Annotated in this window: 59 protein-coding genes (1 of these 59 only partly in view); 10 read left to right on the forward strand and 49 right to left on the reverse strand. The window is 58.4% G+C overall.

The genetic code is table 11. The annotated features are described in order from the left end of the window. The 3 genes from ACR0I7_RS06440 to ACR0I7_RS06450 all read right to left on the reverse strand — a co-directional run. Nucleotides 1-384: the beginning of a trimethylamine methyltransferase family protein gene (locus tag ACR0I7_RS06440; protein ID WP_480509397.1), read on the reverse strand. It extends 1176 nt beyond the left edge of the window; only the first 384 of its 1560 coding nucleotides appear in the window; its start codon is at nt 382-384; its stop codon lies off the left edge, out of view. A gap of 113 nt (nt 385-497) precedes the next feature. After that, nucleotides 498-1196, reverse strand: coding sequence for an HAD family hydrolase (locus ACR0I7_RS06445; RefSeq protein WP_480509398.1), 699 nt, complete (start codon nt 1194-1196; stop codon nt 498-500). A 28-nt stretch (nt 1197-1224) separates the two neighbouring features. After that, nucleotides 1225-1509: a DUF3572 domain-containing protein gene (locus ACR0I7_RS06450; protein ID WP_480509399.1), complete on the reverse strand. Its 285-nt coding sequence runs from the start codon at nt 1507-1509 to the stop codon at nt 1225-1227. An 89-nt stretch (nt 1510-1598) separates the two neighbouring features. Between ACR0I7_RS06450 and ACR0I7_RS06455 the strand changes: the two genes are divergently transcribed. Beyond that, the gene (locus ACR0I7_RS06455) at nt 1599-2990 is read left to right on the forward strand and encodes a diguanylate cyclase (RefSeq protein ID WP_480509400.1); all 1392 of its coding nucleotides are present in this window, start codon (nt 1599-1601) and stop codon (nt 2988-2990) included. A 6-nt stretch (nt 2991-2996) separates the two neighbouring features. Here ACR0I7_RS06455 and ACR0I7_RS06460 read toward each other — a convergent pair whose 3' ends face one another. The 4 genes from ACR0I7_RS06460 to ACR0I7_RS06475 are packed head-to-tail and all read right to left on the reverse strand — an operon-like array spanning nt 2997 to nt 4901. Next, on the reverse strand, nt 2997-3470 hold the full coding sequence (locus tag ACR0I7_RS06460; protein WP_480509401.1) for a periplasmic heavy metal sensor: 474 nt from the start codon (nt 3468-3470) through the stop codon (nt 2997-2999). After that, complete coding sequence (locus ACR0I7_RS06465; RefSeq protein WP_480509402.1) at nt 3467-3820, reverse strand: hypothetical protein; 354 nt, start codon at nt 3818-3820, stop codon at nt 3467-3469. Before ACR0I7_RS06465 ends, ACR0I7_RS06460 begins: the two co-directional genes overlap by 4 nt. After that, a complete protein-coding gene (locus tag ACR0I7_RS06470) occupies nt 3813-4427 on the reverse strand; it encodes an RNA polymerase sigma factor (protein WP_480509403.1) in 615 nt (204 codons plus the stop codon). The genes ACR0I7_RS06465 and ACR0I7_RS06470 overlap by 8 nt, the downstream gene beginning before the upstream one ends. A gap of 6 nt (nt 4428-4433) precedes the next feature. Beyond that, the gene (locus tag ACR0I7_RS06475; RefSeq protein ID WP_480509404.1) at nt 4434-4901 is read right to left on the reverse strand and encodes an EF-hand domain-containing protein; all 468 of its coding nucleotides are present in this window, start codon (nt 4899-4901) and stop codon (nt 4434-4436) included. 219 nt (nt 4902-5120) lie between these two features. Between ACR0I7_RS06475 and ACR0I7_RS06480 the strand changes: the two genes are divergently transcribed. Beyond that, the gene (locus ACR0I7_RS06480; protein ID WP_480509405.1) at nt 5121-5519 is read left to right on the forward strand and encodes a DUF983 domain-containing protein; all 399 of its coding nucleotides are present in this window, start codon (nt 5121-5123) and stop codon (nt 5517-5519) included. 25 nt (nt 5520-5544) lie between these two features. Then, complete coding sequence (locus ACR0I7_RS06485) at nt 5545-6246, forward strand: NUDIX hydrolase (protein ID WP_480509406.1); 702 nt, start codon at nt 5545-5547, stop codon at nt 6244-6246. A 12-nt stretch (nt 6247-6258) separates the two neighbouring features. Here ACR0I7_RS06485 and ACR0I7_RS06490 read toward each other — a convergent pair whose 3' ends face one another. The 32 genes from ACR0I7_RS06490 to ACR0I7_RS06645 form a co-directional block, all read right to left on the reverse strand. Next, nucleotides 6259-7926 (reverse strand): ribonuclease J, encoded by a 1668-nt coding sequence (locus tag ACR0I7_RS06490; RefSeq protein WP_480509407.1) that lies wholly within the window; start codon nt 7924-7926, stop codon nt 6259-6261. Next, the gene (locus ACR0I7_RS06495; RefSeq protein WP_480509408.1) at nt 7923-8702 is read right to left on the reverse strand and encodes a type III pantothenate kinase; all 780 of its coding nucleotides are present in this window, start codon (nt 8700-8702) and stop codon (nt 7923-7925) included. Before ACR0I7_RS06495 ends, ACR0I7_RS06490 begins: the two co-directional genes overlap by 4 nt. Nucleotides 8703-8713: 11 nt before the next feature. Next, a complete protein-coding gene (locus ACR0I7_RS06500; protein ID WP_480509409.1) occupies nt 8714-9463 on the reverse strand; it encodes a biotin--[acetyl-CoA-carboxylase] ligase in 750 nt (249 codons plus the stop codon). A 54-nt stretch (nt 9464-9517) separates the two neighbouring features. Further along, nucleotides 9518-10960 carry an NADH-quinone oxidoreductase subunit NuoN gene (nuoN, locus tag ACR0I7_RS06505; protein WP_480509410.1) on the reverse strand — a complete coding sequence of 481 codons (1443 nt, stop codon included), beginning with the start codon at nt 10958-10960 and terminating at the stop codon, nt 9518-9520. A gap of 15 nt (nt 10961-10975) precedes the next feature. After that, a complete protein-coding gene (locus tag ACR0I7_RS06510) occupies nt 10976-12520 on the reverse strand; it encodes an NADH-quinone oxidoreductase subunit M (protein ID WP_480509411.1) in 1545 nt (514 codons plus the stop codon). Beyond that, nucleotides 12520-14682 (reverse strand): NADH-quinone oxidoreductase subunit L, encoded by a 2163-nt coding sequence (nuoL, locus tag ACR0I7_RS06515; RefSeq protein ID WP_480509412.1) that lies wholly within the window; start codon nt 14680-14682, stop codon nt 12520-12522. Before nuoL ends, ACR0I7_RS06510 begins: the two co-directional genes overlap by 1 nt. Before the next feature lie 7 nt (nt 14683-14689). Continuing rightward, nucleotides 14690-14995, reverse strand: coding sequence for an NADH-quinone oxidoreductase subunit NuoK (nuoK, locus tag ACR0I7_RS06520; RefSeq protein WP_005984024.1), 306 nt, complete (start codon nt 14993-14995; stop codon nt 14690-14692). After that, nucleotides 14992-15510 (reverse strand): hypothetical protein, encoded by a 519-nt coding sequence (locus tag ACR0I7_RS06525; RefSeq protein WP_480509413.1) that lies wholly within the window; start codon nt 15508-15510, stop codon nt 14992-14994. The genes nuoK and ACR0I7_RS06525 overlap by 4 nt, the downstream gene beginning before the upstream one ends. Before the next feature lie 26 nt (nt 15511-15536). Next, nucleotides 15537-16139 (reverse strand): NADH-quinone oxidoreductase subunit J, encoded by a 603-nt coding sequence (locus ACR0I7_RS06530; protein ID WP_480509414.1) that lies wholly within the window; start codon nt 16137-16139, stop codon nt 15537-15539. Next, complete coding sequence (locus ACR0I7_RS06535; RefSeq protein WP_480509415.1) at nt 16136-16546, reverse strand: carboxymuconolactone decarboxylase family protein; 411 nt, start codon at nt 16544-16546, stop codon at nt 16136-16138. Before ACR0I7_RS06535 ends, ACR0I7_RS06530 begins: the two co-directional genes overlap by 4 nt. Then, entirely contained in the window at nt 16543-17037 is a 495-nt protein-coding gene (nuoI, locus tag ACR0I7_RS06540; RefSeq protein WP_170331439.1) for an NADH-quinone oxidoreductase subunit NuoI, read from the reverse strand. The genes ACR0I7_RS06535 and nuoI overlap by 4 nt, the downstream gene beginning before the upstream one ends. A gap of 1 nt (nt 17038) precedes the next feature. Then, nucleotides 17039-18076 (reverse strand): NADH-quinone oxidoreductase subunit NuoH, encoded by a 1038-nt coding sequence (nuoH, locus tag ACR0I7_RS06545; protein WP_480509416.1) that lies wholly within the window; start codon nt 18074-18076, stop codon nt 17039-17041. Nucleotides 18077-18271: 195 nt separating this feature from the next. Continuing rightward, nucleotides 18272-20293, reverse strand: coding sequence for an NADH-quinone oxidoreductase subunit NuoG (nuoG, locus tag ACR0I7_RS06550; RefSeq protein ID WP_480509417.1), 2022 nt, complete (start codon nt 20291-20293; stop codon nt 18272-18274). Nucleotides 20294-20298: 5 nt separating this feature from the next. Further along, nucleotides 20299-20703: a DUF5333 domain-containing protein gene (locus ACR0I7_RS06555; protein WP_480509418.1), complete on the reverse strand. Its 405-nt coding sequence runs from the start codon at nt 20701-20703 to the stop codon at nt 20299-20301. 98 nt (nt 20704-20801) lie between these two features. Then, nucleotides 20802-21146, reverse strand: coding sequence for a hypothetical protein (locus ACR0I7_RS06560; RefSeq protein ID WP_480509419.1), 345 nt, complete (start codon nt 21144-21146; stop codon nt 20802-20804). A 74-nt stretch (nt 21147-21220) separates the two neighbouring features. Next, nucleotides 21221-21637, reverse strand: a complete 417-nt coding sequence (locus ACR0I7_RS06565; RefSeq protein WP_480509420.1) for an MAPEG family protein — start codon at nt 21635-21637, stop codon at nt 21221-21223. Nucleotides 21638-21642: 5 nt separating this feature from the next. Continuing rightward, nucleotides 21643-22941, reverse strand: coding sequence for an NADH-quinone oxidoreductase subunit NuoF (gene nuoF / locus ACR0I7_RS06570; RefSeq protein ID WP_480509421.1), 1299 nt, complete (start codon nt 22939-22941; stop codon nt 21643-21645). Between the two features lie 6 nt (nt 22942-22947). After that, complete coding sequence (locus ACR0I7_RS06575; RefSeq protein ID WP_480509422.1) at nt 22948-23175, reverse strand: DUF5337 domain-containing protein; 228 nt, start codon at nt 23173-23175, stop codon at nt 22948-22950. A 30-nt stretch (nt 23176-23205) separates the two neighbouring features. Next, entirely contained in the window at nt 23206-24318 is a 1113-nt protein-coding gene (gene nuoE, locus ACR0I7_RS06580) for an NADH-quinone oxidoreductase subunit NuoE (protein ID WP_480509423.1), read from the reverse strand. After that, entirely contained in the window at nt 24318-25541 is a 1224-nt protein-coding gene (locus tag ACR0I7_RS06585; protein ID WP_170375130.1) for an NADH-quinone oxidoreductase subunit D, read from the reverse strand. Before ACR0I7_RS06585 ends, nuoE begins: the two co-directional genes overlap by 1 nt. Further along, nucleotides 25541-25675 (reverse strand): hypothetical protein, encoded by a 135-nt coding sequence (locus tag ACR0I7_RS06590; protein WP_480509424.1) that lies wholly within the window; start codon nt 25673-25675, stop codon nt 25541-25543. Before ACR0I7_RS06590 ends, ACR0I7_RS06585 begins: the two co-directional genes overlap by 1 nt. A gap of 1 nt (nt 25676) precedes the next feature. After that, entirely contained in the window at nt 25677-25850 is a 174-nt protein-coding gene (locus ACR0I7_RS06595) for a hypothetical protein (protein ID WP_010442775.1), read from the reverse strand. 2 nt (nt 25851-25852) lie between these two features. Beyond that, complete coding sequence (locus ACR0I7_RS06600; RefSeq protein ID WP_480509425.1) at nt 25853-26455, reverse strand: NADH-quinone oxidoreductase subunit C; 603 nt, start codon at nt 26453-26455, stop codon at nt 25853-25855. An 11-nt stretch (nt 26456-26466) separates the two neighbouring features. Continuing rightward, complete coding sequence (locus tag ACR0I7_RS06605) at nt 26467-27000, reverse strand: NuoB/complex I 20 kDa subunit family protein (protein ID WP_010442777.1); 534 nt, start codon at nt 26998-27000, stop codon at nt 26467-26469. Then, on the reverse strand, nt 26991-27356 hold the full coding sequence (locus ACR0I7_RS06610; RefSeq protein ID WP_170325678.1) for an NADH-quinone oxidoreductase subunit A: 366 nt from the start codon (nt 27354-27356) through the stop codon (nt 26991-26993). The genes ACR0I7_RS06605 and ACR0I7_RS06610 overlap by 10 nt, the downstream gene beginning before the upstream one ends. A 186-nt stretch (nt 27357-27542) precedes the next feature. Next, complete coding sequence (locus tag ACR0I7_RS06615) at nt 27543-28331, reverse strand: crotonase/enoyl-CoA hydratase family protein (RefSeq protein WP_480509426.1); 789 nt, start codon at nt 28329-28331, stop codon at nt 27543-27545. A gap of 8 nt (nt 28332-28339) precedes the next feature. Further along, nucleotides 28340-29194: a hydroxymethylglutaryl-CoA lyase gene (locus ACR0I7_RS06620; protein ID WP_480509427.1), complete on the reverse strand. Its 855-nt coding sequence runs from the start codon at nt 29192-29194 to the stop codon at nt 28340-28342. A gap of 75 nt (nt 29195-29269) precedes the next feature. After that, nucleotides 29270-31201, reverse strand: a complete 1932-nt coding sequence (locus tag ACR0I7_RS06625) for an acetyl/propionyl/methylcrotonyl-CoA carboxylase subunit alpha (RefSeq protein ID WP_480509428.1) — start codon at nt 31199-31201, stop codon at nt 29270-29272. 10 nt (nt 31202-31211) lie between these two features. Beyond that, complete coding sequence (locus tag ACR0I7_RS06630) at nt 31212-31880, reverse strand: hypothetical protein (protein WP_480509429.1); 669 nt, start codon at nt 31878-31880, stop codon at nt 31212-31214. Between the two features lie 2 nt (nt 31881-31882). Further along, a complete protein-coding gene (locus tag ACR0I7_RS06635; RefSeq protein ID WP_480509430.1) occupies nt 31883-33490 on the reverse strand; it encodes a carboxyl transferase domain-containing protein in 1608 nt (535 codons plus the stop codon). Then, the gene (locus tag ACR0I7_RS06640; protein ID WP_480509431.1) at nt 33487-34047 is read right to left on the reverse strand and encodes a lysozyme inhibitor LprI family protein; all 561 of its coding nucleotides are present in this window, start codon (nt 34045-34047) and stop codon (nt 33487-33489) included. The genes ACR0I7_RS06635 and ACR0I7_RS06640 overlap by 4 nt, the downstream gene beginning before the upstream one ends. Beyond that, complete coding sequence (locus ACR0I7_RS06645; protein WP_480509730.1) at nt 34044-35501, reverse strand: AMP-binding protein; 1458 nt, start codon at nt 35499-35501, stop codon at nt 34044-34046. Before ACR0I7_RS06645 ends, ACR0I7_RS06640 begins: the two co-directional genes overlap by 4 nt. 205 nt (nt 35502-35706) lie before the next feature. On the opposite strand from ACR0I7_RS06645, the gene ACR0I7_RS06650 reads away from it, so the two are divergent. Continuing rightward, nucleotides 35707-36312, forward strand: a complete 606-nt coding sequence (locus tag ACR0I7_RS06650) for an OmpW/AlkL family protein (protein WP_480509432.1) — start codon at nt 35707-35709, stop codon at nt 36310-36312. A 51-nt stretch (nt 36313-36363) separates the two neighbouring features. Here ACR0I7_RS06650 and ACR0I7_RS06655 read toward each other — a convergent pair whose 3' ends face one another. From ACR0I7_RS06655 to ACR0I7_RS06670, 4 genes are all read right to left on the reverse strand, one after another. Beyond that, nucleotides 36364-37527, reverse strand: coding sequence for an isovaleryl-CoA dehydrogenase (locus ACR0I7_RS06655; protein WP_480509433.1), 1164 nt, complete (start codon nt 37525-37527; stop codon nt 36364-36366). An 89-nt stretch (nt 37528-37616) separates the two neighbouring features. Further along, complete coding sequence (locus ACR0I7_RS06660; RefSeq protein WP_480509434.1) at nt 37617-38339, reverse strand: EF-hand domain-containing protein; 723 nt, start codon at nt 38337-38339, stop codon at nt 37617-37619. 119 nt (nt 38340-38458) lie between these two features. Then, nucleotides 38459-39658 carry a DegT/DnrJ/EryC1/StrS family aminotransferase gene (locus ACR0I7_RS06665; RefSeq protein ID WP_480509435.1) on the reverse strand — a complete coding sequence of 400 codons (1200 nt, stop codon included), beginning with the start codon at nt 39656-39658 and terminating at the stop codon, nt 38459-38461. A 38-nt stretch (nt 39659-39696) separates the two neighbouring features. Continuing rightward, nucleotides 39697-40368, reverse strand: a complete 672-nt coding sequence (locus ACR0I7_RS06670) for an HAD-IA family hydrolase (protein WP_480509436.1) — start codon at nt 40366-40368, stop codon at nt 39697-39699. A 132-nt stretch (nt 40369-40500) separates the two neighbouring features. Between ACR0I7_RS06670 and glmU the strand changes: the two genes are divergently transcribed. Genes glmU through ACR0I7_RS06685 form a run of 3 tightly spaced genes read left to right on the forward strand, consistent with a single transcriptional unit; the run spans nt 40501 to nt 44391 of the window. Further along, nucleotides 40501-41853 carry a bifunctional UDP-N-acetylglucosamine diphosphorylase/glucosamine-1-phosphate N-acetyltransferase GlmU gene (glmU, locus tag ACR0I7_RS06675; protein WP_480509437.1) on the forward strand — a complete coding sequence of 451 codons (1353 nt, stop codon included), beginning with the start codon at nt 40501-40503 and terminating at the stop codon, nt 41851-41853. A gap of 3 nt (nt 41854-41856) precedes the next feature. Then, nucleotides 41857-43680, forward strand: coding sequence for a glutamine--fructose-6-phosphate transaminase (isomerizing) (gene glmS / locus ACR0I7_RS06680; protein ID WP_480509438.1), 1824 nt, complete (start codon nt 41857-41859; stop codon nt 43678-43680). A 21-nt stretch (nt 43681-43701) separates the two neighbouring features. Next, on the forward strand, nt 43702-44391 hold the full coding sequence (locus ACR0I7_RS06685) for a DNA alkylation repair protein (protein WP_480509439.1): 690 nt from the start codon (nt 43702-43704) through the stop codon (nt 44389-44391). On the opposite strand, the gene ACR0I7_RS06690 is transcribed toward ACR0I7_RS06685, so the two are convergent. Continuing rightward, nucleotides 44379-44795 (reverse strand): hypothetical protein, encoded by a 417-nt coding sequence (locus ACR0I7_RS06690; protein ID WP_480509440.1) that lies wholly within the window; start codon nt 44793-44795, stop codon nt 44379-44381. The genes ACR0I7_RS06685 and ACR0I7_RS06690 overlap by 13 nt on opposite strands. A 90-nt stretch (nt 44796-44885) precedes the next feature. Between ACR0I7_RS06690 and moaA the strand changes: the two genes are divergently transcribed. Together moaA and ACR0I7_RS06700 are read left to right on the forward strand one after the other, a co-directional pair. Continuing rightward, a complete protein-coding gene (moaA, locus tag ACR0I7_RS06695) occupies nt 44886-45893 on the forward strand; it encodes a GTP 3',8-cyclase MoaA (protein WP_480509441.1) in 1008 nt (335 codons plus the stop codon). 1 nt (nt 45894) lies between these two features. Beyond that, the gene (locus ACR0I7_RS06700; protein ID WP_480509442.1) at nt 45895-47187 is read left to right on the forward strand and encodes a 3-deoxy-D-manno-octulosonic acid transferase; all 1293 of its coding nucleotides are present in this window, start codon (nt 45895-45897) and stop codon (nt 47185-47187) included. Nucleotides 47188-47240: 53 nt separating this feature from the next. Here the strand turns inward: ACR0I7_RS06700 and ACR0I7_RS06705 are convergent, their stop codons facing one another. Genes ACR0I7_RS06705 through ACR0I7_RS06725 form a run of 5 tightly spaced genes read right to left on the reverse strand, consistent with a single transcriptional unit; the run spans nt 47241 to nt 53816 of the window. Next, nucleotides 47241-48404: a M20 aminoacylase family protein gene (locus tag ACR0I7_RS06705; protein WP_480509443.1), complete on the reverse strand. Its 1164-nt coding sequence runs from the start codon at nt 48402-48404 to the stop codon at nt 47241-47243. A gap of 22 nt (nt 48405-48426) precedes the next feature. After that, nucleotides 48427-49590, reverse strand: coding sequence for a M20 aminoacylase family protein (locus ACR0I7_RS06710; protein ID WP_480509444.1), 1164 nt, complete (start codon nt 49588-49590; stop codon nt 48427-48429). A gap of 19 nt (nt 49591-49609) precedes the next feature. Continuing rightward, complete coding sequence (locus ACR0I7_RS06715; protein WP_480509445.1) at nt 49610-50776, reverse strand: M20 aminoacylase family protein; 1167 nt, start codon at nt 50774-50776, stop codon at nt 49610-49612. A gap of 47 nt (nt 50777-50823) precedes the next feature. Continuing rightward, a complete protein-coding gene (argE, locus tag ACR0I7_RS06720) occupies nt 50824-51990 on the reverse strand; it encodes an acetylornithine deacetylase (RefSeq protein WP_480509446.1) in 1167 nt (388 codons plus the stop codon). Nucleotides 51991-51995: 5 nt separating this feature from the next. Next, on the reverse strand, nt 51996-53816 hold the full coding sequence (locus ACR0I7_RS06725; RefSeq protein WP_480509447.1) for an ABC transporter ATP-binding protein: 1821 nt from the start codon (nt 53814-53816) through the stop codon (nt 51996-51998). Nucleotides 53817-54100: 284 nt separating this feature from the next. Here ACR0I7_RS06725 and ACR0I7_RS06730 point away from each other — a divergent pair, with 284 nt between their 5' ends. Beyond that, nucleotides 54101-55807, forward strand: coding sequence for a peptide ABC transporter substrate-binding protein (locus ACR0I7_RS06730; protein ID WP_480509448.1), 1707 nt, complete (start codon nt 54101-54103; stop codon nt 55805-55807). Nucleotides 55808-55881: the final 74 nt, after the last annotated feature.

Genomic DNA, 55881 nt, shown 5'->3' on the forward strand with positions numbered 1-55881 from the left:
GTTGCCAAACACTATCGTCTTGCCGCCGATCTCAATCCTGCGATCCGTGTTTCGCGGCGTAATCGTGAACTTACCGGGTGCCTGGGCGACCATTTCGGTCACGAAATCGCGCCCCATACGGACCGTGTCGCCGTCGACGATACATCCCGCCTGGCGCAGGATATCCTTGGCCTCATCGTGATAAAATGCAACGCCGATCTCTTCAAGAATGCGCATGGCACCGTCGTGGATGGCCTCAACCCCCTCGGGCGGCAGTGGTTCGGTTGGCCGGTCGATGTTGACCGGTGGGTTCCAGGGCATCTGCTCAATGACGGCTGCGCCCCTGCGCGCCGCCGCAGCAGCACGCCCACCGCTGCGGCGCTTGCGAGTCGTATTATCCGCCATTTGCTCCTCCGGTGTCTGCTTTTAGGTAAGCAAGCCCCGAAGCGCTGGTTCTGACCGCTCTGTCTGCGACAAGCTGTGTCGGTTTTGCCTGATGAACCGGCGAAACTGATCCTCTAGGATCCGATTTCGGACAGCCAGCCGGGTATATGTCCGATATCCGGCAGAACGACATCAGCCATCGGCGCGAGAGTCTCGGCAGGTGCCATACCTGTCAGCACTGCAATGGTGGTCATACCCGCGGCACGCCCGGCCTGAAGATCGTGCAAGCTGTCGCCGACCATCGCGATGTTCGACGGAGCGACGTCGACATGTTTCGCAAACGCCAGCAGTTGCCCCGGACCGGGTTTGAAGCCATGACCGCTGTCATAGCCCGCAACAAAATCGAAATGGTCGCGAATGCCGACAGAGGCAAGATGTTGCAACGCCGGGGCCTCGCCGTCATTGGTAGCCAGTCCCAGCCTTTTGCCCACCGCTCGCAAACGACCAAGGAAATCCGCTAGGGGAACCGCAGCGATTTGCGGTGCCTGAGCGGACTCGGCGTTCAGCATATCCACCAATTCCCCATGCGACAGGCCATTCAGATGCGGAACGAGCGCGTGGGCCACGTCGTCGACTGTTCCTGCAATGACCACGCTGTCATCTGAATAGCGCTCGTGCGTGAGGTCAAAGCCAATTGCGTTGCCCAGTACCGCCGCGTGCGCCTCATCACCTGCGCTGAGCCGCAACAACACGGCGCGCCCAAAGGCCCCCCAAGTTGCGGCAAAGTCAAATAACGTACCGTCTTTGTCGAATATGAGGGCGTCAATTGTCATCCCAAGGGGCTCCTGCACTGAGTTGCTGTCACGTCCAGTGCATCTCGGCACCACCGGCCAATTGCATACGCGCCTGAGCGGGCAAGTCGTAGGCCACATTACTGGCATCGCAAAAGGCGACCACCCAGGAATCGTCGAGCACCAGAAAGTCCAAAACCGATGACAAAAACTCAGGCTCTGCCGCTCGATCCCTCAGATCGCCCTCGGAAGCGCCCGTTGCCCCAAGAAAAACGGGCAGCAATTCGTCGTTTCCGACAAGCCAGCCAAGAGCTTTCAGCGCCAGAGTTTCCGCTGCCTCAGCCGAAATAGCCATAAACATGCCCCTCAATTGCAGGTTGGAAACGGTTTATTAACCATACTCATAAACACTTTGCTAACGCATGCAATCAATGGTGAACAACTATGTCCGTGCAGGGAACCATCCTTGTCCTCGACGGGGTCTCAACCAATCGCATCATGCTGAAGGTTCAGTTGACTGCAGCATGGTATCACGTCGTTCAGGGAGAGAAACTGAGCGGTCTGGGGCCGCTGGTCAGACGCGCGCGCCCCGATCTAGTGCTGGCGTCGCAATCGCTGCCGGACGGGACTGCGGCCGACGTCAAGAAACTGATGTTGTCCGATCCGTCGCTCAGGGATGTGCCAGTGATCGCCATAGCACAACAAAACGACAAGGCGGCCCGGTTGCGGGCCCTCTCGGATGGTTTGGACGATGTGCTAACCTATCCGTTCAAGGACACATTGTTGCTGGCGCGTGTGCGTAGCTTTCTGCGATCACGCGCAGATGCAAATGAGTTGCGCGTCAAAGATGACCCGCAATCTATCGGCTTGGCCGAAGCTGCAGCGCCTTTTGAGGCATCCACCCCATGCGCGCAGATTGCTATCCTTGCTCAATCCGTCGCAAAAGGCGCGCTGTGGTGTACGGCTCTGGGCCAGCAAACGCCGCATCGGTTGACGCACCACTCCCAGACCAATCCCATGGGGGTTCTCTCTGATCCAGCCCCTGATGTGATCGTCTTTGAGCTCTGCAACAATCTCACCAGCCTGAATATGCTGGCCGACCTTCGTTCACGTCGCGCAACGCGGCACACGGTTCTGATCGGGATTCTGAGCGAAGGCAAGGCCCAGTTGGCAGCCGAAGCGCTGGACCGCGGGGCTGATGCAATCTGCATGAACGGGTTTTGCGAGCAAGAATTGGCGCTGCGCGTCAACGCGCTGATCGCACGCAAAGCGCAAAACGATCAGATGAGGGCCTCGCTGCGCAAGGGGCTGGCCGACTCCTGGATTGACCCACTGACCGGGTTGTACAATCGCCGCTATGCGATGTCCGCGATGGCCCGGATCGCGCGGCAGTCAAGACAGTCAGGACATGGCTTCGCAATCATGCTGGCGGATCTCGATCATTTTAAGGCTGTGAATGACCGATTTGGCCATGCAGCGGGTGATCAGGTTCTGATTGAAGCTGGCCGCAGAATTCAGCATGTCCTTGGCAAAGCCGGATTTGTCGCCCGGATCGGAGGGGAAGAGTTTCTGATCGGTGTCCCCAGAATTTCACAACGAAAAGCCGTACAGATGGCGGGTGCCATCTGTGATCGGATTTGCGGCCACCCCTATCCGTTACACGACCAAAGGGTGCCAATTCCAATCACAACCAGTATTGGCCTCAAAGTCTGCGAACCGCCCTACCTGTCGGACCCTGAATCCGTTGAGGACCTGATACGATGCGCCGACAAGGCGCTCTATGTTGCGAAGAAAGCTGGGCGCAATCAGTTCTATATGAAACAAAGTGCAGCATAATCATCTTCAGTCGTTGCGCTTGTGCCGGCGCGGGCCACGTTCGACCGCGTCCTGCAAGCGATCGGCATAGGTTTGCCGTTCATCATCGCTCATCTCGGTTACTCTCAACAACCATTGCTCCTGCAATTCCACCTTCAAGCTTGCGGTAGATTGCGCTTGTTTTTGCAACACTTGCTGCACCGCTGCGGGATCGAAGGGAACGGCCCGAAGCGCCTGATCAAGAGCTTCGAAACTCTGCGCGCGGGTCTTTGCGCCATTCCGGTGCTGGTCCACCAGCTCTTTCCTGAGCGCCTTGCGGTCCGGTCCAGGCAACGCACGAAACAAGGCCGCCTCAAAACCCGGCGGTGCCTTTGCATGATCGTTGTCGCGGAACCGCAGGACCGTCCCCAGCACGGTGCCCACAACAAGAAGATTCAGCGCAAGGGACACCATCAGCAGAATGGGCATCCAGCGACGTTGGGGTCTTGTGTTTTCGCTCATTCAGCTTCCTCCAGATAGCTGGTGTCCACGCCAAGGCCCACGACCAGAAAGGCCTCGTCCTGTGACATCAGATAATTCGCCGGATCGGGCAGAAATGCCGGGGCGGAAAATCCAATCCACACACCTGCAGCGCTGGCCGCAACCAGACCGCTCATCCCGGGCCATCCACCAATTCCGTCAAAAAGACGCCATACCGAAAAGCGCCCAGGCGCAGTTGTTGGTTTCAGTCTACTCAACCTGACGGCCTCGGCATCGGTCATCATCCGAACGGCCAGATCATCCGGCAGCGCCTTGTGCGTCTGCCGTGCCTGGGCGAACAGGTGATCCAGTTCAGTATCGTTGTCAGCCATTGTCATACCCCAGTTCATCCCGTCGTCCGGCCAATATCGCAGCCAGCGCCCGTTTGCCACGCGCGGTCAGGCTTTCCACCGCTTCTACGGAAATGCCCATAATCCCTGCAATCTCGGGATTGGACAGCTCTTCGATATGCCTGAGCACCACAGCCTGCCTTTGACGTTCCGGCAATTGCAACAGCGCAACCTGCAACGCATCCTTGCGCGCATCCTCTTGCATCCGCTCAACGACGCTCGCCGTCTCATCCGCAGGCTCAGTCACATCGCTCAGGGCCGCAGGCGTCTTTTTACGGCGCAGATCCACACACAGATTTAGCGTTACGCGATAAAGCCAGGTCGAGACTTTGGCCTGCCCCGAAACCCAGTCAGGGGCCATCTGCCAGAGACGCATCATTGCATCCTGTGCCACATCTTCGGCCTCGGTCCTGTTGCCAAGAATACGCAAAGCAACCGAATAGCAGCGCGGCCCCAGCCTGTCGGTCAGCACCCGCGCGGCGCCCGCGTCGCCATCAGCGAATTGCCTCAGCAACACATCGTCGCTGAGCTTGGGTGCGGCAACCGGATCGCCGCACCCCGCATGCGTTGAGGAGGTCAGATCCTCCATCCTGCATCAATTGCTGTCTGTGTTTGCATTGCCGCGCTTCTTTTTGCGCTGGCCCATTTTGTCTTTTGCATCTGCGAATTCCTGCTCCGAGATGGTGCCGCTGCCATCAGCATCGACCCGGTCAAACATCTTGTCAGCCCGGCGCGGTTTCGGCAACTCATCTTCGCTCAGAAAGCCATCCTGGTTTGCGTCGTGTTTTTCGAACATCTTCGAGACACGATCATTGGCCTTTTGCTGTGCCGCGGCCTGCATCTCGTCAACGCTCAGCTGACCGTCACCATCTGCGTCCGCAGCTGTGAACCGCTGGGTGTGATGCGCCTGCATCTCGTCTTTGGTCACCTGACCGTCGCCATTTGCATCCAGTTGCTGAAAGGTCACCGGTTCGCGATCCTTCGGGCCCTTGGCCATTGCGGCGGAGCCAGTCACAGCAACCGCAGACAGAACGATGGCGGACATAAACTTTGCACTATTCATAACAGTTTTCCCTTATCTGGCGGCCCTGTGCCGCTGCTCATACCTATTCAAACGCAACGCCGCCGGATTTCCGTCGCGATGAAAGAAAAAAATCGAGTTCGCTAAGATCATTTTTTAATTTATCTTTTTTCAATTCCCCGCCGCAAAGCGACGCACCCCCCTTTTAAGCAGACGGAAACAATAGCAATATCCTGTAAACTGGAACGCGCGAGTACCCACATGACCGATCAGACAATCGACACCGTTGAGGACACTGAACGCCCTACTTGGCCTGCAGTGGTCAAAGGCTTCAAATGCAGGTGCCCCAAGTGCGGCAAAGGCAAATTGCTGCACAGCTATCTGAAAGTGAACGATAGCTGCTCTAACTGTGGTCAGGAGCTGTTTCACCACCGCGCGGATGATGGGCCTGCCTATCTGACGATTCTGATCGTTGGCCACCTTCTGGCCCCGGCCCTGCATGTTTCGTACGTACACTGGCGACCTGATCCGCTTACCATGGCGCTGATGTTCTCTGTTGGCTGCGTTGCTTTGTCGCTGTACCTTCTGCCGAGACTAAAGGGAGTCGTCGTCGCCTATCAGTGGGCACGCCGGATGCACGGATTCGACAAGACCGACTGACCCCTTCGACCAGACCGGAGGGGACATGACCATCGACAAGACCGCAATTCGGAACGCTGCAACGGTGATTGTGCTGCGCGACCGCACAAGCTCTCCTTCGATTCTGATGGGACAGCGGGGGGCGTCGGCGGCTTTCATGCCGAACAAGTTTGTGTTTCCCGGCGGCGCGGTTGATCCGTCGGACGCCGAGGTGCCTCTGGTCGCAGGCCTGCCTGCGATCTGCCACGACCGCCTTGCGGAACGCGCCGACGATGGCTTGCAGACCGCGCTGGCGGCCGCTGCAATTCGCGAGCTTTGGGAAGAAACCGGGCTGGTTTTGGGCCAGCCTGGCCAATGGTCTGGCGATGTACCCTCGGACTGGAAAACCTTTGCCAATCTGGGTTTTGTACCGTCGGCTGAAGCGCTGCAATTTGTGTTCCGCGCAGTGACACCACCCGGACGCCCGCGCCGCTTTGATGCGCGTTTCTTTCTGGTCGATGCCGAGGCCATTCAGGGGGATCTGGACGATTTCACCCATGCGTCGGATGAGCTGTCGCATCTGCAATGGGTCAAGCTGGATCAGGCACGGTCCTATGACCTGCCGTTTATTACCGAGGTGGTTCTGGCCGAAATTACCGCGCGGGCCGCAGATCGCAGCCCGCCCGAATCCATTCCTTTCTTTCTCAACAATGAAGAAGCCAGCCTGTTTCTACAGCTCAAAGGCTATCCCATGCCTCAGGCAGACTAGGGCCCTCAGACCCTAGCGCATTCTGCTGACGACGGTTGTAACCTCTGGTCTTTTGCCAATTTCCGCCTGCGCGCTTTGCCGCGCGATACGGCGCAGGGCCTCTTCCAATTTGTCATCATCGCGCAGTGTCTTTGCATCTGCCCGCATCAGGAACTGGTTCAGATCCTCTTCCAGCACCTCAATCAAGGCTGCGCGCGAAGAACCGACCTCTGGCAGGCCCATTGTTTCGCACCAAGGCTCGCCCAGTGGCTCGTCCTCTTCATCCAGAATGACGGTGATCGTGATATGGCCGTTCAGCGCCATCCGGATGCGGTCACGGACTACGCCGTCCAATGCGCCGATCTTGACCGTGCCATCCAGATAGGTCCGGCCCGTCTCGATATAATCGACGATTTGCGGCGCATTACCCGTCAAGTCGACCATCGAACCGTTAACCGCAAGAATACCCGTACGCCCGCCAGTCTCGGCCAGTTTGGCATGTTCACGAAGATGGCGATGTTCGCCATGCATCGGAATCACCATCTGCGGATCGATCAGGGTATGTATCCGCTCAAGGTCGGGGCGGTTTGCGTGGCCGGAAACGTGATAGAGCCCCGAGCTGTCATCAACGACATCAACACCCTTCTCGCTCAGCTGGTTCATGATGCGGATCACGCCGCGCTCATTACCGGGAATGGTTTTGGACGAAAACAGGAACAGATCGCCATCCTTCACCTCGATCCCGCGGTACTTGCCGCGCGCAAGCTGCGCGCTGGCTGCCCGGCGTTCGCCCTGGCTGCCGGTCACAATCAGCATCAGGTGCTGACGCGGCAACTCCACCGCCTCCTCCGCGCTGATCACGCGCGGGAAATCTGCAAGGATGCCCGTTTCGGTCGCGGCCTCGATCATCCGGCGCATGGCGCGCCCCAGCAGAACAACCGAACGACCCGCCCGCGCGCCGGCCTCAGCCAGAGTTTTGACCCGCGCAACGTTCGAAGCAAAGGTCGTGGCGATGACCATGCCTTCGGCCTCTTCCACCAACCGGGTGATTTCCGGGCCAACTTCGGCCTCAGAACGCCCCGGATGCCGGGAGAATACATTTGTGCTGTCGCAGATCAGCGCCTTTACACCCGGCTTTGCAACTTCGGCCCACAGGTCGGGATCAAAAGCTTCGCCCACGATTGGATTTGCATCCAGTTTGAAGTCACCGGTATGCACTACCCGACCCGCTGGTGTATCGATCACCAGACCCGCGCTTTCGGGGATCGAGTGCGACACAGGCAGGAAACTGACCGTAAATGGCCCGGCCTTAATGTGTTCGGGCCAGGGTGAGGCGGTCCGTACTGCATCCTCCGGGTGGCCATGCTCTTCCATTTTACGGCGCGCGATATTGGCCGTGAACGCACGCGCGTATATCGGTACGCCCAGCGCCTCATAGCAATGCGCCACGCCACCGATATGATCCTCATGCGCGTGGGTGATGAAAATTGCCTCAAGCTGATCGCCCCGTTCTTTCAGCCAGGTGATATCAGCAAAAATCAGATCAACACCCGGCGAGCTGTCCATATCCGGGAAAGCGACCCCCAGATCCACCAGGATCAACCGCTCCTGCCCCGGTTTACCATAGCCGTAGACATAGGCGTTCATGCCTATTTCGCCTGCGCCGCCCAGCGGCAGATAAATCAATCGTTCGCTGCTCATGCTGCGCCATTATCCTTGTTATAGCGATGGATCACGGTCAGACCGTGCATCGTTAGATCATCTTCAATTGTGTCAAAGCCCACATCCGCCTGATCGAACAGTGGCGCCAGACCTCCTGTTCCGACAACTTTCATGGGCATCCCGTATTCCGATTTGATACGCGAAATCAGCCCCTCGATCAGCCCGGAATAGCCCCAATACACCCCGGACTGGATACAGCCAACGGTATTCGTTCCAATCACCTTTTCGGGGCGGGTTATATCGATATGCGGCAGCGCTGCGGCTCCCTGATGCAGCGCTTCAAGGCTGAGGTTAACGCCCGGCGCAATGATCCCGCCCACATAGGCGCCATCAGCGGCCACTACATCGAAGTTCGTGGCCGTACCGAAATCGACCACCACCACATTTCCGCCGTGGCGATCGAACGCAGCCGCCGCGTTTGCCAGGCGATCCGGTCCGGGAACGGTCCCTTCGTCAACGCGCGGGTTCACCGGCAGCAGGCAATCCGGTCTGCCAACCACCAACGGTCGGCAGCCAAAGAACCGATCGGCAAAAACCCGAAGGTTGAACACCACGCGCGGAACGGTCGACGCGATGATAACGTCCGAGATATCTGCATCGATGCCATAATGCTTCACCAAGGTGGAGTACCACGTGAAATAGGCATCGGCGGTGCGTGCATGGTGGGTCGACGTGCGCAGGGTACACAGAAATTTCTCGCCATCCCAGATCGAGAAAACGGTGTTGGTGTTGCCGCAGTCAATGGCCAGAAGCATCTGTGCCTCCTTCAGAAAAACACATCCGCCGCAGGTATGCTAACGCGGCCTTTAGCGGTGTTTAGGACAAGGTTGCCCCCCGCGTCCACTGTTTCAAAGGTCCCGACCGTTTCGGTGGTAGCTGTACGCGCCGTAATCACCTCGCCCAACCGGGCCGCGCGCGACAGCCAAGCGGTGCGGATGGGGTCGAACCCGTAAGTGACGAACTGTGTCTCATACGCTGCATAGGCGGTGGCAAGCTCGGTCAGAAAGTCCTCGGGCGTCACATGCGCGCCTGTCTCAGACAGCAGCGAAACAGGGCGCACCGCGCCGGTCTCAACCATATCCGCGCCGGGTGCTTCGGACAGGTTCACACCTATCCCGATTGCCAAATGCGAAACACCGCGCCCCCGCCCGGTGCTTTCCAGCAGAATGCCTGCCAGCTTGCCACCGTTCAGCAACACATCATTTGGCCATTTCAGCGACAAGCCATCCGCCCGGCCTGTCACGGCCACGCAGGCATCAAACAACGCAAGGGCAGCCACAAAGCTGCGCAGCGCGGCCTGCTCGGCATCGCCTTGCGGCCGCAACACGAGCGTCGCCGCCAAGTTACCTTTGGGATTGGCCCATGCCCGACCTCGTCTGCCGCGCGCCGCCGTTTGGTGATGCGCCATGATCCAGACCGGACCTTGCACCGTTGAGGCAATCCGGGCGGCCTCGTTCAGGGTGCTATCAACCTCTTGCAAGACATGCAGGCCATAGCCGTCCGGCCAGCGGCTCATGCCAAAAAGGCCCGGCCTGCCGACCGAGCCCCTTTCTGAACGTGGCGCATCGGATCAGTTGACAAGTGTCGCCGCCGCAGCTGCTGCTGCGCCTTCAATACCGAACTGATAAAAGACCCCGATCAGCATCAGCGCCGCTGATCCCATCAAAGCCATCCACAGCACCGGGGACGAGTTGGTTTCGATCGGGTCTTCGTTCTCTTCACCGAAATACATATAAAACACGATCCGCAGATAGTAGAACGCACCAATCACCGACGCGATGGCCGAGACGATGACCAGACCGGTCAAGCCGGCGCTGATGCCCGCTTGCCAGACGCCGAACTTGGCAAAAAAACCGAGCATCGGCGGCACACCTGCGAGCGAGAACATTAGGATCAGGACGGCCAGCGCCCTGCCCGGATCGCGTTTTGCGTATTGGCGCAGAGCGTCAATGTCAGTCACCGGCTTGCCGTCCCGCTCCATCATCAGGATGAAGGCGAAGGTGCCGATATTCATCGTCACATAGATCGCCAGATACATCAGCATTGCCTTGATGCCCAGCTCGGTTCCTGCGGCCAGACCGATCAGGGCATAGCCCATATGGGCAATCGACGAAAACGCCATCAGACGTTTGATATTGCGCTGGCCAATCGCAGCCACGGCACCCAGTAGCATCGACAGGACGGACAGCAGCACAATCACCTGTTGCCAGTCCTTGACAACCCCGCCAAAGGCATCATGGAGGACACGCGCAAACAGCGCCATCGCTGCAACCTTGGGTGCGGTTGCAAAGAACGCCGTGATCGGTGTCGGAGAGCCTTCGTATACATCCGGCGTCCACATGTGGAACGGCACTGCCGAAACCTTGAACGCCAGACCCGAGATCAGGAAAATCAGACCGAACAGCAAGCCAACTGAGACATCGCCGTGGTGAACCGTCTGGATGATGCCCGAGAACAGCGTGGTGCCGGCAAAGCCATAGACCAGCGACGCCCCATAAAGCAGCAGGCCAGAGCTGAGCGCCCCCAGAACAAAGTATTTCAGACCCGCCTCAGTCGATTTCGCACTGTCACGGCGCAGCGCGGCCACGACATAGAGCGACAGGGATTGCAGCTCCAACCCCATATAAAGTGACATCAGGTCGCCCGCGCTGACCATCATCATCATGCCGACTGCGGCCAGCGCCACCAGCAACGGGTATTCAAAGCGCAGCAGATCGCGGCGCGCCATGTAATCCCGGCTCATCACCAGAACAGCAGCGGCAGAGAGCAGGATCGTGACCTTGGCAAAGCGCGAGAAGCCGTCATCTACAAACATACCGTTGAAGGCCACATTCGTGCCGTCGCCATTCGTGGCAATCCAGAAGGACATCAACGTCATCAGCCCGGCAGTTGTCCAAACCAGAACCGGCGCCAGCCCGTCTTTCGTCGTGTAAACGGCCCCGATCAGCGCAGCCATCGCATAGACGGCCAGAACGATCTCTGGCAGGATTATTGTCAGATCAGCCTGGATCATGTCTCCAAAGCCTCCTTAATGCGAGGCGGCTGTCTGGGTCGCGGTCTCAGCCGCGGCCAGAGCCGTGTCATAGTTCGAAATCAACGCAGCGGTCGAGTTGCCGATCACATCGGTCACCAGCGAAGGATAAACACCCAGCAGGATCGTCATCACGATCAGCGGCGCGAAGATCAGCCGCTCGCGCGAGCTCATGTCGGTGATGGCTTTCAGGCTCTCTTTGATCAAATCGCCAAAGACTACCCGGCGATAAAGCCACAACGCGTATCCGGCTGAGAAAATCACACCGGTCGCAGCCACAGCCGTCACCCATGTATTGACCTGAAACGCGCCCATCAGGGTCAGGAATTCGCCAATAAATCCGGATGTACCAGGCAGGCCCACATTGGCCATGGTGAACAACATGAAGACCAGCGCATAAGCAGGCATCCTAATCACCAAACCACCGTACGCCTCGATATCGCGGGTGTGCATCCGGTCATAGATCACGCCGACGCACAGGAACAGCGCGGCCGAGATGAACCCGTGGCTGAGCATCTGGAAGATCGCGCCATCAATGCCCTGCTGGTTCGCCGCGAAAATCCCCATGGTCACAAAGCCCATATGCGCGACCGAAGAATAAGCGATCAGCTTCTTCATATCCTCCTGCACCAGCGCAACCAGCGAGGTGTAGACAACCGCAATCGCCGACATCCACAGCACTACATCCGTCATGACCGCCGACCCCACCGGGAACATCGGCAAACTGAAGCGCAGGAAGCCGTATCCGCCCATCTTCAGCAGGATCGCTGCCAGCACGACAGAACCCGCCGTTGGCGCCTGAACGTGCGCATCCGGAAGCCAGGTGTGGACAGGCCACATCGGCATCTTCACCGCGAACGACGCGAAGAAGGCCAGGAACATCAGCGTTTGCAGCCCGCCGACGATATAGATGCCCAGCACGCTGAACCCTTCAGACGAGAACTGATGGCTCATCAGCGCTTCGATATCCGTGGTGCCGGCATCCGCGTACATCGTAACCATTGCCACCAGCATCAGCACCGAGCCGAGGAAGGTGTAGAGGAAGAACTTGAAGCTGGCATAGATACGATCCTTGCCGCCCCAGATACCGATGATCAGGAACATCGGAATCAAACCAGCCTCGAAGAACAGGTAGAACAGCACCAGATCCAGCGCCATGAACACGCCCAGCATCAGCGTTTCCAGCAGCAGGAAGGCGATCATGTATTCCTTAACGCGGTCGGTAACCTGCCAGCTGGCCAGGATGGTCAGCGGCATGATGAAGGTGGTCAACAGCACGAACAGAACGCTGATCCCGTCAACACCCATTTTGTATTTCAGACCCATCAGCCACTTACCCTCTTCCACCATCTGGAAGCCGGTGTTCGCGGGATCAAAGCCTGTGTAGATGCCGATCGAGACCAGAAAGGTCACGGTCGTGGCAACCAGCGCTACCCATTTCGCGTTACGCTGGGCGGCTGCGTCTTCACCATGCAGGAACAGGGCCAGTATGCCTGCAGCGATGGCGGGGATGAAGGTGACAATAGATAGGATATTGTCCATTAGTGCGCGCCTCCGCCGATAGACATCCAGGTGATCAGGGCTGCTATCCCCAAGACCATCCAGAAGGCGTAAGTAAAGATATAGCCCGACTGGGCTTTGCCCGCGAGGCGGGTGAAGAAGGGAACGACGCCCATGGCAACCCCGTTCAGGAAGCCGTCAATGGTGTTGCCATCACCGCGCTTCCACAGGAACCGGCCAAGCGCCACGGTGGTTTTGACGAAGATCGCATCGTAGATCTCGTCAAAATACCACTTGTTCAGCAGGAAAAGATAAAGTGGGCGCTGGTTTGCTGCCAGACGGGCGGGCAGCGAGGTGTTCACGATGTAGAACCAGTAGGCCACGATGAACCCAAGTAACATCGCCACGAAGGGCGAAACCTTGACCCATTTCGGCGCTGCATGCGCATCGTCCAGCACGTGGTTGTCGGGCGCCATATAGAGCGCGCCCTCACCCGGCTTTCCGGCAAAGACATAGTGGTGATCGCCGCCGTGAGCGTCCTTCTCACCATGCCCGTCATCCGCATGGCCGGTATCGGCATGACTATCATCTGCGTGGTCGTCGTCTGCATGACTATCTTCGCCATGCGAATCCGCTTTGCTGTGATCGCCCGCCTCCGCATGCTCCGATGCCTCGGCCACTGGAATTCCGTAGAACTTGCCCACCTTATCCGCATGGCCAAAGAAATTGCCGTACCAGATCATCCCGGCAAACACAGCGCCCAGCGACAGGACGCCCAGCGGTACCAACATGGTCATCGGGCTTTCATGGGCATGCTCATGGGTGTGCTTGTCGCCACGCTCTTCGCCATAGAAGGTCAGGAAGATCAGGCGCCAGCTGTAGAACGAGGTAAAGGCAGCAGCGATGACCAGCATCCAGAACGCATATCCCGTGCCACCCGCGAAGGCGCTTTCTATGATCGCGTCTTTGGAAAGGAAGCCGGCAAATCCGATCTGTGTCAGCGGGATTCCAACCCCAGTGATCGCAAGCGTTCCGATCATCATCGCCCAGAACGTATAGGGGATTTTCTTCCGCAGCCCGCCGTACTCTGTCATCTCTTGCTCATGATGCATCGCGTGGATCACCGAGCCCGCGCCAAGGAACAGCAGCGCCTTGAAAAATGCGTGCGTCAGCAGGTGGAACATAGCCGCCGAATACATGCCGACACCTGCAGCAACGAACATGTAACCCAACTGAGAACAGGTCGAGTATGCGATGACACGTTTGATGTCGGTCTGAACCAGACCTACGGTCGCCGCAAAGAACGCTGTCGAAGCGCCCAAGAAGGTGATGAACCCAGTCGCACCCGGGGCGAACTCCATCAATGGCGACATACGGCAGACGAGGAAGACACCGGCGGTCACCATCGTCGCGGCGTGGATCAGTGCCGAAACAGGTGTCGGGCCTTCCATCGCATCCGGCAACCATGTGTGCAGGATCAGCTGGGCGGATTTGCCCATCGCACCGATGAACAGCAAAACACAGATCACTTCGATCGCGGTCCATTCACCCCAGAGGAAATGCAGTTTCTCCTCTGCCAATGCCGGAGCCGAGGCGAAAATGTCCGAGAAATTGATGCTATCGGTCAGGAAGAACAGCGCAAAGATCCCCAACGCGAAGCCGAAATCACCAACCCGGTTAACGATGAACGCTTTCATCGCCGCCGCATTAGCGGATGGTTTACGATAGTAGAAGCCGATTAGTAGGTACGAGGCAACGCCCACGCCTTCCCAGCCAAAGAACATCTGCACCAGATTATCCGCCGTCACCAGCATCAGCATGGCGAAGGTGAAGAAGGACAGATAAGCAAAGAAGCGCGGCTTATAGCTCTCGCCCTCGCGCCACTGCGGATCATGATCCATGTAACCGAAGGAATACAGGTGCACGAGCGCCGATACAGTCGTCACCACGATCAGCATGATCGCGGTCAGCCGGTCCAGACGAATGGCCCAACTTGTCGACAACGAGCCGCTTTCAATCCAGCGCAGGATTTCGATCTGCTGGGTCTGACCGTCAAAGGTCAGGAAGACGATCCAGGACAGCAGACAGGCCAGAAACAGCAGACCCGTCGCGGTCCACATGGCGGCTTTCTCGCCAATGAACTTCCAGCCGAACCCGCACAGCAGCGCGCCCACGAGCGGGGCAAAGAGGATGGTGGTTTCCATGGTTCTCTTAGCCCTTCATCATATTGACGTCTTCAACCGCGATGGTGCCACGATTGCGGAAGAAGCAGACCAGAATGGCCAGACCAATCGCCGCCTCGGCCGCCGCAACGGTCAGCACGAACAGCGTGAAGACCTGCCCGACCAGATCGCCGAGGAAACTGGAGAACGCCACAAGGTTGATATTCACCGCCAGCAACATCAGTTCGATGCTCATCAGCAGGATGATGACGTTCTTGCGGTTCAGGAAAAGACCGAAGATGCCGATGACGAACAGCGTCGCCGCGACCGTAAGATAGTGTTCAAGTCCGATCATAGCTTCGCTCCTGGCGAGTCGGGGTAGTAGAGTTTGCAGCCGCAGGTGTAGTCGATCCGTTTGTGATTTTTGGTTCGATCAAAGAACATCCGAATATCTTTCGTGAACGAATAGCGATGTTCGGATGCAATCTGCTTCAGTTCGGCTACGGTTGTCTCAGCGGTTAGTCCGATGGGGCCTGCTGGTTTTTGTATCAGGTCAATAGAACTTGGCACGTAACCGGCGATGTTGGTCGGCCGATACTCTCCATCGATAACGATACCTTCTCCGCTGGAGCAGTTTTGAAAGAACAGGCTTTGTTTAGGGCTACAACCGTCTCCGGCATTCACACGCTGTCCGATACGGCCATTGCCAATATCGACCACGGCTTCTCCGGAGAATGCTTCGAACTGCCCTCGGCCGCCATTTACAAAGCTGCAATCGGAATTCACCCGTTTCAGCTTGTAGCCTTCATTTTGAGGCACACTCTCGCACGCCAACAGCGCCGCGGGAACCAGCGTGAGACAAGCCGTCATGGCTACAGCCTTTGAAAGTCTGCCTCTCACAACCCCTGCCCCGGTTTCACGTCCTTCAGCTCCATTGCCTTGGCCGGGTCGCGCATCATCTGGCCGATGATGTCCTGACGCTTGATGTCCTGACGGTGGCGCAGCGTCAGCACAATGGCACCGATCATGGCCACCAGCAGGATCAGGCCCGCAAGTTGGAACAGAAGGAAGTATTGATCGTAAAGGATGACACCCAGCGCCTCGGTGTTGTGGCGGTCTGCCGGAACCGGCTGCGCCAGATTGCCCGCAGCCCCCTGCGCGCTGTCCCAGGCTCCAAAGGCCATGACGAATTGCATCAGGATGACCAGACCGATCAGCAGGGCCAGCGGCATGTACCGCGCCATCTCGGCCTTGAGTTCAGCAAAATCCACATCCAGCATCATCACCACGAACAGGAACAGCACCGCAACCGCGCCGACATAGACGATGATCAACAGCATCGCCACAAACTCGGCCCCCAGCAGCACGAACAGCCCCGCCGACGACAGGAAGGCCAGGATCAGCCACAGCACCGAATGCACCGGCTGGCGGCTGATCACCGTGAACAGCCCGCCGGTGATGGCGCTGATGGCAAACAGATAGAAGGCAAAGACGGTCATTGATCCTCATCCTCGTTATCGCCCAGAACCTCTTGCGCCAGATCCAGCGCGCGGGTCATGGCCGGGATGCCGGCGAAAACCGACATCTGACCGATCGTTTCCACGATCTCTTGTTTCCTGGCACCCGCTTCCAGCGCATGGCGCACGGTCTGACGCACGGCGCTATCGGCCTGCGCGCCCTGACAGGTCAGCCCGGCCAGCGTAAGCAGCAGACGGGTCTTGGCATCCAGACCGTCTTTGTTGACGGTGTTGCCGAACATCATCTCCATGACCTCTTTGGGCATGGTGGGCCACAGCGCCTCGAATCCTTTGGGCGAGAAATTCTCCATCGCCGGGTTCATCGCCTTGGCCATGTCCTGAGCCTGCTTCATCATCAGCTCGAACGGATTTGTCGGGCTGTCACTCATCTGTACGGCGCGTCCATTTCCAGATTGCGGGCGATCTCGGCTTCCCAGCGTTCGCCGTTGTCCAGCAGTTTTTCCTTGTCGTAGAACAGCTCTTCACGGGTCTCGGTGGCAAATTCGAAATTCGGGCCTTCGACGATGGCATCGACCGGGCAAGCCTCTTGGCAGAAGCCGCAATAGATGCACTTGGTCATGTCGATGTCATAGCGCGTGGTGCGGCGGCTGCCGTCTTCGCGCGGTTCGGCATCGATAGTGATGGCTTGTGCGGGGCAAACCGCCTCGCACAGCTTGCAGGCGATACAGCGCTCCTCGCCATTCGGGTAACGGCGCAGGGCGTGCTCTCCCCGGAAACGTGGGCTCAGCGGGCCCTTTTCGTGCGGGTAGTTCACAGTGGCTTTGGGGGCGAAGAAATATTTTAGCCCCAGTTTCATACCGACCCAGAAGTCCTGTAGAAGGAAGTATTTGGCGGCGCGGGTGTAGTCGATTTGGGTCATATCAGCCTCCTACGCTCCAGCGCGCGAACGCGCCCCAGAACCAGTCGAACCTTGCCGCGAAGGCCACAAAGACCACCCAGACCAGCGAGAAGGGCAGGAAGACTTTCCAGCCTAGACGCATCAGCTGGTCATAGCGGTAGCGCGGCGTGATTGCCTTGACCATCGCGAAGAGGAAGAAGAAGAACGCCATCTTGGCGACCATCCACAGCACGCCATCGGGCAGGCCCGGGATCGGCGACAGCCAGCCGCCGAAGAACAGTAGCGTTGTCAGCGCGCACATCAGGAAGATAGCGATGTATTCGCCGGCCATGAACAGCAGGAACGGCGTGGCCGAGTATTCGACCTGATACCCGGCGACCAGTTCCGATTCAGCCTCGGGCAGGTCAAATGGCGGACGGTTGGTTTCGGCCAGCGCCGAGATGAAGAACAGGAAGACCATCGGGAAATGCGGCAGCCAGTACCAGCTGAAGAACCCGAACCGACCATCCTGCGCCTCGACAATATTGCCGAAGTTCATCGAACCGGTCGAGATGATCACGCCAATGATGATCAGGCCGATGGAGACCTCATAGGAAATCATCTGTGCCGCAGAGCGCAATGAACCGAGGAACGGATATTTCGAGTTCGACGCCCAACCACCCATGATCACGCCATAAACTTCCAGCGATGACACGGCGAAGACGTAGAGGATGGCGACGTTGATATCTGACAGCACCCAACCATCGTTGAACGGGATCACCGCCCAAGCGATCATCGCCAGAACAAAACTGGTCAGCGGTGCAAGCATAAAGACCGTGCGGTCGGCCCCTGCCGGGATGACGACCTCTTTGACCACGTATTTCAGCGCGTCGGCCACCGATTGCAGCAGGCCGTAGACACCAACCACGTTGGGGCCACGGCGCATCTGGACCGCCGCCCAGATCTTGCGGTCGCCATAGACGAGGAACAACAGCGAGATCATCACAAACGCCACCACAGCAAGCACTTGCGCCAGAATGATGATGGCTATTCCGCCTGGGGTGTTAAAGAATTCAGCCATTGGTCCTCACACCGTGGGTATTCCGTTGTCCGCGTGCGATGCTTCGGCCTGATGCCTGCGCATTTTGCGGCTGGGTCGGCGCGTTGGTGTAAACAGCATCAGCCGCACATACGCCACCCTTTTTATTGCGTTTCACACGTATTTCTCGGACCGACGCGGTGCCGGCCTGAAAGAACGATATGAAACAGGTCTGGTTCATTCCGCTGCGATCTTTTCAGATTTGCGCGCTTGGGCCTGCGCCGACAGGTCGGCCATCAGTTGCGAAGCGCGCGCGATCGGGTTGGTCAGATAGAAATCCTGAACGGCATAGCGGAATGTCGCCTTGCCCAGAGGTCCGGCATCGAGCGCCCGAACCTCATTCTGGGTCACTTCGTCGATCCGCGCCAGATGCGGCACCGCCGCGATCAGCGCGCTGCGCAGCTGCGCCAGCGAGTCAAAGGGCAGTGTCGCGCCTAGTTCCGCAGACAAGGCCCGCAGGATGGCCCAGTTTTCCTTGGCCTCGCCCGGCGCGAAACCGGCGCGCATGGCCAGTTGCGGGCGACCTTCGGTATTCACAAACAGACCGTTTTCCTCGGTATAAGCTGCGCCCGGCAGGATCACGTCGGCGCGATGTGCGCCCCGATCACCATGGCTGCCCTGATAGATCACAAAAGCACCTTCACCGATTTCGACTTCGTCAGCGCCAAGGTTATAAATCACATCTGCCGCGCTGATTGCGTTCATGCCAGCTTCGTTGGTCGCATTCACATCCATCGCACCTACGCGCGACGCGGCGGTGTGCAGAACGATCAGTCCGCTATCGGTATTTGCAGCAACGGATTGCGCGGCGGCCAGAACGGCAGCGCCATCGGCCTCTTGCAGCGCACCCTGCCCGACGATGACCAATGAGCGTTTGCCCCTGATCGTCTCATCACCGCCCATTTCAACAACCTGCCGAAGCGCCTCGCGATCATCTCCCACATGGTGATAATCATAGGTCAACTCGACCGATGGACCGACCAGTGCCACCTCAGCTCCGTGCGCCCACGCCTTGCGGATACGCGCGTTCAGAACCGGCGCTTCATCTCGCGGATTGGTTCCGATCAGCAGAATGCGCTCGGCGCTGTCGATATCCTCGATTGCGGCTGTGCCGGCATAAGCGGCACGATTGCCTGCAGGTAATTTCGAGCCATCGGTGCGGCACTCGACGACACCGCCCTGCCCTTCAATCAACTGCTTCAAAGCAAATACCGCTTCGACCGGAGCCAGATCGCCCACGATTCCCGCTGCTTTCTCAGCCCCCTTCAGGGCTTCTGCCGCCTTGTTCAGAGCTTCTTGCCAGGTGGCTGGACGCAGCTTGCCATCTTCACGCACATAAGGTTTGTCCAGACGCTGACGACGCAAACCATCCCAGACAAAGCGGGTCTTGTCGCTGATCCATTCTTCGTTCACGCCGTCATGGTTGCGCGGCAGGAAACGCATTACCTCGCGCCCTTTGGTGTCCACGCGAATGTTGGACCCTAAGGCATCCATCACATCGATGCTCTCGGTCTTGGTCAACTCCCATGGGCGGGCGGTGAAGGCGTAAGGCTTGGAAGTCAACGCACCGACCGGGCACAGATCGATGATGTTGCCCTGCAGGTTCGAATCCAGAGTCTGGTTCAGATATGAGGTAATCTCAGCATCTTCGCCGCGCCCCGTCTGGCCCATTTGCGCGATCCCGGCCACCTCGGTCGTAAACCGCACACAACGGGTGCAGCTGATGCAACGGGTCATCGCGGTGCCAACCAGCGGGCCAAGGTCCAGATCGTCCACCGCGCGCTTAGCTTCCTTGAAACGCGAGCCCGACAGACCATAGGCCATTGCCTGATCCTGCAGATCGCACTCGCCGCCTTGATCACAGATCGGGCAATCCAGCGGGTGGTTGATCAGCAGGAACTCCATCACCCCTTCACGGGCCTTCTTGACCATGGGCGAGTTGGTTTTGACCTCGGGTGCCTGCCCTTCCGGCCCTGGGCGCAGATCGCGCACCTGCATCGCGCAGGAGGCAGCAGGTTTCGGCGGCCCGCCCACGACCTCTACAAGACACATCCGGCAATTCCCGGCAATCGACAGACGCTCGTGGTAGCAGAAGCGCGGAACCTCGACCCCGGCCTGTTCGCAGGCCTGGATCAGGGTCATCGCGCCATCGACTTCGATTTCCTGCCCGTCAATATTGATCTTGCGGAGGTCAGACATGGCTCTCAGTTCGCTCTCAAATACACGCCGATGGCGCTGTTTCTTTCGATTTCTTTCCGTCCCAGCGTGCAGAAACTATTGGGGTCGTCATAAGTCACCCCGTTGGCTGCCAAATAGGCCTCGCCCTTGGCACGCATCCGGCTTTTTTCGGCGTCAGATTCCACATAGGCGCGGATTTCCTTGTCCGAGTATCCCAGCTTGTTCGCCTTGGACCGCAATCCCCACATCACCCCAATCGCCTTCATCCGCCGCCCGCTGATCGACGGGCAGTATTCGGAAATCTCGTTTGCGATGGCGATGTAGTAGAGTTCATTGTCGATCTCTTTGACATCCCTCAAGGGCTGCTTCGCCTCAGCCGCGACTGGAACCGCAATCAGAGCAGCCAGCGCAGCAGTTTTCACAACAGACATGATTTTTCCTTTCGTCTTTGGTTCCCAAAGACGACGCCAGGGCTGCCTGCTATGCAATATCGGCGCGTTGGCTCTGTCGTGATATGCGGTAACACGGCTCATGGTCTCTGACAGGATCCCGCAAATGTCAGCTGGTCGTTGTCGATACGCAGGTTCTGCGGTTCTGTGTCCGGGCCCACTTTCCATACGATCTTGGAAGATCCGAAATTCTGTACGCAAAAACGCGTCCCCTCGTAACGCCCGGCCTCACGTGCGCCGTCCAAAGATGCCGAGACACCATTAACCGTTACCGTAAAATCAGCCGGGGAAACCTTCTTATCAACAACCTTTGCCTTGGCCCGAAAGGCCTGACCATCAAAAAGAATACGTTCACTATCGGATTTCCCGCAGGCACCAGCCACAAGAAGGACTGCCAAAGCACCTGAGACCCAAGCGGATTTCATCATCTTCAAACCTTTCTGCACGTCGGGCGCATGGGGACAACCTGTGCGCAGATCATTATGTGTCAAACCACCACTCAAAACGCGGCCACCAGTGCCATCCCCCCCAACACGACCATGCACGCCCAGCCGACGACATAGAGGATAGACCGCACTCCGCCGTGGGGGTTGCCAATACCCTTAAGGTGAACCACCAGCATGGCGCCCCGTGCCACCAAGGCCAGCGAGGCCAATAGATTCACCCAGAAGGGGCTGACGCCCAGCAAAATCGCCGCAACAGTCACCGTCAGAAATGCGGGCAACGTTTCTACGCCATTCAGATAGGCCCGATTTAGACGATAAGCTTTGTCCGAATAGTCCTGCTGGGGCGTGGCCCCCGGGGCCAACCCCTTGCCCTGCTTTGCCAACGCCGAAAACGGCGACATCAGCAGGATGATCAGGGTAAAGATCACCAGCGAGGCAATTGCGTGGGAATATTCGGCAAAGACATCCATCGAGTTTACTCCGCCGCCATCGCGCCCATGCGGCCCGACTTCTGAGCCTTGATGCGGTCTTCGATCTCTTCGCGGAAGTTGCGGATCAGGCCCTGGATCGGCCAGGCTGCCGCATCGCCCAAGGCGCAGATCGTGTGGCCTTCGACCTGTTTGGTCACATCAAACAGCATGTCGATCTCTTCCGGCTCGGCCTCACCACGCACCAGACGGTCCATGACGCGCATCATCCAGCCGGTGCCTTCGCGGCATGGCGTACACTGGCCACAGCTTTCGTGTTTATAGAACTTCGACAGACGCCAGATCGCTTTGATGATATCGGTGGATTTGTCCATCACGATCACCGCCGCTGTACCCAGCCCCGAGCCCAGATCGTTGCGCAGATAGTCGAAATCCATGATCGCGTCGCGCATATTTTCACCTCGCACACAGGGCACGGAAGAACCACCGGGGATTACCGCCAGCAGATTGTCCCACCCGCCACGAATGCCACCACAATGCGTCTCGATCAGGTCCTCAAACGAGATCGACATCGCCTCTTCGACGACGCATGGGTTGTTCACATGGCCCGAGATGGCGAACAGCTTGGTGCCCGCGTTGTTCTGACGGCCAAAACCCGCAAACCAATCCGCGCCCCGGCGCAGGATGGTGGGCACCACGGCGATCGATTCCACGTTGTTCACCGTGGTCGGGCAGCCATAGAGACCTGCGCCCGCCGGGAACGGAGGCTTCATCCGCGGCATGCCCTTTTTGCCCTCGAGGCTTTCGATCAGAGCGGTTTCTTCACCGCAGATATAGGCCCCAGCCCCGTGGTGTAGGAAGATATCGAAATCCCAGTCCGAACCGGCAGCATTCTTGCCCAGCAGACCTGCGTCATAGGCTTCATCAATCGCGGCCTGCAGCGCCTCACGCTCGCGGATATATTCGCCGCGCAGGTAGATATAGCAGGTATGGGCATTCATCGCGAAAGACGCGATCAGGCAGCCTTCGATCAGCGTGTGCGGATCGTGGCGCATGATTTCACGGTCTTTACATGTGCCGGGCTCGGATTCGTCCGCATTCACAACCAGATAGGCCGGGCGACCATCGCTTTCCTTGGGCATGAACGACCATTTCAGACCGGTGGGAAAGCCCGCGCCGCCACGTCCGCGCAGCCCTGAGTCCTTCATCGTCTGTATGATCCAGTCGCGACCCTTCTCGATCAGGCCAGCAGTGCCGTCCCAATGCCCGCGGGCCTGCGCGCCTTTCAGTGTGCGCTCATGCATCCCGTAGATGTTGGTAAAGATCCTATCCTGATCCTTCAGCATCGCTCGTTACCCTTGGCTGTCCTGACGCATGCGCCAGAGTTGAAAAATGTTGACGCCTGCATAGACGAACCCCGCCAACGCGGCGAAATCGAACAGCAATGCGTATCGCCCCGGCAATCCGATGGCTGGGCCGATGAAAAGGGTCATGGCAAGCCAGATCAGCATGGTCACGGCAATGACCACCCCGATATGTCGGCCCTTGCGGGCTATGGCTTGTTCCTTGTCCTTGTCCATCTTATCCCGATGCCCATCCGGGCCTTCGCGTTAATCCTCGTAAGTGCCATCTTCTTTGGCACGTTTGGCAAACTCGGTCTTCTCGCCCGCCGCCAGCTTGGCCGCCTGTTCGATCCAGCCGTCCCGTTCGATCCGGCCTTTGAACTTTAGCCGCGCATCGACCCAGGCCACATGCGCAGGCGTCCATGCGGCGATCTGATCATAGTGATAAAAGCCCAGCGTGTTCAAAGTTTCCTCAAGCTTCGGACCTACCCCTTTCAACAGCTTGAGGTCATCCGGCAAGCCGCCCCGCGCCTCGGTCAGCGTCTTGGGCTGGTCTTCCTTAACCTCTGCCGCCTTGGCTTTTGCCTCCTCGGCCTGTTTCACAGCAGGTTTTGCCGGTTGCGGCGCCTTGGGCGGCTCTGCCGCCGCCGACGCTCCGGCCTGCTTGCCATCTTTTCCAAGCCACGGCGTCAGGATCGGCACTTCGGTCCCATCAATGCGCTTGACCGTATCGCCCAGATCAGCGGCCAGTGCCACGCTGGCATTGTACTGCGGTTTCCCGGCCTCATGCTCGGCCAGACTGCTCAAACCGCTCAGCGGTTCTGCCGCATAACGCCCATTCTGCGGACCCGGTGTCGGAACCTTACCTGCCGACAGATCGTCGATGATCTTAGCAAAGCTCTCGGCGGTCAGGTCTTCATAGTAATCCTTGCCGATCTGCGCCATCGGCGCGTTGGTACAGGACCCGAGGCATTCCACCTCTTCCCAGCTCAGCTTGCCATCGGCAGACAGTTCATGCGGTTTCGCGGCGATCTTTTCCTTGCAGACCGCTATCAGATCCTCGGCCCCGCAGATCATGCAGGAGGTGGTGCCGCAGACCTGAATATGCGCAACAGAACCTACCGGTTGCAACTGGAACATAAAGTAGAACGATGCCACCTCGAGCACGCGAATATAGGCCATGCCCAGCAGGTCGGCCACAGATTCAATCGCCGGACGGGTCAGCCACCCCTCCTGCTCCTGCGCGCGCCACAGCAACGGGATCACCGCGCTGGCCTGACGGCCCTCGGGGTATTTGGTTATCTGTGCTTCAGCCCATTGCTGGTTGGCAGCAGTGAAGGCAAAGCTTTCGGGTTGTTCGGGGTGAAGACGGCGGAGCATTAGCGGTCAATCTCTCCAAAAACGACGTCCATGGTGCCGATGATGGCGGCGACGTCGGCCAGTTGGTGGCCTTTGGCAACGTGATCCATGGCTTGCAGGTGCAGGAACCCCGGCGCGCGCAGTTTGGCGCGGTAGGGTTTGTTGGTTCCGTCGGCGACCAGATAGACACCGAATTCGCCCTTGGGGGCCTCAACGGCGGCGTAAACTTCGCCTGCAGGCACGTGGAAACCTTCGGTGTACAGCTTGAAGTGATGGATCAGGCTCTCCATCGAGGTCTTCATGTCCGAGCGTTTCGGCGGGGTGATCTTGCCGCGCGCCAGAACGTCACCGGGGCACTCGCGGATTTTGGCGATGGCCTGACGGATGATCAGCAGCGACTGACGCATCTCTTCCATGCGGCAGAGATAACGGTCGTAGCAGTCGCCATTCTTGCCGACGGGGATCTGGAATTCGAACTCGTCATAGCATTCATAGGGCTGCGCGCGGCGCAGGTCCCAAGCCAGACCCGATCCGCGCACCATCACTCCCGAGAAGCCGTATTTCTGGATGTCATCCTCGGTCACCACGCCGATATCGGCGTTGCGTTGTTTGAAGATGCGGTTTTCGGTCAGCAGCCCGTCGATATCGTCCAGAACGGCGGGGAATTCGTGGCTCCATGCCTCGATATCATCCAGCAGTTCCGGCGGCAGGTCCTGATGCACACCGCCGGGGCGGAAATAAGCCGCGTGCAGGCGGGCACCGCAGGCGCGCTCATAAAACACCATCAGCTTCTCGCGTTCTTCAAACCCCCAAAGCGGCGGGGTCAGCGCGCCAACGTCCATCGCCTGCGTGGTCACGTTCAGCAGGTGGTTCAGGATACGCCCGATCTCGGAGTACAGAACCCGGATCAACGAGCCACGACGCGGCACCTCGACGCCGGTCAGCTTTTCGATGGCCAGGCACCATGCGTGTTCCTGATTCATCGGTGCCACGTAGTCCAGACGGTCGAAATACGGCAGGTTCTGCAGATAGGTCCGGCTTTCCATCAGCTTTTCGGTACCACGGTGCAGCAGACCGATATGCGGGTCGCACCGTTCAACGATCTCGCCGTCCAGCTCGAGCACAAGACGCAAAACCCCGTGCGCCGCAGGGTGTTGCGGGCCGAAGTTAATGTTGAAATTGCGGATCTTCTGTTCTCCGCTCAGCGCGTCCGTGCTGCCGTCATCATATCTTGAGCCGTCCATCAACGCCCCCGTTTCTTCTTTTTTGCCTCAGCCCGAACCCGGACCTTTTCAGCCTCAATCGCCTTGGCCGCGGCCCCTGCCAGCAGGACCCCCAGCGCACCCAAAGCGATCAGTTCTCCCAGCAGCATCAGCATCTCAGCGGCGCTCCAACTCTTGCAGCTTCAGCCCGACCCACCACAACAGGGCAATCGTGCCGAACGGAACCAGACACAGCAGACACCAGTATTTGTTGATCCCGAAAAATGGCAGAATTTTCACCATCGGGATTATGGTCAACGCAGACAGGATCAACCACCAGATGCCACCCATTGTCAGGACTCCTGTTTCTCATCCCCCGGAAGAATATAGTTCGCACCTTCCCAAGGGGACATAAAATCGAACTGCCGGTATTCCTGCACCAGGCTGACCGGTTCATAGACAACGCGCTTCTGCGCCTCGTCATAGCGAACTTCGGTGTAACCGGTGGTGGGGAAATCCTTGCGCAGCGGATAGCCGCGAAAGCCGTAATCCGTCAGAATGCGCCGCAGGTCCGGATGACCCGAGAATAGGATGCCGAACATATCGAACACCTCACGCTCGAACCAATTGGCCGAGGGGTGGATATCGACGATCGACGGCACCATGTCTTCTTCACGGATCGAAACCCGCAGGCGAATACGCTGGTTCTGGTACATCGACAGGAAGTGATAAACCACATCGAACCGCTTGGCGCGTTCGGGGTAGTCGACGCCCGTGATATCGACGAGGCTCGAGAACCTGCAGCTTTGGTCGGATTTCAGGAATTCGACAAATTCCACAAGGCTGGATGGCGCGACATCAACGTTCAATTCATCATGGGTCACATCCCACGACAGAACACAGTCCGACCGTTTCAGTTCCAGCTGAGTACCGAGTTCTTTGAGTGCTTCGCTCATCTGCCCTCTCCTCAGCGTACGATCGTGCCGGTGCGGCGGATTTTGCGTTGCAGCTGCATCAAACCGTATAGCAACGCCTCAGCGGTCGGGGGGCAGCCGGGGACATAGATGTCCACCGGAACAACGCGGTCGCAGCCCCGCACAACCGAATAGGAATAGTGGTAATACCCACCGCCATTGGCGCAGGAGCCCATAGAGATTACATAGCGCGGCTCGGGCATCTGGTCATAAACCTTGCGCAGCGCCGGGGCCATCTTGTTGGTCAGCGTTCCGGCCACGATCATCACGTCGGATTGGCGTGGGGACGCGCGGGGGGCGATGCCAAACCGTTCCGCATCATAACGCGGCATCGAGGTATGCATCATCTCAACAGCGCAGCAGGCCAGACCAAAGGTCATCCAGTGCAACGAGCCGGTGCGGGCCCAGTTGATAATGTCCTCAGTCGAGGTCAGCAGGAACCCTTTGTCCTGCAGTTCGGCGTTCAGGGCCTGGGTGGCGACTTCTTTGTCGACGCCAGCGGTGTTTGCACCCGTCATTACTCCCATTCCAGGGCCCCCTTCTTCCATTCATAGGCAAAGCCGATGGTCAGCACCGCCAAAAACACCATCATCGACCAAAAGCCGACATCGCTGATGTCCTTGAAACCAACGGCCCATGGGAACAGGAAAGCAATCTCGAGGTCGAAGATGATGAAGAGAATCGAAACCAGATAGAATCGGACATCGAATTTCATCCGCGCATCGTCGAATGCGTTGAAGCCACATTCATATGCGCTGACTTTTTCCGGGTCGGGATTGCGAACGGCAAGCACCACAGCTGCAAGAATGAGGACGATTCCAAGGCCTACAGCGACGGCCAGAAACACCAGGATCGGGAGATATTCCCGCAACAGGTCTTCCACGAGTAGCTCCTTTCCTGCGCATCCCTGATCCGGGCGCGCCGTCAATTGGCGTGTTGACTGGACATTCTCTATCCCTGTGGGGTCAGAGGGTCAACCAAACACAAGGAGACTCCCCCCCATAAATCCGTGAGTTTCGAAACAAAAAACGTTGAAATCCCACATTGGTGGAAAATAAATCAGATACCGCTAAACCTTAGTATTCCATGCAGGTTTTCGTTTCTCAAAAAACGCACCGATTCCCTCCTGCGCCTCGTCGGTTTCCCAGCGGTCGACCAGCGCCCGAATGGTATGGTCAATCACAGAATCGTCGATACGCGGCCCCAACGCCTGCACAAGTTCTTTGGCGGATGTAACCGCCCCCGGAGCGCAGGACAGATAAGGCGTGATCTCGGTTTCGACCGCAGCAGCGAGGTCATCGGCAGGAACGGCTTTTGACAGCAGACCCAGTTCAACCGCTTCCTGCGCATCAAACAGGCGTGCAGACATAAAGACACGCCGCGCGCGTGCCTCACCCATCCGGGCCACCACATAGGGACCAATCGTTGCCGGTATCAGACCCAGTCTGGTTTCTGTCAGCCCCATTCTTAAACTGTCGATTCCGATGGCGACATCGCAGACCGAGGCCAATCCAACGCCGCCTCCAAACGCATTGCCCTGCAACGCGCCGATCACAGGCTTTGGGAGCGTGTTGAGAGCTTGCAGCATTTCCGCCAGCTTACGCGCCTCGGCGAACCGGGTGGCCGGATCAGCAGCCATCTGCGCCCGCATCCACCCCAGATCTCCGCCCGCGCAAAAGGTTTGCCCCGCCCCGGTCAACACCACAACCCGGACGGCCTGGTCGGTGGCCATTTGTTGCGCCGCCTGCGTCAGCTCAGAAATCATCTGCGCCGACATCGCATTGTGCTTTTGGGCACGGTTCAGCGTCAATGTCGCGACGCCACGGGCGTCTGTCTTCAGCTCAATTGTCTCGAACATACCTGACCTTACTGTGCTCTCATCGCTTGTGCGATCGCGGCAGCCTCTTCCAAAACGGCGGCGTCCAAGCCGGTGTCATACCCCAGCCTCTCCAGATGTGCCGCGACCGCTTCGCTGGCCACGTTCCCGGCTGCACCCGGCGCATAGGGGCATCCGCCCAGCCCCCCCACAGCCGCATCAAACACCCGGACGCCCATTGCAAGCGAGGCATCTATATTGTCGATGGCGCGCCCATTGGTGTCGTGGAAATGACCGGCCAACCGGCCAACAGGAACCCGCTCGCGAACGGCAAGCAGCATGCGGGCGATCGTATCCGGCGTCCCCTGCCCGATCGTATCGCCCAGCGAGATTTCATAGCATCCATGCGCAAACAGCTGATCTGCGACCTCGGCCACCTTCTCTGGCGGGGTCGGCCCGTCGTAAGGGCAATCTGTCACGCAAGACACATATCCACGCACCGGCAGATCGATGTGACGCGCGGCTTCAAGGATCGGCACGAAACGCTGAATCGACTCAGCGATGGAAGCATTGATGTTGGCCTTGGAAAACCCTTCGGACGCCGAGGCAAAAATGGCGATCTCATTCGCACCCGCGGCCAACGCGTCTTCGTACCCGTGCATATTCGGGGTCAGCGCGGCATAGCGCACCCCATCCGCCCGCCGGATGCCGGCCAGAACCTCGCCGCTGCCGGCCATCTGCGGGACCCATTTAGGCGAGACAAAGCTGGCCACTTCCATCCGCGCATACCCCGCACGGCTGAGGCAATCGACCAGTGCGATCTTTTCGGCCACTGGGATGTCACGTTGCTCGTTCTGCAGACCGTCGCGCGGCCCCACCTCAAACACTTCGACGCGTTCTGCCATTGCCATTCCTTTCAGGGTTGCCGATGTCGCCTGCCCACAGCACCACAAGGTACCGCGATCCGACAAGCGGAAACGTCATTCTTCCTCAAGGCGTATCAGGGCCGCCCCGGCCTCGACCTGTGCTCCGGCCTCGGCCAGCACCTCGGCCACGATCCCATCGCGCGCCGCCAAGAGGGAGTGCTCCATCTTCATCGCCTCAAGAATGGCAAGGCGGTCGCCTTCGCTGACCGTATCCCCGGCGCTGGCAAAAACAGCTTTGACCAGCCCCGGCATCGGCGCTTCGATCAGGTTCGTGTCACCCGCAGCGCTGGTTTCACGATCCAGCGGATCGATGTATTCGAAGACGCGGCCATAATGATCAAACACAGCGATCTCGGATCCGTTGACAGCGACGGTCGGCATCGGAGTGCCCTCGATGGTCCAGCGTCCATCGATCCACTCAGCCACATGGCTGGTTTCGCCGATCTGCCAAACCTGCCGATCCCGTCCTTCGACCTGCACGTCAATTTCTATGACCTCTCCGTTTTGCCGCAACTGCACCGCGCGATGGAGCGGGGCCCACAGGGTAAAGCCAGTCTCCTCGGACGGACTGTTCAGATGCAGCGCCGTCATCGCGGCGGCGACCACAAGGCGCGCTTCCGTAGCGGGTTCCCGCACCAGCCCTTCCAGATCGCGCCCGATCAGCCCGGTATTCACATCCCCGGCGGCAAATCCAGAGTGCTGTGTAAGCGCGCCAAGGAACGCCAGATTGGTCACCGTGCCGGCCACTTCGGTCTGTTGCAGCGCCCGGTGCAGGGTTGCAAGTGCGATGGCCCGTGTCGGTCCGTGGACGACAACCTTGGCAATCATCGGATCATACCAGGGGCTGATCGTATCCCCCGCCCGCACACCGCTGTCGGCGCGGCACATATCCGGGAACCGCAAATGGCTCAGCGTGCCGGTTGCGGGCAGAAACCCTTTGGGCACATCCTCTGCATAGAGACGCGCCTCAAAAGCGTGTCCGTTGATCGACAGGTCAGACTGCGCTGCGGGCAGGCTTTCGCCTGAGGCAACACGCAACTGCCATTCGACCAGATCAACGCCTGTAATCGCTTCGGTCACCGGATGTTCGACCTGAAGACGGGTGTTCATCTCCATGAACCAGAACCGATCAGGGCGCAGCCCGTCCGAGGCATCGACGATGAACTCAACCGTTCCCGCGCCCTTATAGCCAATCGCCTCGGCCGCGCGCACACCGGCCTGCCCCATCGCCTCGCGCATTTCCGCCGTCATGCCGGGGGCTGGTGCCTCTTCGATCACCTTCTGGTGCCGACGCTGCAATGAGCAATCGCGTTCGAACAAATGCACCGCATGGGTGCCGTCTCCGAACACCTGAACCTCGATATGACGGGGTTTGGCGACGAATTTCTCGACCAGCACCGCATCATTGCCAAAGGCGGTCCGGGCCTCGCCCCGGGCGCTGTCCAAAGCGGCCGAGAACTCCTGCGGCGTCTCAACCAGCCGCATCCCCTTGCCGCCGCCACCCGCGACGGCCTTGATCAGGACCGGATAGCCGATGGTGTCTGCAGCGCCCGCCAGATGCTCGGGGTCCTGATTGTCACCGTGATAGCCGGGCACCACGGGCACACCTGCCCGCTCCATTAGCGCCTTGGCCGCGTCTTTCAGACCCATTTTGCGGATCGCATCCGCAGACGGCCCGATAAAGGTCAGCCCCGCTGCCGCCACCGCATCCACAAAATCGGGATTCTCGGACAGAAACCCATACCCCGGGTGGATCGCCTGCGCGCCGGTGTCCAGTGCGGCCTGAATGATCACGTCGCCCTTCAAATAGCTCTCAGCCGGGGCCGCACCACCAATATGCACAGCCTCATCCGCCATCTGCACATGTTTGGCCGCAGCATCCGCATCGGAATAGACAGCAACGCAGGACACACCCAGCTTCTGAGCGGTTTCCATGACCCGACAGGCAATCTCACCCCGGTTGGCAATCAAGATTTTATTGAACATCTGGAACCTCCTACCACCAAGAACCGCTTTTTTCGTCTTGCAAATGCGACCTGACATATTCGGGCAGTGGCCACGCATCCCGATCCATTCCGCTGATTTTGCCAAGATGCCCATCACGATAGGCGTGATAGTAAAGCTCTGGATGAATGGTGATTTCGATCTCGGCCAAGGCCCGCTCTACTTTCGCCTTGGTCCGATCAATTTCGTCGGACAGCTTTGCCTCATCGCTTTTTCCTGCCAAGACACGTGGAAGCGAGATATCCCCTAAAACTCTTTTGCCGACCGACATCGCCGCAGCCAGAACGAGGTTACCGACCAGCCCTCCAATCATGTCGACCGCCGAGTTCAAACCGAAGTTCCAGCTCAACCAGCCACGTTTTCCTTTTTTGGCGGCCAGTTCGGCACGCATCCGGTCGAACTCACGTGCGAACACCACGCGAAACTCACGTGCAAACCGTGTCCTGCTGAAGTCATCCCGCCCGGAAAAAATCCTGATGGCAGGGCGTACAAAATATCCGCCGTTCGACCGATCTACGAATTCTTCAAAGTCGAACAGGAAAAAGTAGTCCTCAGGATCCCGCGAGTTGTGGACCAAATAAACCGAGATTTCAGCTCGCGTGGTCAAATCGGGCATCTTGATTTCCGGGATCGTATCCCAAAGCTTTTTCTTCAGGTCCATGATCACATCCTGAACACGCCGAAACGTGTCTCCTCGATCGGGGCGTTCAGCGCGGCGGTCAGGGACAGGGCTAGTACATCGCGCGATTTACGTGGATCGATGATGCCGTCATCCCAAAGCCGGGCCGAGGCATAAAGCGGATGCGATTGCTCTTCGAACATCTCCAATGTGGGCTGTTTGAACGCGGCCTCTTCCTCAGCCGACCAAGTGCCGCCCTGCCGTTCTATCCCGTCGCGTTTGACGGTCGCTAGAACGCCTGCGGCCTGTTCTCCGCCCATCACCGAAATGCGTGAGTTCGGCCATGTCCACAGGAACCGAGGCTGATAGGCACGGCCTGCCATACCATAGTTTCCGGCCCCGAATGAGCCACCAACCAGCATGGTGATCTTGGGCACCGAAGTGGTCGCGACCGCCGTCACCATCTTGGCCCCATGGCGCGCGATGCCCTCGTTTTCGTATTTCCGACCGACCATGAACCCGGTGATATTTTGCAAAAATACCAGCGGCGTTTTGCGTTGCGAACACAGCTCAACAAAATGCGCGCCCTTCTGCGCGGCCTCAGAAAACAGCACGCCATTGTTGGCGATGATCCCGACCGGGCAACCCTTGATATGGGCAAAGCCAGTCACCAGAGTCTCGCCAAAACGGGGCTTGAACTCATCAAAACGCGACCCGTCGACCAGCCGCGCAATCACCTCGCGAATGTCATAAGGCGTACGCAAATCAGCGGGCACAACGCCCAAGATTTCGTTGGGGTCATAGGCCGGTTCCTCGGGCGCCTCAAACTGTAGGCCGGGCTTCAGCCCGGCACCGCCCAGCGACCCAACCGCCCGCCGCGCCAAGGCCAGCGCATGTGCGTCGTCCTCGGCCAGATAATCCGCCACCCCCGACAGGCGCGTATGCACATCGCCGCCGCCCAGATCTTCGGAACTCACAACCTCTCCGGTCGCGGCCTTGACCAAAGGCGGCCCGGCCAGAAAGATCGTCCCCTGCTCTTTTACAATGATGGTCACGTCCGACATCGCAGGCACATAGGCCCCGCCCGCCGTGCAAGACCCCATCACCACGGCGATCTGAGCGATCCCCTTCGCGCTCATCCGCGCCTGGTTATAGAAGATGCGGCCAAAATGGTCACGGTCGGGAAAGACCTCATCCTGATTGGGCAGGTTCGCGCCGCCACTATCAACCAGATAGATGCAGGGCAGATGGTTTTCCTCTGCAATCTCCTGCGCGCGGAGGTGCTTTTTGACGGTCATCGGATAATAGGTGCCACCCTTCACGGTGGCGTCGTTGCACACCACCATGACCTCGCGCCCCTGCACCCGGCCAATCCCTGCAATGACCCCGGCACAGGGCGCAGCATCGCCATACATCCCATGCGCCGCCGTCGCGCCGATTTCCAGAAACGGAGACCCCGGGTCCAACAAGTTCGCCACCCGGCGACGCGGCAGCATCTTGCCCCGAGATTCATGCCGCGCACGGGATTTCTCACCCCCGCCCATGCGGGCGGCTTCGGCAGCGGCTGAGATTTGCCCCAGCGCTTCGAGATGCGCCGTGTGGTTTGCTTTGAAGCCTTCTGAGGCTGGCATGGCTTTGGACGTAAGCTTCATTTTCTTCTCCGAGAATTGAGGAGCGCGATACGCTGCGCCGTCAATTCAGCTAGGCATGCTGGGTAAATCGTGCTTCCGGCGGTTCCGCCAGCCGACAAACTCATTGAATATCTGCACTCACTCTCTCGAAGCTGCTGCCATTGAACTTCAGCGTTCAATAACTGGGAGAATGCATCAATGTTTGGGCTTTCATCTAACGCCGCATCGTGATCAGTTTTTTGCGCTCTGTGCAGTATCTTTAGCAAAACCTCTTGGTACTGCTCTCTCCAGATAAGGTATTCATGATGGATACAGCTAGCCGCTTTGGAGCGGGAGTCAGGTATCTGCCAGTCTCTCATACATGTCTCGATTGATATTCGAGCACAGGACTCTGGTTCGCTTTGAAAGTCTTTGTTGTCCATACAAGATACAACGTCTTGCTTCATTGCGTCATAAGGTAGGAAGATCAGATTTTCGGAATCTGCAACTCCTGCCTTACCTCCAGAGAAGGTTAGCGAGACGGTCAACAAAAAGCCCGATACAATACGAAGTAAATTTGACGAATTGAAACAGCTCATTTTTCTAATTCCCTTTCGGCCCTCGCCTTCAATTCCTTCCGAATAACCTTCCCGGTTACCGTCATCGGCAATTCCTTCAAAAACGCCACTTCTCGCGGATAAGAATACTGTGCCAAACGCTCTTTGACCCAATCCTGCAGTTCGCCCTCAGACGCCTCAGCCCCCGGCTTCAAAACCACATAAGCCTTCACAATCTCGGTCCGCAGTTCATTGGGCTTACCGACCACACCCACCGTCGCCACCGCAGGGTGGGTCAACAGGCAATCTTCGATCTCCGCCGGGCCGATGCGATATCCGGCTGAGGTGATCACATCATCCTCACGCCCCACAAAACGCAAATAGTCGCCTTCCCACAAGCCGCGATCCCCGGTGACCAGCCAATCCCCACGGAACTTCTCGGCCGTCGCCTCGGGCCGGTTCCAGTATTCCAGCATCATCGCAGCCGAGCCGCGCCGGATGGCAACATCCCCCTCTTCCTTCGTCGGCTGGCCAGTATCGTCGATGACGGCCACATCGTGCCCCGGCACCGGTCTGCCGATACATCCGGGGCGCGCGGGAAAATCCGCAGCGCAGGAAGACACAACCATGTTGCACTCGGTCTGACCGTAGAATTCGTTGATCGTCAGCCCAAAGGCGCGCTCACCCCAGGCCAACATCTCGGCCCCCAGAGGCTCACCCCCCGAAGCGACTGAGCGCAGGGCGGGGATCACACATTCTACCGCTTTGAGCATGCGCAACGCGGTGGGCGGGAAAAACACGTTCCGCACGCCACATTGCGCAATCACGTCAGCACAGGCCTCGGGCGAGAACTTGTCCAGCCGCGCGGCGACCACCGGAACGCCCAGCGCAAGCCCGGGCATCAACACATCAAACAAACCGCCGATCCATGCCCAGTCCGCTGGTGTCCACAGCCGGTCACCCTCTTGCAGGTGGTTGTGGCTGATTGAAACACCGGGCAAATGCCCTGTCAGCACGCGATGCCCGTGCAAGGCGCCCTTTGGGCTGCCGGTTGTCCCCGAGGTATAGATGAGCACCGCCGGATCGTCAGGGCCCGTATCGGCGTATGCAACCGCGGGCCCCTCCTCTCCGACCTCTTGCGCCAGCAGGGGCTCGGCCAAACCGTTCAACAGAGCGGCGCCTTCTACATCGGTCAGGACACACCGAACTTCGGCGTCCCCTATCCGAGAGGCCAGCGCATCATGTTTGAAAAGTTTGAACAGCGGAACGGATATTGCCCCGATCTTCCAGATCGCCAGATGCGCCGCCGCGCACCACCGGGACTGGCTCAGCAAGACCCCCACACGATCCCCGCGTTGCACCCGCCGCTGCAAGGCACGTGCAAGTCGATCGGTCATCTCCGACAACTCGCCATAGGTCACCGCGCGCGTGCCCTCGGATGAGAACTCAACGATGGCCAGACGGTCCGGCGCCAGCGATAGGCATTGCCGCGCCATGTTCAGACGCGCCGGGATATCCCAGCTATTCCCTGTGCGCAAACCTGGTATGATGTGAGCGGGACGAATGTCAATTCCCCCTTACTTTACAGGATATTAACTGGATTTCACCACTACACTCGACCGATGGGTTTTGATACAGATCAGAGCCGGCACTCCGCCGACGTATCAAAGCTATGTCATCAACAACCTCAAAGGCCGAATGATGACCAAAAAACTCGCCGTTTTGACACTCTCCACCGCGCTTGCTGCTTTTGCGGCACCCGTTCTGGCCCAGTCGCAGGGAGACTGGACCCTCGGCGTCGGTGTCGGATATCTCGACCCGAAATCTGACAATGGTACGCTGGCAGGCTTCAGCGCTGACATTGACTCGGATACCCGTCCGATCTTCACTGCCGAGTACTTTATCCGCGACAATCTGGGTATCGAACTGCTGGCCGCGACCCCGTTTGATCACAGCATTACTCTGGGTGGCAGCGTTGATGCGGGCAGCGTCAAACACCTGCCCCCGACCCTGTCGTTGAACTACCACTTTGCCAACAACAGCGCCTGGACCCCCTATGTCGGTGCCGGCCTGAACTACACCATCTTCTTTGACGAGCAATCCCCCCTCGGCGACCTCAAAGTTGATAACTCGTTTGGTATCTCGCTGCAGGCTGGTCTGGACTATCAGGTCACCGACAAAGGCGCGGTTCGCCTGAACGTCCGTTGGTTCGATATCGACTCCGATGTCACGCTGAACGGCGCCAATATTGGCAAGGCCGAAATCGACCCCTGGCTGGTTGGTGTATCCTACGTACATCGTTTCTGATCCCGCTGGCCTCAAACGCCCCGCACACCTTCGGTTGCGGGGCGTTTCTTTTCAGAGCATTTCGTTCATCAACTCACGCCCGATCAGCATCCGGCGGATTTCACTGGTACCCGCACCGATCTCCATCAATTTTGCATCGCGGAAAATCCGACTGACAGCAGCATCCGCCAGAAAGCCTGCGCCACCCATCGCCTGAACGGCCTGATGTGCCTGCGTCATCGCCTGCTCAGACGCATAGAGGCAGCAGGCTGCCGCATCCTGCCGGGTCACATCCCCCCGATCACAGGCTTTGGCAACTTCATAGACATAGGCCCGGGCCGAGTTCATCGCGGTATACATATCCGCGATCTTGCCCTGCATCAGTTGGAAGCTTCCAATCGGTTTGCCGAACTGTTTACGCTCGGCAAGATAAGGCATGATCTCGTCCAGGCAGGCCGCCATAATGCCCGTGCCGATCCCGGCCAGAACGACGCGCTCATAATCCAGCCCGGACATCAGAACCGCGACCCCTTTGCCCTCTTCGCCCAGGACGTTTTCGAAAGGCACCTCGACATCTTCAAAGATCAACTCGGCAGTGTTTGAGCCGCGCATGCCCAGCTTGTCGAAATGCGGAGAGGTCGAGAACCCCTTCATCTCTTTCTCGACCAAAAAGGCGGTGATCCCTTTTGACCCTGCATCAGGATCGGTCTTGGCATAAACCACCAGCGTGTCCGCATCTGGCCCGTTGGTGATCCAGTATTTATTCCCGTTCAACCGATAGTGGTCATTGCGCTTCTCTGCGCGCAGCTTCATCGAGACCACGTCCGAGCCCGCCGACGGTTCCGACATCGCCAGCGCGCCCACATGCTCACCCGAAATCAACCGCGGCAGGTATTTCTGCTTTTGCTCTTGCGTACCGTTCAACTTGATCTGGTTCACGCAGAGGTTCGAATGCGCCCCATAGGACAACGACACCGAGGCCGAGGCCCGGGCAACTTCCTCAACCGCGATCGTATGCGCCAGATAGGACATCCCGGCACCGCCATATTCCTCGGGCACTGTGACACCCAGCAGGCCGAGATCCCCCATCTCTTTCCATAATTCGTTCGGGAACGCGTTCGAACTGTCGATATCCGCCGCCATCGGCTTGACACGCTCCTGCGCCCAGCGGTGAACCATATTACGCAATTCGTTGACTTCATCACCTAGATCAAAAGCCATCACTGCCTGGAACATATCACCTTCCTCTACGACGACGCCATGTAATTGAACACTTGTTCATTAATAGCGTCATCAAAAGAAGCTGTCCAGTCAGAAAGAAATCGTCAGTGGTTGACAAACTCCCCCAAACTAATGCGCTCGTCCCCGTCCGTATCCAATTGGTCCAGAATTTCAGGGGCGCGCGCAGCGCTGTGCATGCCTATCGCAGCTCGGCATTCAGCATTGATCTTCACCTCGTCGGCTCGCAAACCAGCTTCGAGCTCAGCAAGACTTATGAACCCGTCGTTGTTTTTGTCTGCGGACATAAAATCGTCCGCTCGATAAAGTTCATTCGAGGCTATCACCTCTGACAAGGTGATACGCCCGTCTTTGTCGACATCTGAGAACGCAATCTGTCCATCAGTCAGCTCTTCAGGTGTCATCGACCACTTCTTGGCGAGTTCAGATCCATCACATGAGCGGGGTAAATCCACAGCCGCCGCGCGTCGTGTCATGACCTTCAGCATTTCTGCACGATCGATGAAACCGTCTCCGTTCGCATCTTCGTCGCGGAATTGTCCGGCAAAATCTGTTGTGGCTTGCGCACCTGTCAGGGATACACCGGCAAGAATAGCGACGGTCAGAACCACTGGGGACGCGGCAAGTATAACTTTTTTCAAGGTCGAAGCCTCCTTGGGGTTTGAATGAGGCACCCCATCTTCGGCAATCAATCGGCGCAGCGCAGCACTCATGGTTTCGCCACGGGCGGCAACCCGTGACGCAAACGCATTCTTCTCCGACAGGCTAAGCCTGACTTCTAGAGATTCAGATTTCTTCTCTTTTGGCATTGGTCCGCATTGATGTTTGATGGTGTGCCCATTCAAGAACACAAAGAAACACCAAAAATTCTAGCGGGATGACGCCCGGACGCGAGCGGATTCGTGTCCGGACATCTGTTTTACTGAAATCAGGACTTCGACCGATTATGTATTCGCGTAACCTCATCCTCGATAATCCGCGAAATCAACGCGCAATCATCCAGTGAGAAAGTGAGCGGAATGCGCATGTCCATTATGCCCGCCAGAATCCGATCGCTTGCAGGCATGGGCGCGCTGTCGGCATAGCGCCAGCTGTCATAGCGCGAGGTAAAACCACTGGGCTCGGCACCGCCAAACCACTTCAGCTCAACCCCGCGCGCGGCGCAGCGGTCAATAACCTCAGCGATAGCCTGCGACGTCCAGTCCAGCAAAAGGAACTGGATCGAAGACCCGACATAGGTCTCGTCTGCGGGACGCTCGACCACCGTCAGACCGGGTGTGCCGCGCAGACCAGCTTCGATCTCAACATAGCGCTCATTCCAGCGCTGCACCTGACGGTCGAGATGTTTCAACTGCGGCCGCAAAATCGCAGCTCGCAGATTGTCCATCCGACCAGAGATATTCGGCGTCGTATATTTGATGCGCTCGAACACAGATGGGTCGGGTGCCGCCAGATGACGCTCGTACAGCATGTAAGACCCCGATAGCATCGTGGCCTTTGCCGCAAGCTCCTCATCATCGGTGACCAGCAAACCGCCCTCGCCCGAGTTCACGTGCTTATAGGTCTGGCAGGAATAGCAGCCAACGGCCCCTTGCCGCCCCGACAATTGCCCGCGCCATGCAGCACCCATCGTATGGGCGCAATCCTCGATCACCGTTACACCCGCCGCGTCACACATCTGCATCAACCGGTCCATGTCGCACAGATGCCCGCGCATGTGGCTCAGCATCAGGACACGCGCCTGATCCAGCTTGGCAGCCAGATCGTCCAGATCGATCGTCAGCCCCTCGGTCACGCCCACAAAAACCGGTCGCGCCCCAACCGACGCAATCGAGCCCGGCACCGGGGCAAGCGTAAACGCATTGGTCAGAACGGGATCACCCGGCTGCACACCAACGGCCCGCAAAGCTGTCGCCAGAGCATATCCGCCAGACGACACGGCAAGGCAGTATTTTGCGCCCATTTGCGCGGCAAATTCCTGCTCCAGCAGCGCGGTCTCGCCCAGTTCGCCAGGCAAAACGTTATAGCGATGCAGGCGCCCATGGCGCAGCACGGCCATTGCGGCATCGATAGCGTCTTCGGGGATGGGTTCCTGCTGGGTGAAACTGCCAGAAAATCTCTCGGTCATGATGTTTTTTGGGTCCGCTGAAGGTTCACGTCAAGGCGTTACGCCGCCGCACCGATCAAATCGGCGACAAGCTCGGGCAGATCGTCAAAGTGATGCAGCAAAGCCTCGGGGTTGAGGGCGGCCATATCCTCGCCAGAGGGGCCAAACGTCACCAGCACAGACGGCACCCCGGCGGCACGGGCCGTGTTACGATCGGTATCGGAATCACCGATCAAAACGCAAAGATCAGGATGCCCACCAGCCCGTCGGGCGGCCTCACGCAAGGGTTCGGGATCGGGCTTGCGCACGGCAAGCGTATCTGCACCAACCAGCGATGCAAATCGATCACGCACCCCCAGTCGCGTCAGCAGCAGCTCGGCCAGAGCTTCGGGTTTGTTGGTGCAGATCCCGACGCCGTAACCGGCTTGGGTCAACACCTCAACCGCCTCTAGCGCGCCCGGATAGAACTGCGTATGCGTGTCGATATTCTGCGCATAGGCTTCCAGCAGCACCGGATAGTAGGCGATCACCTTTTCCGCAGAGTAGTCGCCCACCCGCTTTAGGCCATGGGTCAGCATCATGCGCCCGCCGCGCAGCGCGATGCCCGCGTCATCGCCATTGATCAGCACATCGCCATGGCCCATCTGCCGAAAACAGTGATTGGCCGCCGCCAGCAAATCGCCGGATGTATCCGCCAAAGTACCGTCCAGATCAAAGATAACTGTCCGCATTTTGCCTCCATGCTCGGCATGTTTCCGCCTTATCGTGTTGCAAACGGCAATCTAGTTTGATGTCCGACCCGCTTGCGCCTTTGCCCCCAGCGGATAAAACGGACGGCGACAAAACAAAAGAGAAAACGATTTATGAGTATTGCCCTTGTCATCCTTGCAGCCGGAAAAGGCACCAGGATGAATTCGGATATTCCAAAGGTGTTACACCCGATCGCACAAGCCCCCATGCTGGTGCATGCCATGCGCGCGGGTGCCGTCCTGTCCCCCGAACGCACGGTTATTGTAACGGGCCACGGCGCTGACGCCGTCGAGAAAGCCGCCAAAGCCGAAGATGAAACCGCCCAGATCGCGCTGCAGGAAGATCAACTTGGCACCGCCCACGCGGTTGCACAGGCCCGCGATGCGCTGCAAGGCTTCGAAGGCGATGTGGTTGTCCTCTATGGTGACACACCGTTCCTGCAGCCCGACACGCTGGAACGCATGATTGCCGCCCGCGCCGACAATGACCTTGTCATTCTAGGCTTCGAAGCCGCCGATCCCGCGCGCTATGGACGGCTTGTGATGCGTGGCGACACGCTGGAACGGATCGTCGAATTCAAAGATGCATCAGATGAAGAACGCGCAATAAAACTCTGTAACTCTGGTCTTTTGGCGTGTGACGCACAACTGCTATTCTCGCTGATCGACGCGGTTGGAAATGATAACGCATCAGGAGAATACTATCTGCCCGACGTGGTCGAGATTGCCCGGACCCGCGACCTGAACGTCACCGCCGTCGCATGTGATGAGGCGCAGACACTGGGCGTCAACTCACGCACCGATCTGGCCGCTGCAGACGCCGTGTTTCAGGCCCGCGCCCGCGTCGAACTACTGGAAAACGGCGTCACCCTGATGGCACCCGAGACGGTCTATCTGGCTGCAGATACGGTGATAGGCCGTGACACGGTGATCGAGCCGAACGTGGTGTTTGGCCCCGGCGTTACCGTCGAAAGCGGCGCGACGATCCGCGCATTTTCTCATCTCGAAGGCTGCCATATCAGCCGCGGCGCAATCGTCGGTCCCTATGCCCGGCTGCGCCCCGGCACCGAGTTGGCCGAAAACACCCGCATCGGGAATTTTGTCGAAATCAAAAATGCCGAGATCGCCGAGGGCGCCAAGGTCAATCACCTGAGCTATATCGGCGATGCCTCGGTCGGGGCATCCACGAATATCGGCGCAGGCACGATCACCTGCAACTATGACGGCGTGATGAAGCATCAGACCACGATTGGAGAGAGTGTTTTTATCGGCTCGAACACAATGCTGGTGGCCCCAGTGACTGTCGGCGATGGTGCGATGACCGCAACCGGCACTGTTGTTACCCGGGACGTTGACCCTGATGCGCTGGCCGTTGCGCGGGCTAAGCAGGACAACAAACCGGGCTATGCGCGTAAGTTGTTTGATATGTTAAAGGCGAAAAAGGCTCGCCGCGAAAAAGGAGCCTGATCCATGTGTGGTATTGTCGGAGTTCTTGGGCAGCACGAAGCCGCCCCAATTTTGGTCGAAGCCCTGAAGAGGCTGGAATATCGCGGCTATGACAGCGCTGGCATCGCCACGGTTAACGCCGGTCACCTAGGGCGGCGACGGGCGGTGGGCAAGCTGGTCAACCTGAGCGATTTGCTGGTCCACGACCCCCTGCCGGGCAAGTCAGGCATCGGCCATACCCGATGGGCCACGCATGGTGCCCCGTCGGTGACCAACGCACACCCGCACAAGGCCGGACCGGTGGCCGTCGTGCATAACGGCATCGTCGAAAACTATCGCGATTTGCGTAGTGAGCTTTCTGAGCAAGGTATTGGTTTTGAAACCGAAACCGATACTGAGACGGTTGCCCTTATGGCCGCGCATTATCTGGACGCGGGCCTGTCACCTGTCGAGGCTGCGTTCAAAACCATCGACAAACTCGAAGGGGCGTTTGCGCTGGCCTTTCTCTTTGATGGGCAGGACGACCTGATCGTGGCGGCGCGCAAGGGCTCTCCGCTGGCGATCGGCCATGGAGACGGAGAGATGTTTGTCGGATCAGACGCCATCGCGCTGGCCCCGCTGACCAATCAGATCACTTATCTGGAAGAGGGTGATCGTGCCGTTCTGACCCGAACCTCGCTGGAAATCCGCAACGAAGCAGGCGAGTTGGCCAACCGCGAAAAGCGCAAGATCAAGCTGGATCATGCCCGTGCGGACAAAGGCGACCACAAGCATTACATGGCCAAGGAAATCGCCGAACAGCCGGTGGTCGTGGCCGAGGCCATCCGGTCTTATATGCCAACCGGTGGCGATCAGGTCGTCCTGCCCGATGCTGATCTGGATTTCACCAAATTGGATCGCCTGACCATGGTGGCCTGCGGTACAGCATTCTATGCTTGCCTGACGGCCAAGTATTGGTTCGAGAAACTGGCCCGGATGCCTGTTGAGGTCGATATCGCCAGCGAGTTCCGCTATCGCGAACCGCCGATCAGCGACCGCACATTGGCCCTGTTTGTCAGCCAGTCGGGCGAAACTGCCGACACGCTGGCGGCGCTGCGATACTGCGATGGCAAGGCCGACAAGATCGTATCGGTGGTCAACGTCCCCGAAAGCTCGATTGCCCGCGAAAGCGATATCGCGCTGCCAATCCATGCCGGCGTTGAAATCGGCGTCGCCTCGACCAAGGCCTTTACCTGTCAGCTCAGCGTTCTGCTGATGCTGGCGCTCAAGGCGGCCAAAGACAGGGGCACACTGACCGATGAGGAATTGGCCGATCACGCAGCTGCGCTGCGCGGTCTACCTTCGGTCCTGAACACAGCGCTGGATCAAAATCGCGCCATCCGCAAATCCGCCCAACGCCTGAGCGAGGCGCGCGATGTGCTGTTTTTAGGCCGCGGGCTGATGTATCCGCTGGCGATGGAAGGTGCGTTAAAGCTGAAAGAAATCAGCTATATACATGCCGAAGGTTATGCATCAGGCGAGTTGAAACACGGCCCCATCGCACTGATCGACAAGCACATGCCCGTTGTGGTGATGGCCCCGCGTGATACGGTTTTCGACAAGACCGTATCAAATATGCAAGAGGTTATGGCGCGCAAAGGTAAGGTCATCCTTGTGTCAGACGATGATGGCATCGCCGAGGCCGAAGACGGTGTCTGGAGCACGATCCGCATGCCGCATGTACACCCAAGCCTGACACCGATCCTGTATTCGGTTCCTGCGCAGTTGCTGGCGTATCACACCGCAGTTGCCAAGGGCACCGACGTGGATCAGCCGCGCAACCTTGCCAAATCCGTAACGGTTGAATGAGCCAAAAGAGACCACAGGCGGATGATGCTAGACAGCTACCTCGATCAGATCAAAGCACACGCTGATCCGGTGCGCGCCGATCAGATGGCAGCCTATCACAAGGCTGCCCGACCTCATCTGGGCGTTGCGAACCCGGTGCTCAACGATCTGACCAAATCCTGGCGACGCGAACTGGATGTTCCGGCGAGGGTTGATCTTGCCCGGGCGCTTTGGCAAACCAACATCCATGAGGGGCGTCTGGCCGCTGCCAAACTGCTGACGCAGGCGCGCATCCGCCCCGACGGCGCTGTTTGGGACCTGCTGCAAAGCTGGCTTCCTGATTTTGACGCATGGGCCGTTGCGGATCACGCCTGTATGGCGATGCAGAAACGTCTGACTGCAGATCCCGCCCGGCTGCATCAGGTCGAAAGCTGGACCCGCTCTGACCATATGTGGACCCGCCGCGCAGCATTGGTGGCGACGCTACCCTGGACCAAGCAGAACCATCCCAAACCCGATGATCTGGCGCGGCGCGACCGCATTCTGGGCTGGGCGGCAGGCTATGTCCCTGACCGGGACTGGTTCATCCAGAAATCGGTCGCCTGGTGGCTGCGCGATCTGTCAAAGCATGACCCGGATCGGGTGCGACAGTTTCTGCAACGATACGGCGATGATATGAAGGCTTTTGCCCGAAAAGAAGCGGGCAAATACCTGAAAGATCAGTTGGAATAAACCTCAAGCTCGACCAGCTCATCAAAGGGCAACAACAGCGCCCGCATCGCGTCAAGCGACAGGCGGCTGCCGCCCCCTTCCGGCCCCGGGACTGGCACCAGAGTGATATAGGCCTGCGCCCCGGTTCTGGGCACGACAACACGTGCCGTCACCTCGGTTTCCACCAGAGATGTTTCCAACCACCGCCCCGGCTTGCTGGGGTCTCCAAGCCCGGCGATCGTTGATTTAGCCCCAACCCAACCTGCGCTGGATACCACCGCCGGATCAGGCTCGGGCACCGTGTCCACCTGGGCGGACTCAGCCTCAGCAGTTGGTTTTGAACCGCCAAAAACACGGCCCGATGTCGACCGTATCGCATCACATGCCGCCAGCAGCGTACATGTTATCAAAAGAACATATCTCATGCCCAAACCGTATCTCCCTGCGCGCATCTGTACCAGCCCAAAGCGCAGTTCAGACTTGTCGCCTGCCGATCACCGCTTTACCTATGAGGCATGACAGCTCCGCTTATCGACCCGTTCGCTCGTGCCATCACATATCTGCGTGTTTCCGTCACGGACCGCTGCGATTTTCGCTGCGTGTACTGCATGTCGGAAAACATGACCTTTCTGCCCAAGAAAGACCTTCTGACGTTGGAAGAGCTTGACCGCATGTGTTCGACCTTTGTGCGGATGGGCGTTGAAAAGCTGCGCATCACGGGCGGAGAGCCACTTGTGCGTCGCAACATAATGACGTTTTTTAATGCCATGACCAGGCACCTGGACAGCGGCGCGCTCAAGGAACTGACGCTGACCACAAACGGCTCTCAGCTATCGCGGTTTTCTGATGATCTGTATGCGGCGGGTGTGCGGCGGGTGAATGTCTCACTGGACACGCTTGACGAAGACAAGTTTGCACAGATCACGCGCTGGGGACGGCTTAAGCAGGTTCTGAACGGTATTGATGCCGCCCAGAAGGCTGGATTGCGCATCAAAATCAACGCCGTCGCCCTCAAAGGGTTTAACGAGGAAGAGCTGCCGCGCATCACCGAATGGTGTGCCGAACGCGACATGGATCTGACCTGGATCGAAGTGATGCCGATGGGGGATATCGGCAATGAGGATCGTCTGGATCAATATTGGTCGCTCGAGGATGTGCGCGGAAAATATGAACAGCACTACCGCGTTACCGATCTGGCGGAACGCACCGGCGGACCGGCGCGCTATGTCCGGCTTGAGGAAACGGGCCAGAAAATCGGCTTTATCACCCCGCTGAGCCATAATTTTTGCGAAAGCTGTAACCGCGTGCGTCTGACCTGTACGGGCGAGCTGTTCATGTGTCTTGGTCAGGAAGATATGGCCGATCTGCGCGGCGCGTTGCGCGATCACCCCGAGACCGAACAACCGCTCGAAGAGGCGATCCGCGCGGCCATTCACCTCAAGCCCAAAGGCCATGACTTTGACTATTCCCGTCAGGCGGTCGACGGCAAGATGAGCCGCCACATGAGCCATACAGGCGGCTGACATGTCGCGGCCTACGCTGCTCTACCAGCTTTATTGCGCTCTGACGTCGGCTCTTGGGCCTTTGGCGTGGCGCACCGTACGGAACAAATTGCAACGGGCCGATGTGCCTGTTGATCGGCAACGGGAACGGCTTGGCCATGCCACCCTGCCCCGGCCCGCTGGACAACTGATCTGGTTCCATGCCGCCAGCGTCGGCGAAAGCCTCTCCGTGCTCAGCCTCATCCGGCGGATGAGCGAACGCCTGCCCGACGCCGAGTTTCTGATTACATCCGGCACGCCAACCTCAGCTGCGCTGATACAAAAGCGTCTACCACCGCGGACCCGCCACCAATATCCGCCACTTGACACCGCCGGGCCTGTGCGGCGCTTTTTGACCCATTGGCGGCCTAGCGCAGGCATCTTTGTTGAAAGCGAAATCTGGCCCCGGCTGATCGTCGAAAGCGCGAAATCCGGCGTTCCGCTTGCGCTGCTGAACGCCCGCCTCTCGGACAGATCCGTTGCGGGCTGGAAAAAACGCCCGCAGACCGCGCGTTTCATTCTGGATCACTTCCGCCTGTTCCTGACCCAGAACGACAAGACTGCCGCCAACCTGATCGCCATGGGTGCCAATCCGGATCACGTGCAGCCCGGTATCAATCTCAAATCCATGTCAGACCCTTTGCCGGTAGATGAAACGACACTGGCCGACATTCGCGCCCAGATCGGCGATCGCCCGCTCTGGATCGCCAGCTCTACACATGCAGGAGAAGAGCAAACCGTGCTGAAGGCGCATCAGGCCCTTCTGGAACGCAGGCCTGACCTGCTGTTGCTTCTGATCCCCCGCCACCCCGAGCGGCGCGATGAGGTGACTAGTCTGACACAAGCCTCAGACCTGTCTTTGTCCCTGCGCAGCCAAGATGAGCCGATCACCGGCGAAACACAGGTCTATATCGCAGATACACTCGGCGAAACCGGTACATGGTATGCGCTGTGCCCGATCGTCTTCCTTGGCGGTTCGCTTAAAGAGATCGGCGGCCACAACCCCTTTGAGCCCGCGCAAGCCGGTGCGGCCGTGATCACCGGGCCGGGATACTTCAATTTCGCCGAAACCTTCGCCCCCCTTATTCAGGGCGGCGGCGCGGTTGAGGTCCGGTCGAGTCAGGACCTCAGCGACGCCGTGGCGCAATGGCTTGCTGATGACACGGCATTGACAGAGGCGCGCAATTCAGCCAGCGCTTGTGTGAACACTCAACAAGACGCCCTGAACGCGGTCGCAGACACGCTCAGCACGTCGCTTGACCTGATACAACGCTAACGCAATCCATGTTGACTAACGCGAGGAGGCTGACCCCTCGCGCCTGTCATTCCTCAGGCCGCTGGCATCCGTTGCTCAACGATCTCAGCCCACCAGCTGCACCCGGCCGGAATCGCTTCGTCGTTAAAGTTGTATTCCGGGTGATGCACCATGGCTGTGTCGCCATTGCCCACCAGAATATAAGCCCCCGGACGTTCCTCCAGCATAAAGGCGAAATCCTCGCCCCCCATCACCAGGGGCGCTTCTTCGCAGGCCCCCGAGACCGAGCGTGCCACATCTGCCGCAAACTCTGTCTGGTCATCGCTGTTCACCATCACCGGATATCCCCGGATATAAGTCACATCAACTGAGCCGCCAAAGGTTGCCGCGACGCCGTTGCAAATCTCATTGATGCGCTTTTCGGCCAGATCGCGCATCTCTTTGCTCATCGTGCGCACGGTGCCTTTGATCTGCACTTGCTGCGGGATCACGTTGAACGCCTTAGAGGCGGTCTCGAAAGAGGTCACCGAAACCACAATGTTGTCGATCGGATCGGCGTTGCGCGATGCAATCGTCTGCAGTGCCAGAACCGCCTGCGCGGCCAGCACGGTGGTGTCCACGGTTTCCTGCGGCTTGGCCGCATGGCCACCCCGCCCTTCAAAGGTTATGTCGAACTGGTCTGTGGCGGCAAAAAACGCACCCGGACGGATTGAGAAGCTGCCAACCGGCATACCCGGCCAGTTGTGCATCCCATAGACCTCCTGAATGTTCCAACGGCCCATCATGCCATCGTCACACATTTCGCGACCGCCGCCGCCGCCCTCTTCGGCGGGCTGGAAGATCACCACCACGGTGCCATCAAAATTGCGTGTCTCGGCAAGGTACTTCGCGGCCCCCAGCAACATCGCAGTGTGCCCGTCATGACCACAGGCATGCATCGCCCCCGGCGTTTTCGAGGCATATTCAAGCCCGGTCGCCTCATGTATCGGCAGCGCATCCATATCCGCGCGCAGGCCAATCACCTTTCCGCTTGTGTCCGTCTTGCCCTTGATGACCCCGACAACCCCAGTCCGACCAATCCCGGTAACGATCTCATCGCACCCGAATTCCTTGAGCTTTTCCGCAACCACCGCGCTGGTGCGATGCGTGTCGAACAGGATTTCAGGGTTTTCATGAAGGTCGCGCCGCCACGTTGTGATTTCATCCTGCAACTCGGCAAAGCGGTTCTTAACTGGCATCTCTTGTCTCTCCTCAATACGATCAGGCGGCCGGCATCCGACGTTCAACCATCTCGGCAAACCAAGAGCATCCTGTGGGGATGATCTCATCGTTAAAATTATACTCCGGGTGGTGCAGCGCCGCGCTGTCGCCATTGCCCAGAATGATAAAGGCGCCGGGCCGCTCTTCGAGCATGAAGGAAAAATCCTCGCCACCCATGACGATGGGCGCCTTGCCGCAACTGCCCCCTACACTCAGCGCGGCCTCAGCAGCGTACTCGGTCTGCTGTTCGGCATTGATGGTCACCGGAACCCCCCGGTGATATCGGACCTCGGCCGAGCCACCCATCGTAGCCGCCACACCCGCGACCACCTCTTTCAGACGCTGCTCGATCAAGTCGCGCATCCCGGCCGAATGTGTCCGTACCGTCCCGCGCAATCTGGCGGATTGCGGGATCACGTTGAAGGCGTTCGAAGAGGTCTCGACCGACGTCACCGAGAGCACGCCCTTATCTATCGGATCGGCATTGCGCGACACAATCGTCTGCAGCGCAACAATCAGTTGCGACAGCATCACCGTGGTGTCGATAGTTTCATGCGGTTTGGCCGCGTGACCGCCATGGCCTTCGAGTTGAATGTCGAACTCATCCGCCGCCGCCAGAATGGGGCCGGACCGGATCGCAAACTGCCCGGTGGCAAGGCCCGGCACGTTATGCATGGCATAGACTTCCTGAATGCCGAAACGGTCCATCAGGCCGTCTTTGCACATCGCCTCGGCACCATTTCCGCCTTCCTCCGCCGGCTGAAAGATCACAACAGCCGTACCGTCAAAGTTCCGCGTCTCAGCCAGATACTTGGCCGCGCCCAGAACCATAGCCGTATGGCCATCATGTCCGCAGGCATGCATGGCATCGGGCGTCTGAGAGGCATAGTCCAGCCCCGTCTGTTCCTGCATCGGCAGAGCATCCATATCGGCACGCAAACCGATCGTCCGACCTTTGGTATCCGTCTTGCCCCGGATCACGCCAACAACGCCGGTGCGGCCAATCCCCGTGACCACCTCATCACAACCGAATTCCTTCAGTTTGTCGGCAACCAAGGCGCTTGTGCGATGCGTGTCGTACAAAATCTCAGGATGTTGGTGAATGTCACGCCGCCAGCCGGTGATTTCCTCATGCATCTCAGCGAAACGGTTTTTGATCGGCATCACATTCTCCCCTGATGTTTTAGGCGACGGGCATTCGTCGTTCGACCAGCTCGGCGAACCAGCTGCAGCCTGCAGGAATGGCATCGTCGTCGAAATTGTACTTGGGATGGTGGCACATTACCGTGTCCCCATTCCCGATAAAGATGTAAGCGCCCGGCCGTTCTTCAAGCATATAGGCGAAATCCTCGGACGGCATGATCGGATCGGTGTTATCATTGACCGTGCCCGATACAGCCGCAGCCGCCTCGGCTGCAAAGGCTGTTTCAGCCTCGGAATTCACAGTGACGGGATATCCCGGTGCCCATGTCATCTGCGCCTGCGCCTCGAACGCCGAGGCTGTGTCTTCGGCAATCCGGCGCACGCGCGCTTCGGCGATTGCGCGATATTCCGGGTCCAGCGACCTGACGGTGCCACGCAGACGTACGGTATGCGCAATCACGTTTGAGGCGACGCTGTCAGTTTCAAAGGTGCCCACGGTCAGCACGACACGCTTGATCGGATCTACATTGCGCGAGACGACCGATTGCAGTGCGATGACAATATGCGACGCAACCAGCGTCGTATCCACCGCGTCATGAGGCGCCGCCGCATGACCGCCCTTGCCGGTCACCACAATCTCGAACTCATCAGAGGACGCCAGAAGCGCACCGGGCCGGATGGCAAATTCTCCAACCGGAAGCCCCGGCATGTTGTGCATGCCATACACTTCCTGAATGCCCCAGCGGTCCATCAGGCCGTCCTGACACATAGCCAGCCCACCTGCCCCGCCCTCTTCTGCGGGCTGGAAGATCAGAACAACCGTACCATCGAAATTCCGCGTCTCAGCCAGATATTGCGCCGCGCCCAACAGCATCGAGGTATGCCCGTCATGCCCGCAGGCGTGCATTTTGCCGGGCACGGTCGAGGCATAGTCCACACCGGTCGCCTCTTCGATCGGCAGCGCATCCATATCTGCGCGCAAACCGATGACGCGGCCTTTGGTGTCGCTCTTGCCGCGGATTACGGCAACCACGCCGGTTTTCCCAATGCCCGTTGTGATATCATCCACGCCGATCTCTTTCAGGCGGTCGACAACAAAGGCAGCGGTTTCATGCACGTCATACATCAACTCGGGATGGGCGTGCAGATGCCGGCGCCATCCGGTGATCTCAGCATGCATATCGGCAAGCCGGTTCTTGACGGGCATACGTGTCCTCCTTCTCAGAGAGATATATATTAACTTGTTAACTCAGCTCAAGCCGCGAGCGTGCCAAGCAGCCGCTCCATAAATTTCTGACCTTGATTGAATTGAGCAATCGTAATGAATTCATTTGGTTGATGCGCCTGGGCGATATCACCCGGCCCACAGATAACGGCCGAGTATCCGGCCTCCTGAAATTGTCCGGCCTCGGTGCCGTAGCTGACAACATGCGTCGCATTATCACCGGTCAGGGCGCGCACCAGCGCCTCGGCCTCGCCATCCTGTTCAGGAACCAGCGCGGACACGGCAAAACACTGCTCGACATCGATCCGTGCATCTGGATGAATTTTTTGCATGCGGGCTTCGATATGCCGAACCTGCTGCAAATAGTCGTCATGCCATTGCGTGGCATCTTCGTCGGGCACAACGCGAAACGTCATCATGAAACGACAATCCTTAGCAGTGATATTATGGGCAGTGCCACCTTGAATCACGCCAACATGGCACGTGGTCCATGGTGGATCAAAAGTCGCAGAAACGGGACCCGGCTCAGCCGCCATATTCTTTGCGTTCTGGATATTAGCCCAATCGATCAGCGGAGCCGCCTCCATGATCGCGTTGACACCAGTATGCATAATCGAACTGTGAACCTCGAAGCCAACCAGATGCGTGTTATAGCCAAAGCCGCCCTTATGGCCGGTGACCGCCTGCATCATAGACGGCTCGCCCACGATCACGGCCGAGCCCTTTGGCAACACATCTTGCATCGCCACGATCATGGGCGGTGCCCCTGTGCAGCCCACCTCTTCATCAAAGCTGAGCGCAAGTTGGACGGGGCGCCGAAGGTCTGCGTATTTCGCCTCGACCAAGGCCCAGATCGCAAGGGCATCGAACCCTTTCATGTCACAAGTACCGCGTCCGAAATACTTGCCGTCTCTCTCGGTCACGGTAAACGGATCGCTGTCCCAGGGCTGGCCATCGACAGGCACCACATCCGTGTGCCCCGACAGGACAACGGCCCCATCTTCCCAAGGACCAACATGCGCAAAAAGGGCTGCTTTGTGAGGCTGATCCGGGTCTGGCCAGCGATGCGAGGCAATCCCGTGAGAGGACAGGTAGTCCTCAACCCAGTCAATCAACGGCAGGTTGGTATCGCGGCTGACGGTCGGAAACGAGATCAGCTTGGTCATTATCTCAAGAGGAGACAGGCGAGCTGGCATCCGGCTCAGTACCCGCTGTCTGTGGTCAGTATGAAATGCCCGGGCTCAACTTCGCGATACTCGGATGGTCCGGGTTCGTATCCAATCGGATGAATGGGCGACGGGATCGGTTTGAAGTTCAGATCCTTTTCCGATTTCCGCCGGTTTGGATCCGCAATCGGAACCGCTTTCATCAAGGCCTGCGTATAGGGGTGTTGCGGGTTCTCGAATACACGCGCCCGTGGCCCTAGCTCGACGATACGGCCCAGATACATGACGCCCACATAGTGACTGACACGTTCGACCACTGCCATGTCGTGACTGATGAACAGGTAGCTGAGCCCAAGCTCGGACTGAAGCTCCATCATCAGGTTCAGCACCTGCGCCTGCACGGACACATCAAGAGCCGAGACGGCCTCATCCGCGATGATCAGTTTCGGGTTCAGCGCCAACGCCCGCGCGATTGCAATACGCTGTCGTTGTCCCCCCGACATTTCATGCGGGAAGCGGCGCATGAAGCTGCGCGGCAGGTGAACCTTGTCAAACAGTTGCGCAACGCGGTCCTGCAATTCAGACCCGGACGCTACGCCATAATTCCGCATGGGCTCGGCAACCTGATCGACAAGCTGCATTTGCGGATTCAGAGATGCAAACGGGTCCTGAAAGATCATCTGCATGTCCAGACGCGCCTTGCGCAGGCCGCCCTGATCCAGCCCCATGATATCGACGCCATCCAGATCAATCTGGCCCGCCATAGGCTCAACCAGTCGCAAAATCGACCGCCCTGCCGAGGATTTGCCGCACCCCGATTCGCCCACTAGGCTAAGCGTTTGCCCCTTGTTGAGGGTAAAGGATACGTCTTCGACTGCATGCACATTCGAAATTGTCCGACGCAGCAGGCCGCCCTTAACCGGAAAGCGCGTCGTCAGATTCTTGACGCTTAACAGGACATCTTCGGTGCCCGGAATCGGCGCAATGTTCTGCCCTTCAACGCCCAGCAACTTCATCGGCTCAGGTGCGGCTTTGCCCTGCATCTCACCAAGCTTTGGAACCGCCGCCAGCAGCGCCTTGGTATAGTCATGCTGCGGATTCTCGAAGATTTCGTGAACCGTCCCCTCTTCGACCTTGTTACCGCGGAACATGACGACCACCCGGTCGGCCATTTGCGCAACCACCGCCATGTCGTGGGTGATGAACATAACGGCCGTGCCTGTTTCCCGTTTCAAACGGTCCATCAGCGCCAGAATCTCGGCCTGGATGGTAACGTCCAGCGCTGTTGTCGGTTCGTCCGCGATCAGCAAACGGGGCTCACAGGCCATCGCCATGGCAATCACCACGCGCTGACGCATCCCGCCGGACAGCTCATGCGGGTATTGTTTCAGACGGCGCTCGGGCTCCGGGATCCGAACCTGACGCAGCAGTTCCAGCGCGCGCGCCTCCGCCTGAGATTTTGACATGTCTTTGTGCAGGCGCAACCCTTCGGTCAGTTGCCGGCCCACCGTAAAGACGGGGTTCAGAGCGGTCATCGGCTCCTGAAAGATCATTCCGATCTCATTGCCGCGGATCTGCTTCATCAGATCCTGATCAGCACCCGACAAGTCCAGCTCTTTGCCATCACGGCGGTCGAAGATCAGCTGCCCGCCTGCAATTTCACCGCCACCAAACTCGACCAGCCGCATAAGTGACAAAGAAGAAACGGATTTGCCCGATCCCGATTCGCCGACGATGCAAACTGTTTCGCCCGGATTCACTTCGAACGAAACATCTTCGACGCCAACAACGGGGCCATCTTTCGTTTGGAATTCAACCCTGAGTTTTTTGATCTGTGCAATAGGCTGATCCAGCACGTGCGCACTCCCCTTGGCGGCCTGATTGTTTGAATGGTGAACGCTAAGGCGGCAGGATGGGAAAAGTCAAACCCATTACCGAATTTCCCGACGGCAAGGCTTGCAATTTTCTAAAACTCTGTTTCGATACGCTGCGTAACCGTTTTCGGAAGAAGGTGAAAAACACGTTACGCAAAATGTAAATGTGTTCCTTTTCAGGACCTTATTCCTCACAACGGCAACGCCAAATCCGCAGGCCTTGCGGAGATAATCGAGACACGAATGTGTCCAACATGGAGTGTATGATGAAAATCAAAGCCCTTTTGCTTGGTGCGATTGCCGGCACAGCTATGGCCCCTATGGCCTTTGCCGAGCGCGGATCGGACGGCAATGTCAGCATCATCTATTGGCAAGCACCCTCTATCATGAACCCGTTCCTTTCGGGGGGAACCAAGGATGTAGAAGCAGCCTCGCTGGTAATCGAGCCTCTGGCCCGCTACGACCAGGACGGCAATATGGTTCCCTTCCTTGCCTCCGAGATCCCGACTGTTGAAAATGGTGGGGTCAGCGAAGACCTGACCACGATTACCTGGAAAATTGCGCCGGGAATCACTTGGTCGGATGGCACGCCTTTCACATCGGCGGATGTCGTCTTTACGGCAAATTACTGTATGCACCCAGAAGGCGGCTGTGCGCAGGTCACCAAATACGAAGGCGTAACTTCGGTCGAAGCGGTGGATGATCTGACTGTCAAAGTCACATTCGACGCGCCAACCCCGTTCCCCTATGGCCCCTTTGTCGGTGGCGAAAGCCCCATCATTCAGGCCGCTCAGTTTGCTGACTGCGTGGGCGCGAAAGCCCCGGAATGCACCGATCAGAACTTTAACCCGATCGGCACCGGCCCCTTTGTTGTCACCGAGTTCAAGCCGAATGACGTGATCACCTTCAAGGCCAATGACAACTATCGCGATCCGGCCAAACCAGCCTTTGCAACCGTGACCTTCAAAGGCGGTGGCGATGCAACCGCTGCGGGCCGTGCGGTTATGGAAACCGGCGAGTTCGACTATGCCTGGAACCTGCAACTGGCGCCCGAAGTGATCGCGCAGATGCAGGAAGGCGGCAAAGGCACTCCGGTCGCAGGCTTTGGCCCGCTGGTCGAGCGTATCATGCTGAACCAGACAAACCCGTCGCCGGACCTGCCCGAAGGCGAGCGTTCAACCGCCAAGCACCCGCACCCGTTCCTGACGGATCCGGCGGTTTACAAGGCCATGTCCATGGCGATCGACCGCCCGCTGCTGGTTGAGATCGGCTATGGTCAGGCAGGTAAGGTGACCTGTAACTGGGTTCCCGCTCCGGCAGCGTTCAACTCGACCTCGATGAGCTGTGACACGCAGGACATCGAAGGTGCGAAGAAACTGCTGGATGACGCTGGCATCGTCGACACCAACGGCGACGGCATCCGTGAAAAAGACGGTGTTCCGCTGAAAGTTGTCTATCAGACCTCAACCAACGCTGTCCGTCAGGACTTCCAGGCGCTGATCAAGGAATGGTGGAGCCAGATCGGCATCGATTCCGAGCTGCGCAACATCAACGCGTCGGTCTTCTTCGGTGGTGATCCGGGCTCGCCGGATACCTTCCAGAAGTTCTATGCAGACGTGGAAATGTACGCCAACACCTTTAACGGCACCGACCCGCAATCCTATCTGGGTAATGGTCTGTGCGACAAGGCTCCGCGTCCTGACACGCAGTGGCAAGGTGAGAACATCAGCCGCTTCTGCAACGAAGAGTTCGACAAGCTGCACGCACAGCTGGCCGAAACGGCTGGTCTGGAAGCCCGCGCTGAGATCGCCAAAAAGCTGAACGACATCATCGTTCAGGAAGGCGGCATGATCCCTCTGGTACACCGTGGTCGCCTATCGGCGCACTCGAACACTCTGGGTGGTGTCATCCTGAACGTTTGGGACAGTGAGCTGTGGAACGCAGCTGACTGGTACCGCAAGACCGGTTCCTAAACGATAGACTTGCAAAGCCGCGCCCCGATCTTTATCGGGGCGCGGTCATTTGCATATCGCCCCTACAAAAGACG

Source organism: Ruegeria sp. AM1 (assembly GCF_056540745.1).

Excerpts from the sequence above, each read along its gene's own strand:
- ACR0I7_RS06445 (WP_480509398.1), bottom strand. The coding sequence starts at position 1,196 with ATGACAATTGACGCCCTCATATTCGACAAAGACGGTACGTTATTTGAC.
- ACR0I7_RS06450 (WP_480509399.1), bottom strand. The coding sequence starts at position 1,509 with ATGGCTATTTCGGCTGAGGCAGCGGAAACTCTGGCGCTGAAAGCTCTT.
- ACR0I7_RS06455 (WP_480509400.1), top strand. The coding sequence starts at position 1,599 with ATGTCCGTGCAGGGAACCATCCTTGTCCTCGACGGGGTCTCAACCAAT.
- ACR0I7_RS06460 (WP_480509401.1), bottom strand. The coding sequence starts at position 3,470 with ATGAGCGAAAACACAAGACCCCAACGTCGCTGGATGCCCATTCTGCTG.
- ACR0I7_RS06465 (WP_480509402.1), bottom strand. The coding sequence starts at position 3,820 with ATGGCTGACAACGATACTGAACTGGATCACCTGTTCGCCCAGGCACGG.
- ACR0I7_RS06470 (WP_480509403.1), bottom strand. The coding sequence starts at position 4,427 with ATGGAGGATCTGACCTCCTCAACGCATGCGGGGTGCGGCGATCCGGTT.
- ACR0I7_RS06475 (WP_480509404.1), bottom strand. The coding sequence starts at position 4,901 with ATGAATAGTGCAAAGTTTATGTCCGCCATCGTTCTGTCTGCGGTTGCT.
- ACR0I7_RS06480 (WP_480509405.1), top strand. The coding sequence starts at position 5,121 with ATGACCGATCAGACAATCGACACCGTTGAGGACACTGAACGCCCTACT.
- ACR0I7_RS06485 (WP_480509406.1), top strand. The coding sequence starts at position 5,545 with ATGACCATCGACAAGACCGCAATTCGGAACGCTGCAACGGTGATTGTG.
- ACR0I7_RS06490 (WP_480509407.1), bottom strand. The coding sequence starts at position 7,926 with ATGAGCAGCGAACGATTGATTTATCTGCCGCTGGGCGGCGCAGGCGAA.
- ACR0I7_RS06495 (WP_480509408.1), bottom strand. The coding sequence starts at position 8,702 with ATGCTTCTGGCCATTGACTGCGGCAACACCAACACCGTTTTCTCGATC.
- ACR0I7_RS06500 (WP_480509409.1), bottom strand. The coding sequence starts at position 9,463 with ATGAGCCGCTGGCCGGACGGCTATGGCCTGCATGTCTTGCAAGAGGTT.
- nuoN (WP_480509410.1), bottom strand. The coding sequence starts at position 10,960 with ATGATCCAGGCTGATCTGACAATAATCCTGCCAGAGATCGTTCTGGCC.
- ACR0I7_RS06510 (WP_480509411.1), bottom strand. The coding sequence starts at position 12,520 with ATGGACAATATCCTATCTATTGTCACCTTCATCCCCGCCATCGCTGCA.
- nuoL (WP_480509412.1), bottom strand. The coding sequence starts at position 14,682 with ATGGAAACCACCATCCTCTTTGCCCCGCTCGTGGGCGCGCTGCTGTGC.
- nuoK (WP_005984024.1), bottom strand. The coding sequence starts at position 14,995 with ATGATCGGACTTGAACACTATCTTACGGTCGCGGCGACGCTGTTCGTC.
- ACR0I7_RS06525 (WP_480509413.1), bottom strand. The coding sequence starts at position 15,510 with ATGACGGCTTGTCTCACGCTGGTTCCCGCGGCGCTGTTGGCGTGCGAG.
- ACR0I7_RS06530 (WP_480509414.1), bottom strand. The coding sequence starts at position 16,139 with ATGACCGTCTTTGCCTTCTATCTGTTTGCCATCAGCGCCATCACCGGC.
- ACR0I7_RS06535 (WP_480509415.1), bottom strand. The coding sequence starts at position 16,546 with ATGAGTGACAGCCCGACAAATCCGTTCGAGCTGATGATGAAGCAGGCT.
- nuoI (WP_170331439.1), bottom strand. The coding sequence starts at position 17,037 with ATGACCCAAATCGACTACACCCGCGCCGCCAAATACTTCCTTCTACAG.
- nuoH (WP_480509416.1), bottom strand. The coding sequence starts at position 18,076 with ATGGCTGAATTCTTTAACACCCCAGGCGGAATAGCCATCATCATTCTG.
- nuoG (WP_480509417.1), bottom strand. The coding sequence starts at position 20,293 with ATGTCTGACCTCCGCAAGATCAATATTGACGGGCAGGAAATCGAAGTC.
- ACR0I7_RS06555 (WP_480509418.1), bottom strand. The coding sequence starts at position 20,703 with ATGTCTGTTGTGAAAACTGCTGCGCTGGCTGCTCTGATTGCGGTTCCA.
- ACR0I7_RS06560 (WP_480509419.1), bottom strand. The coding sequence starts at position 21,146 with ATGAAATCCGCTTGGGTCTCAGGTGCTTTGGCAGTCCTTCTTGTGGCT.
- ACR0I7_RS06565 (WP_480509420.1), bottom strand. The coding sequence starts at position 21,637 with ATGGATGTCTTTGCCGAATATTCCCACGCAATTGCCTCGCTGGTGATC.
- nuoF (WP_480509421.1), bottom strand. The coding sequence starts at position 22,941 with ATGCTGAAGGATCAGGATAGGATCTTTACCAACATCTACGGGATGCAT.
- ACR0I7_RS06575 (WP_480509422.1), bottom strand. The coding sequence starts at position 23,175 with ATGGACAAGGACAAGGAACAAGCCATAGCCCGCAAGGGCCGACATATC.
- nuoE (WP_480509423.1), bottom strand. The coding sequence starts at position 24,318 with ATGCTCCGCCGTCTTCACCCCGAACAACCCGAAAGCTTTGCCTTCACT.
- ACR0I7_RS06585 (WP_170375130.1), bottom strand. The coding sequence starts at position 25,541 with ATGGACGGCTCAAGATATGATGACGGCAGCACGGACGCGCTGAGCGGA.
- ACR0I7_RS06590 (WP_480509424.1), bottom strand. The coding sequence starts at position 25,675 with ATGCTGATGCTGCTGGGAGAACTGATCGCTTTGGGTGCGCTGGGGGTC.
- ACR0I7_RS06595 (WP_010442775.1), bottom strand. The coding sequence starts at position 25,850 with ATGGGTGGCATCTGGTGGTTGATCCTGTCTGCGTTGACCATAATCCCG.
- ACR0I7_RS06600 (WP_480509425.1), bottom strand. The coding sequence starts at position 26,455 with ATGAGCGAAGCACTCAAAGAACTCGGTACTCAGCTGGAACTGAAACGG.
- ACR0I7_RS06605 (WP_010442777.1), bottom strand. The coding sequence starts at position 27,000 with ATGGGAGTAATGACGGGTGCAAACACCGCTGGCGTCGACAAAGAAGTC.
- ACR0I7_RS06615 (WP_480509426.1), bottom strand. The coding sequence starts at position 28,331 with ATGTTCGAGACAATTGAGCTGAAGACAGACGCCCGTGGCGTCGCGACA.
- ACR0I7_RS06620 (WP_480509427.1), bottom strand. The coding sequence starts at position 29,194 with ATGGCAGAACGCGTCGAAGTGTTTGAGGTGGGGCCGCGCGACGGTCTG.
- ACR0I7_RS06625 (WP_480509428.1), bottom strand. The coding sequence starts at position 31,201 with ATGTTCAATAAAATCTTGATTGCCAACCGGGGTGAGATTGCCTGTCGG.
- ACR0I7_RS06630 (WP_480509429.1), bottom strand. The coding sequence starts at position 31,880 with ATGGACCTGAAGAAAAAGCTTTGGGATACGATCCCGGAAATCAAGATG.
- ACR0I7_RS06635 (WP_480509430.1), bottom strand. The coding sequence starts at position 33,490 with ATGAAGCTTACGTCCAAAGCCATGCCAGCCTCAGAAGGCTTCAAAGCA.
- ACR0I7_RS06640 (WP_480509431.1), bottom strand. The coding sequence starts at position 34,047 with ATGAGCTGTTTCAATTCGTCAAATTTACTTCGTATTGTATCGGGCTTT.
- ACR0I7_RS06645 (WP_480509730.1), bottom strand. The coding sequence starts at position 35,501 with ATGGCGCGGCAATGCCTATCGCTGGCGCCGGACCGTCTGGCCATCGTT.
- ACR0I7_RS06650 (WP_480509432.1), top strand. The coding sequence starts at position 35,707 with ATGACCAAAAAACTCGCCGTTTTGACACTCTCCACCGCGCTTGCTGCT.
- ACR0I7_RS06655 (WP_480509433.1), bottom strand. The coding sequence starts at position 37,527 with ATGTTCCAGGCAGTGATGGCTTTTGATCTAGGTGATGAAGTCAACGAA.
- ACR0I7_RS06660 (WP_480509434.1), bottom strand. The coding sequence starts at position 38,339 with ATGCCAAAAGAGAAGAAATCTGAATCTCTAGAAGTCAGGCTTAGCCTG.
- ACR0I7_RS06665 (WP_480509435.1), bottom strand. The coding sequence starts at position 39,658 with ATGACCGAGAGATTTTCTGGCAGTTTCACCCAGCAGGAACCCATCCCC.
- ACR0I7_RS06670 (WP_480509436.1), bottom strand. The coding sequence starts at position 40,368 with ATGCGGACAGTTATCTTTGATCTGGACGGTACTTTGGCGGATACATCC.
- glmU (WP_480509437.1), top strand. The coding sequence starts at position 40,501 with ATGAGTATTGCCCTTGTCATCCTTGCAGCCGGAAAAGGCACCAGGATG.
- glmS (WP_480509438.1), top strand. The coding sequence starts at position 41,857 with ATGTGTGGTATTGTCGGAGTTCTTGGGCAGCACGAAGCCGCCCCAATT.
- ACR0I7_RS06685 (WP_480509439.1), top strand. The coding sequence starts at position 43,702 with ATGATGCTAGACAGCTACCTCGATCAGATCAAAGCACACGCTGATCCG.
- ACR0I7_RS06690 (WP_480509440.1), bottom strand. The coding sequence starts at position 44,795 with ATGAGATATGTTCTTTTGATAACATGTACGCTGCTGGCGGCATGTGAT.
- moaA (WP_480509441.1), top strand. The coding sequence starts at position 44,886 with ATGACAGCTCCGCTTATCGACCCGTTCGCTCGTGCCATCACATATCTG.
- ACR0I7_RS06700 (WP_480509442.1), top strand. The coding sequence starts at position 45,895 with ATGTCGCGGCCTACGCTGCTCTACCAGCTTTATTGCGCTCTGACGTCG.
- ACR0I7_RS06705 (WP_480509443.1), bottom strand. The coding sequence starts at position 48,404 with ATGCCAGTTAAGAACCGCTTTGCCGAGTTGCAGGATGAAATCACAACG.
- ACR0I7_RS06710 (WP_480509444.1), bottom strand. The coding sequence starts at position 49,590 with ATGCCGATCAAAAACCGTTTCGCTGAGATGCATGAGGAAATCACCGGC.
- ACR0I7_RS06715 (WP_480509445.1), bottom strand. The coding sequence starts at position 50,776 with ATGCCCGTCAAGAACCGGCTTGCCGATATGCATGCTGAGATCACCGGA.
- argE (WP_480509446.1), bottom strand. The coding sequence starts at position 51,990 with ATGCCAGCTCGCCTGTCTCCTCTTGAGATAATGACCAAGCTGATCTCG.
- ACR0I7_RS06730 (WP_480509448.1), top strand. The coding sequence starts at position 54,101 with ATGAAAATCAAAGCCCTTTTGCTTGGTGCGATTGCCGGCACAGCTATG.